Raw genomic sequence first — 54,858 nt, 5'->3', positions numbered from 1 at the left:
TGCCGAACACTTGATAGTACTCGTACGACGCCCCATGGACATGCCGTCTGTACGTGCTTTCGTCGAGAATCGCAGAATATGCGGCAGGAACCTTGCCGCTGTCAGCGAAGAGCACGCGGTAGTCTAAGCAAAATCGATCCGCGATCGCCTCTCCAAAATCCCGATCGTGTCGGTCATCGTCTGCATCGTCATTGCGGTAGTAGGTGAAATACGGGATGGCCGCGGCGTGCTGCCGCGTCGCAGCGAGGGTGACGCGAGAATCGATCCCGGCGGTGACGGACACGACCGGCCGAAAAAAACGGGCCAAGTGCTTGACTGTATTCTTCATCGCTGAGCCGATGATCTCGGCGGCTTCTTCGACCGTTCTGGTTGCTACCGGCTCTTTCGGATAGAACCTGAAAACGGAGAAGTCCTTCAAGGCCAGCGCCGTATTCGGCGTTAGCGCAAAAACACCCATCAACGGGGTGCGGATTCCGGGAAACCCTCCTCGGAAGGCCAAAACTGGCGCCCGCGGAATGCCGGCCGATCTGGCAAGCAAGCGCAGGTGAGAGCCAACAACACGCTGCTCGGGACTGTAGAAGGCCGTCTTCATCCCGGTTGCGTCGGTTAAGAGGAATGTGCCGGCGCCGTCGCGGCACAGCATCACATAACGACCACATGAGCGAGCCTGGGCAGCAAAAAAGGCGTCCCTCGATGAACGCAGGACATCTGTCATCTCGGAGAGGAAGTCGTGCGCCGTAGCATCCGGATTATCAGTATCAACCAAGAGGCCCAAACAGATGATTGAGGCACCATCGCTATCGGAACGGGTAACAGGAAGGCGAACATCGTGCCTCACGCTGAATTCGTAGAACTCATGTTCGGGCCAGGTCGGCGGCACGTCTGACCTTGTCCCTCTTGGCGACACGATATAGCCGCGAGCGAACCGGAGATCGTCAAAGGTTTGTCCCATGTGGCCTGTTCGACCCTCGTAAGGAATAAGCTGATCGTCAGCATCGCGTTATCCTAGTCGGCGGGCAATCACCACCCGCCCGCCATCCAGTTCGTCCAGCCCACGATACGGGCACGCATCGCTCCCGGCTTCCGGGGCTGCACAGAATCGCCGCGTCCGGCCCGGTCCGCCTCGCGCAGTCCAGGATTTTGCGTTCCAGGGCTCCGGAGCGGGCTCCATCACACTCCCTCGCCAAGACCCCGTCCCCTGATGTGCGGAAGCCCCGCCCGCTCCTGCGGGCCTCATCCCTGAGTTGTGCTATACTGTCCACGTTCCCGCTGCAGGGGAGCGCCACCTTTAGCCCGGCCCGCCTCGCGCGAGCCGGGCCTTCTTGTCTCTGGAGGGCCGGGCGGCTTGGGATCACCACCCGGCCCGGCCGCCCAGCTTCGAGGATCCATGAAGCGGACGACCGCTGGCATCGTGCATGGCGGGGCCGAGGCGTCACCTACCTCGAACTGGGTATTGGCAAGGCCGCGCAGGGCCCAAAGATAGGGGCCGTCTCCCGCCGGGAGATACTCGACAGAAGTGCCTGACTGCCCGCTCGGCCGCAGCTGAGCGGGCCTTTTGCGTCTCCGGGAATGTAGAACCTCCTGGCCGCATTGCCCTCCCGGGTGAGCTTTTGGCGTACACAGAACGAAATACCTCGCGGTACTAGGGCAGGTACTCTGTTTGGGGCTGGACGACGCAGGAACTAAGTAGAATACTTCAAGTTGTTAGCTTTCGCTGAACTGGCCCTATGATGCGCCGAGGCTGAAGTCTATGAGTACGACTGGGAGCAACGGGGGAGTTAGAGAGCACATCAAGAGCGTGCTGCGCCGGATTCCGAAATCCGCGATCACCGTGGTCCTATGTGGGACGACTTACCGCGTCTTTCCCGCTCCGCAGCGGAAGGATCATGCTCAGCGGAAGGTCAGCCAGAGTAGAGTTGCCGTCGTCAACGATACGTAGAACCCAGCCATTCCACTCAGCCAAGGTGCCGGGGCTTTCAGCTCGCAACTCGGCCATCGCCTTCAGCGCTTCCGTACGAGCGTCATCGAGCGATGACACTTCGACGCCGACCTCGTCGAGAAGCTCCGCCCCCTCTGGGCCGAGGAGGTTGAAGAAGCACCTCATGGGACCCTCCTGCTGCTTTAGTTGAAGGGTCATGCTAAGCCCGGCCTTACTGCTGTCGAGTACCCATTTTGGGTCGCGACTCCGCGCGCACATGCAGCCCCCGCCAGGGGGTCAGGCGCGATCGGCGCGCGAGTGAGCGAATCTGCTCAGGTCGCCGGCCTCCCGCTCATCGAGGCCGACTTTGAACAGATATTCTGGGGCTGCTGTCCTCAGACCATCGGCCTTCGCTTTCTGCTCATCGGCCCGTGCGTCAAGGTGCTTGGCTCGGCAAGCACTCAGCTTCAACCTACCCGCATCGCTCGTGCAGCCCATCGCTGCGCGGATCCGCTCTGCAGATTGGCGGAATTCAAGCTCTTTCTTCGCGTAGTAGGCGAGCAGCCTAGCGCGCGAGGCAGCATCGTCTCGTTCGCGTCCGGCCTTCATAGCCTTCACGGCGCCGCCAGGCTTACGGACGTACACCGACTTGGAGTACGGGTGGCGCGAGAGCGTCTCGATAGGGTGCCAATTGCTCATACTGGGACTCAGACGCCCGAAGGGGCCTTGGGTTCCTGCATCCTCTCGGTGAGCTCCCGTGATTGCCCGCGAGGCACTATCCGCCTTGCGGCGAGTACTTCTGATTGCGAATGAAAGCGCCCCGCCGGAGGGAGGTCTGCTGCGGCGGGGCGCCCTCTCCCGAACTCGGCCTCGACCGGAGGCCTCCTCGGGATGGATGGTCAGTGCCCCGCGGGATGAGGTGTTCCCGCGATGAACTCTGACGAAAGACGCCCCGCAAGCGGCCGGGGCGGCAAGCGGGGCGTTTGGGCCCATCGGCGCTGGTCCGCCACTGGGGCGTTTAGGCGAGCAGCTCCGGGGCCTGAGCGCCAGCACTCATCGATTGGGAAGAGGCGGCCCCAACGACGCGAGTGCGGCGTCCTTCAGCAAGCCGGGATCAAGATGACCCTCCTTTGCTTTCGCAATGATCGCTGAAGCGAGTTGACGGTGGAGTTCGCGCGCAGATGACCCTGCATACCGGCTGCTGTCCTCAGTCACTGCAGACAAAGCAGCATCATAAGCCAGAGACAATCGCGCAATCTCCCATGGGCCGAACACGTTGCCTCGAATCGAGGCGGAGACCGACATGCTAAGCTCCACTCGTGCCGTACATTCTTCCTCTAACCGGGAAGGTTGCCCTTCCTTGCGGCGGCGGGCATGCCAGCGCTTTGATATTAGTTAACAGCGGCAAGTTTGTTCGAGTGCGGACACATGAGGCTGCCGCACCCCGTCGGAATGTCCGATGTCGATGTCACAGCGCCCGGGCTCGGACATTGTGTCGCCTGATGGCCCGATCGGTCCGGCTCTACAGCGGAGCGCGGCAATCCAGTGGTCCACACTGCCGCATTCGCCCCGCCGGTCCCTCGGTGCCCCCAGGCCGGCGGGGTGTCTCAGCCCCGCGCGTCGTCTCCCGATCGGGCGCTCCGCGCCCACATCTCCACTATGAGTATCTGGTGCGGCGCCGAGCTCTACGCCGCGGCCTGCCGGATGGCGCTGGTCGTCATTTTCGGGCGAGAAGCCTCCGACCTAGCGCCAGATTGGCCGCCGCACTCACTTCGTGAACGCTCGACGGCCGCCGCCGCTTATCCGACAGAGCACCCTGGATCAGCTCGAGATCGCCCATCCAGCGTCAGTGAACTGGATCCACTCTATTCCGGTCACAGACGAGAAATGGCCATCCGTGAAGCTGATTGTCGTGTAGCCGTTCTCAGTCTGAGCGATCGAGCTGAGCTCCGCACTCGCGCGGTCCGCGAAGTAGACCGTGTCCGCTCCGGCTTCGCCGAAGATGATGTCCTCCTGGTCGACCCGTGCAACCACGAAGACGTCGTTTCCCTCCCCGCCGTAGAGAAGATCGTAGCCGGTTCCGCCGATGATGTAGTCGCTTCCCGAGGCGCCTGAGATCACGTCGTTGCCGTCGTCCCCCCAGATCGCGTCATTGCCATCTTCGCCGAGGAGCCAGTCGGCATCTGCACCGCCCCCGATCACATCGTCCTCTGTCCCGCCGTAGATGAAATCCGCGCCTGCATCCCCTTGGAGCCAATCCTGCCCGCCGAGGCCAACCAGCGTGTCCGCACCGTCCCCCCCGTACAACGCGTTCACCAGCTCGTTACCTTGCATGTAGTTGGCGCTGCTGTTTCCGGCTCCGATCGCGACGTTGCCGCCTAGGACGAGATTCTCGATGGATTCGGGGAGATAGTACGTGTTGCTTGCGGCCGTCCCCTCCGCGTACGTCACGATCACTGTGTCCGTGCCAGAGGTGCCGGTATCAGCGAGTGCATCCGCTTCATCGGCGTAGTAGGTATCGCTGCCCTCGCCGCCATCCAGAACGTCGGCGCCGATTCCGCCGCAAAGGTGGTCGTTACCGTCCCCGCCCTGAAGAGTGTCGTCGCCTCCATGACCAAATAGGAGATCCGAGCCGCCGCCGCCTAGAAGATGGTTGTCCCCAGCGTCGCCTTGCAGGTTGTCATCGAAGGCTGACCCGACCAAGCCCTCGATGCTGAAATACATGTCGCCTGAAGCTCTTCCTTCGTTAGCGCTCGGAAGATCTAGGCTAGCAACCACCCCGGCGGCGGCCTGATCATACCGCACGAGATCTAAGCCGCTGCCGCCGATGTGGATCACTCCATCCAAGAAGGCGATATGCTCGGCGTTCTTAAATTCTGTTTCTCCTACCATCGAGGATAGTTTCGCGAAGCCATCGCTCACCTCGAGGATCGAAACATCGGAGAGCTTGTTCTGAATGAACACGGTATCTTCGCCCCCGCCTCCATCGACGCGGCTGGAACCTAGTGAGGCAAAGATCGAGTCGTTGCCCTGACCAGACAGGATCTCGAGCGGGATCGCGTCGATTATCAGCTTCGAGCTTTGGCCTGCTGCCGAGCTGATGCCGCCGCCTGTGGCGTCGATAGAGAGATCGACGACCGCCTCGCTTGCGTCCAAGCGACTTACCGGGCTCGACGAGACGAGATGCACGAGGCCATCGACTGGAAAGGTTACCTTCCCCGTCGGATCGGGAGAGTCGTTTACGTCAGGATGCCCGATGTACACCCCATAATCCCCATCCGCGTCGAAATTGTCTTCATGGAAACTGTCATCCGTTAGGATGTGTACCTCTGTTCCACCTGAGGCCGTCAGCGTTATCACGTCGTGTTGCGAATGGATTACATTATCGTAGATATAGCGCGTTGCTTTTGAGATCTCGTCTGCGTCCAAGACGTACGACCAAGATCCAGCCGGGATAACATGTACGGTGTCGCCAACCATGTAACCGGCAGCCGAAAGGTCGATTGTTGATAGACTAAGGCCGGGATCAATCTTGAAGAAGGTCAAAGCCATCGTATATTCCTCTTCCCGCATCTACAAACTTAGGCAAATCCCAGTTTGTTTGTCCGCCATGCTGGGCGATTCATCAGAACGAGGATGTTCGCAGGGTCCAGCGTTTTGGCGCAACGCAGGAAAGTGGGTACGTCCGAAGCTCCTTCCAGGAGCAGGCGGGCGATCACTTCAAGCCCTGCGGTTTGACGAGCGAGTCGAGATGGAGGGCGGATTTTTTGTTTCGAGCTGCCGGGCCAAGGATGTGGACCAGTCCTCGGCAAGCGACGTTGAGTACAACTAATGAGCCGAGCTCTACTCCGCGGAATGCCGGATGAACCTCGACGAGGGCATCGTCGCGGAGCGGAAGGGCACTCGCTACTACACCTCCGGCCGGTGCCGGCAAAGGCTGAGGATCAAGAACCCTGAGTTGGTGAGCCTGACGGCGCTATCGGCTAGTCCAGGCAGCGTCCTTCTCGGCCAGCACGCCCGCGGGACCAGTCAGGCGCTTAGCAAGGCGGCCCGACCCGCGCCCAAAGTCACAGCGAGCTATGCGCCAAACGCATGACCCTCGGACATCAGCAAACAACGTCGAATGAAACCGGATTGTCGTAACGCAAGGAGCCATACACTCGCGAGTATTCATCTTCATCCGTTGACGTGAGACGATCGTATCCTTCGAAGTTCGGAGGCGATTTTGCGCACGGGGCGTTGCCGATATCCTGTCGCCATCATGGTGCGTGCGGATTCGACTCTACGCCGAGCCGCATCCGTCGCTGCTGAGCGTCGAGGGATCTCCCTCTCCGAGTACGTTCGCGCCCAGCTTCGCGAATTGGTCGCTGTGGATGCTCAGAACGAGAGGCGCGCCTCGGCATGAGCCTGGATCTCGATCACAGCGCCCAGCTCCCAGTCTCAGCGCCTTCATCAACGGCGCCGATGCTCCCGATCGAACAGCATATCGTCGGGGCGGCTCTTGCAGTCGAACGGGCGCGCTCCCTGGCCGAGACGGCCCTTGTGATGCTCCGAAGCTGCCCGCGGGATGAAACCCTCGTTTGGCAGGCACTCGGCAGCATGAACGAGGCCGTTGGCGAGGCCTTCTCTGCGTATGCGAACTACAACGCCGTGCGCTCCTGCGCAGGCCAAGCGTGAAGGGCGGCGGCTATGGCATTCGCTGATTTCTACCAGGGCTTTGCCGGGCTCGGGGACGCGTACGAAAAGGGCCTGCAGCAGTACCGAAGGCGAGAGCTTGGCTCGATGCTCTCGGGGCCGAACCCGGATTACGGCCAGGCAGCCCAAGCCGCGTTTGGCTCTGGCGATCTCGGCACCGGCCTGGGGCTGTTGAAGCTCAGCCAGGACGCCAAGCGGCTCCAGCTTGAACAGGAGACCGGCGCCGCCTTCTCGCGCGACCTCGGCAGCATGTTCGGGGCGCCAGCAGCCGGCCCGGCTTATCCAGCTCGCACGGGCGGCCCCTTCGAAGCGTTCGGGGCCGGAGGCGGCGGCGCAGCAGGCCTCGGTTCTCTGGCGAGCCTGCCGGCATTCACGCGAGCTGCGCAGCAATACGGGCTCGACCCGTCATACCTGCCCGTCACGGCCTCGATCGAGAGCAGCGGCAATCCGAACGCCAAGAACCCCAACAGCTCGGCGGCTGGCATCCTGCAGTTCACGGCCGGCACGGCGAAGGACATGGGGCTTACGAACCCCTATGACGTGGACGCATCGGCCGATGCCGGTGCGCGCCTCGCGGTGCGAAACCAGAAGATCCTCAAGCTCGCGCTCGGCCAGGACCCGACCCCGGCGCAGCTCTACCTGGCTCACCAGCAAGGCCCGCGCGGCGCCGCTCTCCTGCTTCGGAATCCGGACAAGCCGGCGATCGAGGTTCTGACCAACGTCTACAACGGCGACCACAACAAGGCTGCGCAGGCGCTCCGCAACAACCGCGGCTCGCTCGACATGACGGCCGGCGACTTCGCAAACCTCTGGCTTTCCAAGTTCGATCAGCGCGCCCGCAGCTTGAACCGAGCCGATCTGCCGGCCCCGGGGGCGCGGGAGGCTGGGCTTGATCCCTTGGGCGGCTACACGGGCATGGAGACGACGCCGGAGGGCTTTGCCATTCCTCCCGGCCCGTCGGGCGGTGAAGTGCCCGGCTCGACTGGCGGGGCTCCTGCGGGCCTTGGCGTCGATCCTGGCGCGGATCTCGCGGCCTTGTTCGCTCGCGGGCTCTTGGGGCCGGCGAACGGTTTCGAGCGCCCGAGCGAACCCTTGGCCGTTCAGGTGAACGGAGGAGGCATCCCGCCTGTCGAACTGCAGAACCCGAACTCCACTCGCCGTGATGCCCGGTCCACGCGGACGACGGCTGCCCCCATGCCGCTTCCGCCTGCCCGCCCGGAGTTCGGGGCCGATCCGGTGGCGGTAGCATCCGCACCTGCCTCCCCCATGCTGCCCGACTACAGCAACACCAACGATGCCGGGGCCGGGGCCTTCGCCCGCGGCGGGATGGGCCAGGGCGGTGCTCCCGCTCTGCCAGCATCCGTCCCGGTGGCGTATGCGAGCGGCCAGGGCCTCCCGCAATCGGTATTGCCGAGCCCGGCCGGATCTTCGACCGGCGCGGCGCCTCGCATGGTGCCTGGGGGCGATCCTCGAGCCGCCGTCGCTATGGGCGGCATGACGATGCCGAGCGCTGCCGGCCCGGCGCCCGCCGCAGCGCCCAACTCGGTTGCCGTTCCTCAGGAACTGCAGGGCGCGGGCCTCACCAAGCTGATGGGCTATGTGGCCAATCCGAACCTGCCGGCCGGGGCGAAGGAGGTCGCGAAGATGCTCCTGCAGCAGAAGTTGCAGGAATCGAAGGCGCCGGAGAGCGTGAAGGAGTTTCTTTGGGCGCGAGCCAACGGTCTCACAAAGGCTAAGGGTCCATCAGAGTACCGGGCCGAGCAGAAGGCGCTCGAACGCGGCGATGCTGGCGACAAGCTTCGGCAGGAGTTCTCTGCCCGTGAAGCCATGGCCCAGGAACTCGGCCTGACGCCCGGAACGGCCGCCTACAACCGCTACGTCACGGAAGGGAAGCTGGGGAGCGGGGCGGAGCCGTCCGCCACAGACAGGAAGGCGATCTTCGCGGCCGAAGATGCGCTCCCGCAGATCGACAGCACCATCGACACGCTTCAGCGGGCACTCGAGCTTAACCGGCAGACCTACACGGGCTCATCTGCCGGGCTGCGTGGCTGGGCAGGAACCTCGCTTCCCGACTGGATGGTGCCGGACATCATCGCCGCTCCCGGGCAAGCCGCAAACACGCGCGAGTTCGGGCAGATCATGTCCATGGAGGCCATCAAGGCGATGTCGTCGACCTTGAAGGGGGCGACGACGGATCGCGAGATGGCGCGCTTCGAATCCATCCTCAGCGATGCGTCGACCCCGCCCGATCTTCGCGAGCGGACCATCAACCGAATGCTTGAACTGGCGCAGCGCCAGCGCGGTCTTGCCGTCGATCGGATCGAGAGCCTTCGGGGCGGGGAATACTTCAGGCCGGGGCGCGGTGCAGCCGGGGGGCAGCGCACGGCCCCTGATGCGTCTGCCGGCGCGAGCGCTTCAAAGGCTAGCGGGGGCATTCCGCCGCAAGCGATCCAGGCCCTACAGGCCAACCCGCAGCTCGCGGAGCAGTTCAACGCGAAGTACGGCGCCGGGGCCTCCCTGCAGTTCCTTCGGGGGCGCTAGTGGCCAACTTCTTCGACCGCTTCGACGAGGCGTCGGCCGCCTCCCCTGCCCCTGGGGCTGGCGCTCCCCCGGCCGGGAACTTCTTCGACCAATTCGACGGGCTTTCGGCTCCGAACGGCAACGCTCCCGGCATGGGAACGGCGCTCGTTCGGGGTGCCGTGCAGGGTGCTACGCTGAACTTCGGCGATGAGCTCACAGCAGCCGGCGAGGCGAGCGGGCTTCCGTCATGGACGAGCGGGATCGGCATGATCCGGCCGGCGATCGGCAGCGCCCGCCTCGCGGCCGAGTACCTGGCTCCAGGCGTGTTCGGGACCGGGGCAACGGATGCCTATGCAGCCGCCGTAGCCCGCGAGCGCGAGGCGAACCAGGCAGCCGAGACGGCGCACCCTTTGACGTTCACCGGCGGCGCGCTCGCCGGCAGCTTAGCGACGGCTCCCCTTGCTCCTGTCGCGGCGCCTTTCCGGGCAGCCGAAGGCGCGCATGCCCTCACACGAGCAGGAATTGGAGCGGCGAATCTCGCCGCTGGCGGGGCTGCCTATGGCGGCGCTGCAGGCCTTGGTGCCGGCGAGGGAGGTTTGCTCGAGCGATTGCCCTCGGCCGCCGGCGGGGCTGCCATTGGCGCTGTCGCGGCGCCCATCGTCGGCGGGGCGATCACAGGTGCCAGGGGCGCAGCGCAGTACGTTGGCGACAACATCGCAGCGATGCGGAACCCCGGACCTCTCGCCGATCGCATCGTTGCCCGGAATCTTGAGCGGGATGCCGCCGACCTCCCGGCCATCGCGGCGCAGATGGAGCGGGCGAACGTCACGCCCGCTGTGACCGTCCACCCCCCTGGGGGCGGCAAGCCTGTCGAGATCCCCCGCGTCGTCGGTGGGCAGCAAGTCACGGCTGCGGATCTCGCCGGGCCGAACACCCGTGGCCTCGCTGGCAATGCGGCGCGCACGCCTGGCCCGGGCAAGACGGCCGCAGAGGAGTTCCTGAACGCTCGCCAGTTCGGGACGGAGACTGCCCCGAGCCAAGGCGAGCGGATCACGCGCCAGCTCGGCTCCATCCTGGGGGATGACGGGGCTATCGCGACGGCGGATTCCATCATCGCTTCTCGAGCCGCGAAGGCGCAGCCGATCTACGAGAAGGCCTTCGCCAAGCCGATCGACTACCGCTCGGCACCCGGGCAGCGCCTCGATGCGATGCTCGACGAGATTCCGAACTCGGCCCGCTTCAGGGCGAACGAACTCCTGATGCTGGAAGGCAAGGGAGGCGAACAGCTCGTCTTCGGCAACGTCCCGAACCGCAATGGCATGTATCCCCTGCAGGCGGTCCCGAACACGCGGCAGTGGGAATACATCCGGCGCGCGCTCTGGGATGACGCTCTCGGCAACAAGGGCTTCGGCAAGGAAGGCGAGATATCGCAATATGGCGCCGCCGTCCGTCAGCTTATTGGCCGGATCGACAAAAGCCTGAACGAGGCTGTCCCAACCCTTCGGGCGGCTCGAGCCGTCTACAAGGGCGATAGCGACCTACTGGACGCGCTCCGGGCCGGCCAAAAGGCCTTTCATCCGACGATGTCCAAGGAAGCTGTCGAGAAGGCCCTTAAGGGGCTCTCGCAGGGCGAGGCCGAGATGTACCGGCTGGGGGCGGCGAACGCCCTGCGCGATCGGCTCGCCAACATGCCGGACGGCGCCGACAAGGCGAAGGCGGCGTTTGGGGCGCCCGCGACCCGGGAGAAGATCGGGGCCATGATGCGCGGCAATCCGAAGGGGCATGCCCAGTTCATGGAATACCTCCGGAACGAAAGCCGGATGTTCGAGACGCGCAGCAAGTCGCTCGGAGGCTCGGCCACGCAGGAGCGCCTGGCCATAGCGGGAGACGTAGACAGCGCCGTTGGGGACTTCGGGGCCGCTGCCATCCAGGCCGGCACTGGCCGAGCTCGGGAGGCGATCACCACGATTTGGCGCACGCTGCAGAAGGCGAACCCTGAGAAGCGGGCAGCCGTGATGAACGAGGCTCGCAAGGTGCTGTTTAACCCTGACCCTGAGGCCCTGCGGGCGTTCATGCGTCGCGCAGAGCAGGCGAACCTGACTATCGGGCAAAGGGAGGAAATCGCCTCCACTCTCATCAGGGCGCTTCCGCGTGCGGTGATTGAGACTGCGATCTCGGCACAATAGGTCGCAACAGGGTTGGGATTGGAGCGGCCCCTCGTCTGATGAGACACTCCACGCGAGCGACCGCCCTAGACGTCACCCCTGATTGTCATACAATACGATCGGACGTCGCCCGTGGAGAACAATTGTGAGGTGCTTTTTCCATTTGGTTGGGCCGGCGGACGAACTGCTGACCGATGATACGGGAGTCGAGGTTGCGTCGGCTGACGACGCGCGAGCAGAGGCGCTCAAGGCGATTGATGAGATCCGCCGGGAAGACCCAAACGAGACTTCCAGTTGGTTCGGATGGAACCTAGAGATCGTCGATGAGGCGGGGGAAGTGATCTCGACGATTCCGTTGCGCACCAATTACCGGCGGGCCCTTATCGTCGACCGTGTAGACGGACGCCCCGATCCTGACGTGAGGCCGGGTCGGACTGAGCCGCATTAACACGCTAGCGACGTGGTCCCTGACAGGCGAGCGCTTCTGCTCATCAGCCATGGCTGGCCTCCACCCGCACAACTGTAACGAGGGATTTTGCCTATAGAGCTGTGTTTTTGTCCACTTGAATCTCTCCTGCACGCAGCAGGACGAGGGATTTCGACAGGCGCTCGAGTTCGTCTGCTCTCACCGAGTATTCGGATGCGCTGGCAACCGACGAGCGGCTCCGGTGCTTCGGGCGCGGAAGAGGCTGACGAAGATCTGCGAACCAGCTCCGAGTGTCCTCACGGCGCCGAGCGTTTTCGGGCCGCTAGTCGGAGCGGACCAGCAGGGCGATAAGCTCACCCTGCCGGATCGTCGTGCTTGGCGTCCTCGCGATGATGCCGGGATCGTTCGTTCCACTCGATCGAGAACAGCCCTAGCTCCGATCAATTCTGGCGCGCTCGCTGCCATGTCGAATGGGGCAGAGACGAGAAATGCTGAGAACCGGTCGCTGAGCAATGAGGTTGCGAGCACCTCGGGCGTCCACCGTTCGGCCATCGCACGGAACTCCGTCGTGGCTACGCACGCGCGTGCCCGCTCCGTATACAGCCAGCTGAGGGCGGGTCAGGTAAATGGCTCTGAAGTGACGAGTGACGGACTCGAACGAGTTAGCCCTCCCACTCCCCTCCCGTGGCTTTGCAGCGGACCATCGACAATCGCGAGATGGCACTCGCCGATCATCACGGCCGGTTCTGCGGACCGCGGCCCGCGTCAGCCTGAACGATGGTCGCGCGTCCGAGCTAAGGCCATGGTGCGCAGCAGAGAGCGACTTGGGTCAGTCGTATCCAACCGCTTCCGAGAGATCAGGCGTCGTGCGTCTCGCCGGGCAGCGTTTTCGGGTTTGAAGCGGGAGCGTTCGAGACCGTTCCGCCGCCGGCCGGCATACGATCGCCCTGTCCCTGACTGTTTCCGCCGATCGCGACCGGTGGGCGCCCGGCGTCGCTGCTCTTGCCCCACTCGCCCTTCGGCTCTGGCTGCCCGCCTTCCCCGCCACTATTCCCTAGAACGGCCGCCTGCTCAGGGTGCTGCTTGAAATCGTCGAGCTTCCGCGCCTGGCCGACGACGTCATCTGGCTTCTTGGTCGAGATCATCACTTAACCCGCTCTACGGCCTGCGAAGCGCGAACGGATGCAGGACTGAGATGTTCCGGCCCCGATCGGGATGGGTGATGAACAGGTCCGCTGGGTGGCTAAGCGGACAGCGGGAAGCGTCCGCTGGGGCACGATTGCGCGCACCGCATTCTCTCGACGGGATTTGTCACGTGCAATGGGATGTCGGCTACAGCTCCGGCCGGTGCCGGCACTGGCTCGCGATCATGAGCCCAGAGTTCGTGAGGCCGTAGGTTCTGCCTTGTCCTAAACGTCTCATTGGTTTGCCCAAGCGTCCCAGAGTGCGCACTCCCAGATTGACCGCCCAGAGCCGTGCGAACTACGGCCGCGGCGCAGTCGGGAGGCCGGTATGAAGTTTGTTCTGGTAGGTTTCGCATTGGGCGCCGTCGCGGTTCTTGCCGCGGGAGAGGCCAGTGCGACCGAAATTCGCGGGAAGGGAGACAAGTGCATCGACATCCCGAACGGCAACACGCGGCCGGGCACGAAGGTGCACTACTGGCCCTGCGACGGGAGCCCCGAACAGCAGTGGACGCTCCAGAATGGCCGGATCCAAGGCAAAGACGGCATGTGCCTCGACGTCCCTGACGGCAATACGCGGGACGGCACGAGGGTGCACATCTGGAAGTGCGATGGATCGCCGGAACAGCGCTGGCAGCTCGTGGACGGCGAGATCAGGATGGCAGGCAAGTGCTTGGATCTGCCGAACGGCGCCACCAAGGACGGGACGCCTATTCAGCTCTGGCCGTGCGACGGCAGCCCCGAGCAGAAGTGGCGCTACTAGGTTGCGGCGGGACGCTCGCAATCAGCTTTCCTCGAGAGCGGCCGAGCGTCGCCGTTTATCTCATCTCCGCCCACCAATGCCCGAGCAGCCGATGTACATCGCGGAGGACAGTGTCCGGGGGCTGACCGCCCCGCTGGCTGAGCGCTCGGAAGTCCCCAGGTGAGAGGCCATAGGCGCTCCTGAAGGCGCGGCTACAATGGCTCGCGCTAGCGAACCCGCAAGCCATGGCCAGCGTCGAAATTGATCGTACCTCGTTCGGGTCGGCGAGGAGGCTTCTTATCCGAACCAGTCGACGGGATTGAATGTAGCGTGCCACGCCGCCGTGAGGCTCGAATGCCCGGTAGAGGGCCGAGCGGGACCTCCCGACCGCGAGCGCGATCCGATCCGGATCGGCGTGCAGGTCGCTCTCGACGAGTTTCCGGACACGATGGCGTGTTAGGAGGTCGACCGCATCTTGGCGGCCGCCACCCGCGCGCGGTTGCCCCTCGAAAGTAACGGCCAGGAGGTGCTCTAGAACATGTCCGAGACGTGTCGGATCCTGGAGGCTCATCGCTCCAGCGCGCCCAACATAGGATTCCATGAAGTCGCGCAAGAGACCGGCCCTGGAGGGTGCGATTGTCGCCCCGTGAAGGCGCACGAGATCGACATCAGCCTCCTCCATCAGAGCGCGCGGGATGCTTAGCGTCAGATTGCGGGAGGCAACGGCGTCTGTTGTCATCGGCCGGCTCATGTCAATGAAGACCATCCCGCCGGGCTCAACGTGAACGTCGCCGTTGTCCGTTGAGACAGAGAGGGAGCCCCTCAAGGGTACTTGAGCGGTGAAGTGATCGAAAGCGTTGCGCGCCACGCGCCGCGGCAAGCGGGTGTGGCGGACCGATTGTACGCGCCTGTCGAACAGCAGCATCTGCCCGATCCGGTGAGCATCGACCTCGACCGAAAAATCATCAGCGAGGCGAGTCACGTCGGCCACCGGCGCATAGAGGTCGTGATAGGCCGCGAAGGCCGCCTCAGCAGGCTGGGACCGGGTGGTGAAACTCAACGTGTTCATCGAATGGGCTCGAGACGGAAAAGCTCCAGAGCAAGCTCCATGCGCGGTCGTCCAGACCATTTGCGCCCGCGCGGCAGACGAAAGCCCCGCGTTGCCGGCGTGCAACTCTCGCGCTGACAGGCTCAGAACGGCGCATCCTCCACGCCGCAACCGGTCGAACAGGCGGTCGAGGGTCTCTCCCCGCGTGAAACGCATTGTCGACGCAAGCGCCAGGGCGCTCGGCGACGCTGCGACGGCGCGAGCGGTGGATGCTGACGCGGCCACCGACATCGCCGGGGATCGCGGCGGCGCAGCCATGCAGGCCCCGAACGGGCGCGTTGGTGGGCCCTAAGCTCCGTTTGGCGTCCCGGATGTCTGCGCGTGCGCGCTCAGGCAGGCTGTCGCAGCTCGGCGACCTTCCGCTCTGCTGGCTGCTCAAGGAAATCCGCCCAAGCCGCCATAAGCTCGCGGCGCTTGTCTAGCGCGTCGCCCCGGCGGTACGCTCTCTCGACTGCGTTGCCGACCGCGTGCGCGAGAGCCGCCTCGGCAACCTCGCGCGGGAAGTCCGTTGCCTCACCCACCCAGTCGCGGAACGACGATCGGAACCCGTGCGCCGTGACGTCTACCTTCATGCGCTTGAGCAAGGCGCTGAAGGCCATGTTCGAAAGCGGTCTGTCGGCTCGAAAGCTCGAGAAGATGAGCTCGCCGCGTCGCACCTCATCCATCTCGTCGAGTATGGCGATCGCTCGCTCGACGAGAGGCACCCGGTGAGGCCTCCCGGCCTTCATGCGCTCAGGGGGCACCGTCCACACTCGCGCATGCCGATCGATCTCGCTCCATCGCGCTCCTAAGACCTCGCCCGAGCGAGCAGCCGTAAGAATCAGAAATTCCAGAGCGAGGGCGGCCGCGGCTTGTCGCTCCCTCAGCTCAGCCACGAACGATGGCATTTGCTCGAACGGAAGAGCCGCATGGTGGCCTCGCGTCAGGCGTCGCCTCTTCGCAAGCAGCTGATCGAGATGCCCGCGCCATCTTGCCGGGTTCTCGCCCGTTCGCAGGCCTTTGGCCCGAGCGGCGTCGAGGATCCGTTCGATCCGGCCCCGGAGACGCGACGCAGTCTCGCTCTTCTCGGTCCAGATCGGCCGGAGCACCTGGAGAACCTCCTCCGTCCCGATTTCCGAGATAGGCTTGCTCCGGAGCGGAGCCGCGTAGGTCTTCAGGGTGGAGGACCATTGGGCGATGTGCTTGTCGTTTCGGAAGCCTTTGGCGAGCTCCGGCACAAGCTGATCGGCGAAGGCTCCGAATGTGACGACGGGGGCGACCTCCGCGGCAGCCTTACGCCTCGTGTCGATCGGATCGAGGCCGTCCGCCAGCTGCTTGCGGGCTTCGTCTCGCTTCCGGCGAGCATCGGCCAGAGAGACCGCCCCGATACTCCCTAGCCCCATCTCCCGCTGCTTGCTGCCGCTCCGATAGATGAAGAGCCAACGACGGGCTCCGCCCGGGTCGACCTGCAGATAGAGCCCGCCACCATCGGAATAGCGTCCAGGCTGCGATATTGTCGCGACCCCGCGAGCGTTCAGCTTGTTGACTGCCCGGGCCATGTGTCCGACCAACCCCTAGCATTTACCCCAGCACTTGACGCGGATTGTAGCGAACAGCGGCGAACACAGACAACCACTGTCCGAGGCCTAAGCTACTGGGATTTAGGGGTTTTCGGGACGCCTGCGAACATCGGCGAACAGGTAAGTGGCGGAGAGGGGGGGATTCGAACCCCCGATACGGTTGCCCGTATGCCGCATTTCGAGTGCGGTGCATTCAACCACTCTGCCACCTCTCCGGGCCGTGCGCGAACGCTGTGGTCGAGGCGGGCTCGTACCATGCACGTTCGGCCGTCACAAGCGCCCGGCGGCCTGTCCCATGCTGCTTTGCGAAAAACCTTAGCTTTATTGGGCGAGAAGCGGGGCGGCCCGATCAACGCGAGGCGGGAGGGTACGCCCCCGGCTCCGGTCCAGACCCGCACGAGCGCGGCGGTCAGTAGTTCGGCCAGAGGCCCGGTGTCGCGAGTTCGACGAGGTGGTTGTCGGGATCGCGGAAATAGAGGCTCGTGCCGCCCTTCGGCCAATCGGCCCGGCTCTCGACGGCGACGCCCCTGGCAAGCAGGCGCTCCTCCCATTGCGCGAGCGCTTCGGCCGGGATCGCGAGCGCGATATGGAGCGGGCCCTGCCCGTCATGGGGAGGAATGATGCCGCCCGGCATCGTCACCGCATCGAGCGTGGAGCCGCGCCTGAACAGCAGCAGCACGCTCGCGGGCCCCGCCTCGAAAGCCGCGAGGCGGTCATCCACAAAGATGCGCTTCAGGCCAAGAATGTCCTCGTAGAACGAGGCCGCGCGGGGCAGGTCGTCGACATAGAGCGCCGTCTCGAGCACGCCCGAGATGGCGGGGCGACCTCCCTCCCCTTCGGCCGGCATCACCACATGTCGAGGGCGATGCGGGCCTCGTCGGACATCCGGCTCTGATCCCATGGCGGGTCGAAGACCATGTTGACCTTCACGTCGCGCACGCCCTGCACGGCCGAGACGGCATTCTCCACCCAGAGCGGCATCTCCCCCGCCACCGGGCAGCCCGGGGCGGTGAGCGTCATGTCGATCGTGACCGCGCGATCATCCGCGATGTCCACGCGATAGACCAGGCCGAGCTCATAGATGTCGGCCGGAATCTCGGGATCGTAGACGGTCTTGAGCGCCGCCACGATCTCGTCCGTCATCCGGTCGATCTCCTCGGCCGGAAGGGCGGAAGGCTGCGCCACCGCGGGCGCGTTCGGGGCCGCAGCCTCGATCGGGATACCGTCGCTCATATCGTCACCAAAACGGTCGGGTGCCTGGCAGGTCGGGGCGGAAGATAGGTCCGCCGCCGGCAAAACACCACTCAGCTGAACAGCGCCTCGGCCTTCTGCAACGCCTCGGCAAGCTTATCGACCTCTTCCAGCGTGTTGTAGAGGCCGAAGGAGGCGCGGCAGGTCGAGGTCGCACCGAAGCGATCGAGGAGCGGCATGGCGCAATGCGTCCCGGCCCGCACGGCGATGCCCTGGCGGTCGATCACGGTCGCGACGTCGTGCGCATGCGCGCCCTGCATCTCGAAGGAGAGGATCGGGCCCTTGCCCTTCGCCTTGCCGATGATGCGGATGGAGTTCATGGCGCCGAGCCGCTCATGCGCATAGGCCGAAAGCCGCTCCTCGTGCGCCCGGATGTTCGGGCGGCCGACGCGCTGCATGAAGCGGAGCGCGGCGCCGAGCCCCACCGCCTCCACGATCGCCGGCGTGCCCGCCTCGAACCGGTGCGGCGGGTCACCATAGGTGACCTCGCCGCAGGCGACGGTTTTGATCATCTCGCCGCCGCCCTGGTACGGCGGCAGGCGCTCCAGCCACTCGCGCTTGCCGTAGAGCACGCCGATGCCGGTCGGCCCATACACCTTGTGGCCGGTGAAGACGTAGAAATCCGCATCGAGCTCGCGCACGTCGACGTCGAGATGGACCGCGCCCTGCGCTCCATCCACCAGCACGGGCACGCCATGGGCATGCGCGATGCGGATGATCTCGGCGATCGGCGTCACGGTGCCAAGCACGTTCGACATATGCGTGATGGCGACGAGCTTCGTCCTCGGGGAGAAGAGCTTCTCGAACTCCTCGATGAGGAAATTGCCTTCGTCGTCGACGGGAGCCCATTGCAGGACGGCGCCCTTGCGCTCGCGCAGGAAATGCCAGGGCACGATGTTCGAATGGTGCTCCATGATGGAGAGGATGATCTCGTCCCCCTCCCCGATCATCGACTGGCCCATCGTGTTGGCGACGAGGTTGTAGGCCTCCGTCGCCGACTTGGTGAAGACGATCTCGTCCGTCGAGGCGGCATTCAGGAAGGCGCGCGCGCTCTCCCGCGCGGCCTCGAACGCATCGGTCGCGGCATTCGCCATGTAGTGGAGGCCGCGATGCACGTTGGCGTAGCCGGTCTCCATGGTGGAGACCATCGCGTCGATCACCTCACGCGGCTTCTGCGCCGAGGCCGCGCTGTCGAGATAGACCAGCGGCTTGCCGTAGACCTTCTGCCCGAGGATCGGGAACTCGGCCCGGAGGGCCTCGACGTCATAGGGCGGCGGAAAGGGTGCGTTCATGCTGTCATGGCCGGGCTTTCCCCGGCCACCCCGATTAGATGTGCCTCGAACGTCTCCGATCGGGATGGCCGGGCCAAGCCCGGCCATGACACCGGAGCCCTGCGTCAGTGTCTCGCCTGCAGCCAGGCTTCGACGACCTCGACCAGCGCGTCGTGAACGGCCTCGTTCTCGACGGTCTCGATCGCCTGGCCGATGAAGGCCTGGAGCAGCAGGCTCTGCGCCTCGGCCTCCGGCAGGCCGCGGCTGCGCAGGTAGAACAGCAGGTCCTCGTCGAGGGCGCCGCAGGTGGCGCCGTGGCCGCAGACGACGTCGTCGGCGAAGATCTCGAGCTCGGGCTTGTTGTTCATGCTCGCCCCGTCCGACAGGAGGAGCGTGTCCGACTTCATGGCGCCATCGGTCTTCTGCGCATGCGGGCGGACGATGATCTTGCCCTGGAAGACGCCGGTGGCATCGTCGTCGAGCACCGTCTTGTAGAGCTCGCGGCTCGTGCAATGCGGCACGGCGTGATCGACCAGCAGCGTGGCGTCCGAATGCTGCTTGCCCTTGAGCAGGCCGGCACCGTCGATCCGCGCGGTCGAGTTCTCGCCCTCGAAGGTCAGGAAAACCTGGTGGCGTGAGACATGCGCGCCGGACACGACATTGATCGTGTTGAACGACACCTCGGCGCCGAGCCTGGCCGTGAGGGTCGAGAGCGCCAGCGCGTCCTTGCCCTCGTCGTTCAGGCGAATGTGACGGACCTGCGCGCGATCACCGACCACGAACTCGATCACGTCGTTCGGCTGGTAGGCGAGCCCGTCCGGCCCCTCATGGGATTCCAGCAGCGTGAGAGACGCGCCCTCCTCCACCACCACGAGCACGCGGGTCGCCGTCGCGAAGGCGGTCGAGCCGGAATTGACGAAGCGAAGATGCAGCGGCTGCTCGACATTCGTGCCGGCCGGGATCCGGATCACCGCCCCGTCCGCCATGAAGGCAGTGTTCAGTTCGTAGACCGGGTTCGCGCGTGCCGCCGCGACCGCGCCGAGCGAACCCAGCATGACGTGCGCGCTCGCGAGTGCCTCGTTCATCGGCACGACCTCGACCCCGGCCGGAAAGGCCGCTGCCTCGGACAGCTCCGTCGCGACGTGGCCGTTCACGATCGTCAGCCGCGCCGCAGAGAGGCCCGTGAAGGCCTTGGCGTGGTTGAACGCGACTGCGAGGTCGGTCGAGGCGGGCTTCTCGGCCAGCGGCGCTGCCTCGCGCAGCAGCGCCCGCAGGTCGGTGTACTTGAACTCCTCGACACGCCGGTGCGGCAGGCCGCGCTCCGCGAAACCGGCCATCGCGCTTTCGCGCACGGACAGGTCGCCGGGCAGGGAGCCCTTGAGCCTATCGAAAAGCTGGGCGATGCCGGTCTCGGCCGGCGTCTTCATGACAGTGATGTCGGCCATCGTTACGCAGCCTCAGCCTGCCGGTAATCGGCGTAGCCGTTCGCCTCGAGCTCGAGCGCCAGCTCCTTGCCGCCCGAACGGACGATGCGGCCATTCGACATCACGTGCACCGTGTCCGGCACGATGTGATTGAGCAGGCGCTGGTAGTGCGTGATGACCAGGAACGAGCGGTCCTTCGCGCGGAGCGCGTTCACGCCTTCGGACACGATGCGCAGCGCGTCGATGTCGAGGCCGGAATCGGTCTCGTCGAGGATGCAGAACTTCGGCTCCAGGAGAGCCATCTGCAGGATCTCCATGCGCTTCTTCTCACCGCCGGAGAACCCGACATTCAGCGCGCGCTTCAGGAAGTCCTTGTTGATCTCGAGCTTCTGGCCGGCGGCATTGACCCGCTTGATCAGCTCGGGCGTGCTGAGCTCGTCCTCGCCGCGCGCCTTGCGCTGCGCGTTCAGCGCGGCCTTCAGGAAGGTCATCGTGCCGACGCCCGGGATTTCCAGCGGATACTGGAAGGCCAGGAACACGCCGGCGGCGGCGCGCTGATCGGGCTCCATCTCGAGCAGGTTCTGCCCGTCCAGGACGATCTCGCCGTCGAGGACCTCATAGTCCTCCTTGCCGGCGATGACGTAGGACAGGGTCGACTTGCCGGAGCCGTTGGGCCCCATGATGGCCGCGACCTCGCCGTCGTTCACGGTGAGGTTCAGGCCGTTGAGGATGCGGTTGTCCTCGATCTGGACGACCAGGTTGCGGATCTCGAGCATAATCAGTCTTTCTTCGTGTCAGATCGCCGCGAAGGCTTCGATCTCTTCGACGAGCCCGTCGAGATCGCGTTCGTAGCCTCCGCCGGCATCAAGCAGATTGGTTGAGCCGCTTGCGGCGGCGTTCTCGGAAACCCTGAACAGATTCGGGCCGAGGCGGCGGATCAGAAGTCTCCGCGTCTCGCCCGCCACGATGACGAGGTCCCCTTCCTCGCGGAAGACGCCGAACTCCGGGAAAGCCTCGGAGACGACGCCGTCCAGCTCGGCGGCAGGCCTGTCGTCCGCCAGCACCGCGGCGATTGCGTCTTTCAGGGACTTCTCGCTCATCAATGTCTCCTAGCGGCCTCCTGGCCGAGAACGACCCGAAACTTCGCCCGTAGGGCACGCTCACGCTGATCCAGCTGGGCATGCCGTCGACGGGAGTGCTCCAGCATGGACCGCAGCTCGCTCAGCTGGAGGTCGGCCCGGGCGAGTTCGGCCACCCGCGCCTCGGCGGAGGCGATCTCCTCCGCCATCTCGTCGAGTTCCTCGCGCGTCCGTTCGAATTCGCGCAGCAACTCCTCGGCCTCGCTAGCCAACGGAGCCCTCCAGCGAGATCGAGATCAGCTTCTGCGCCTCGACCGCGAACTCCATCGGCAGCTGCTGCAGCACGTCCTTGACGAAGCCGTTGACGATGAGCGCCACCGCCTCTTCCTCGCCGAGGCCCCGCTGCTGGCAGTAGAACATCTGGTCCTCGGAGATCTTCGAGGTGGTGGCCTCGTGCTCGAAGACGGCGGACGAGTTGTTCGACTCGAGGTAGGGCACGGTGTGCGCGCCGCACTGGTCGCCGATCAGAAGCGAGTCGCAATTGGTGAAATTGCGCGCGCCCTTCGCCCGGCGGTGGGCCGACACGAGCCCGCGATAGGTGTTGTCCGACTTGCCGGCCGCGATGCCCTTCGAGATGACCCGGCTCGTCGTGTTCTTGCCGAGGTGGATCATCTTGGTGCCGGAATCGACCTGCTGCTTCCCGTTCGAGATCGCGATCGAATAGAACTCGCCGCGCGAGCCATCCCCGCGCAGGATGCAGGACGGATACTTCCAGGTGATGGCGGAGCCCGTCTCAACCTGCGTCCAGGTGATGATCGAGTTCTTGCCACGGCAATCGCCACGCTTCGTGACGAAGTTGTAGATGCCGCCCTTGCCCTCGCTGTCGCCCGGATACCAGTTCTGGACGGTCGAGTATTTGATCTCGGCGTCGTCGAGCGCGATGAGCTCGACCACCGCCGCGTGCAGCTGGTTCTCGTCCCGGCGCGGGGCCGTGCAGCCCTCGAGATAGGAGACATAGGACCCCTTGTCGGCGATGATGAGCGTGCGCTCGAACTGCCCGGTGTTGCGCTCGTTGATGCGGAAATAGGTGGACAGCTCCATCGGGCAGCGGACGCCCGGCGGTATGTAGACGAACGATCCGTCCGAGAAGACGGCGGAGTTCAGGGTCGCGAAGAAGTTGTCCGTGGGCGGGACCACCGAGCCCAGATACTTCCGGACGAGTTCGGGATGCTCGCGGATGGCCTCCGAGATCGGCATGAAGATCACGCCGGCCTTCGCAAGCTCGGCCTTGAAGGTCGTCGCGACCGAGACGGAATCGAACACCGCATCGACGGCTACGTTCGGCCGCTGGATCCCTTCCAGCAACTCGACTTCGCGGAGGGGGATGCCGAGCTTCTCGTAGGTCTTCAGGATCTCGGGATCGAGCTCGTCCAGCGATGCCGGGCCTTCCTTGAAGCCCTTCGGCGCCGCGTAATAGTAGAGCTCGTCATAGTTGATCGCCGGGTATTCCACGCGCGCCCAGTCCGGCTCGCGCATGGTCAGCCAGCGGCGATAGGCATCGAGCCGCCACTCGGTCATCCATTCGGGCTCGTCCTTCTTGTTCGAGATGAAGCGGACGATGTCCTCGGAGAGGCCCTTCGGGGCCTTCTCCATCTCGATCTCGGTCTCGAACCCGTACTTGTACTGATCGACATCGATCAGCTTCACCTGATCGATCGTCTCCTGCACTGCAGGCATTGCCGTCTCCTAATGCCGGCCGCCCGGGGCCGGAAAATCATCGAGCTTTGATCTAGATCAAGCCGCGTACGCCCGTCCTCTGTCATATAGGCGCCGCAGCAAGGTTTCGAAGGCCTGCGAGAAGCGGATCACGTCCTCTTCCCGCGAATTCCAGCCGAAACTTACCCGGATGGCGCCTCGCGCGAGGTCGCCCGGCACGCCCATGGCCGCCAGCACGTGCGAGGGCGCGACCTTGCCCGAGGAACAAGCGGAGCCTGAGGACACGGCAACGCCGTCCAGGTCAAGAGACATCAGCGCCGTCTCGGCCGAGAGGCCAGGGACCGCGAAGGCGAGCGTGTTCGGCAGGCGAGCTGCCCCTGCCCCGAAGACGACAGCCTCCGGAGCCAGCCGAAGCACCTCCCGCTCGGCCCGGTCACGAAGACCGGCGAGCCGCGGCGCCTCCTGCGCCAGTTCCCGCGCCGCAATCTCGGCCGCGATCCCGAAGCCGACGATGCCGGCCAGGTTCTGCGTTCCGGCCCGAAGTCGACCCTCCTGCCCGCCCCCGCGAATGAGCGGAAGGTCCGGACCGGCGCGGCCGGCCCGGATGACGAGCGCCCCGATCCCGGCGGGCGCTCCGAGCTTGTGGCCGGACAACGTCGCGGCATCGAGCCCGAGCGAGGGCATGTCGACGGGCGATCGCCCGGCCAGCTGGACGACATCGCTGTGCAGGATGCCCCCCGAGGCCTGCACGATGCGCGCGACCTCCGAGAGCGGCTGCACGACGCCCGTCTCGCTGTTCGCGCCCTGCACCGAAACGATGGTCGACCCCTGCCCCTGCTCGGCGAGCGCCCGCGACAAAGCGCCGAGATCGATACGGCCGTCGGGCCCAACGGCGAGCTCTCCCGCGCGGTCGGCGGAGAAGCCATGTCCCGAAAGAACGGAGGCGTGCTCGGTCGCGCAAACAAGCAGGCTGGCTGCGGCGCGGCCGCCCTCGTCCTTGAGGCTGCCCGGGCGGAGCACGGTGGCGTTGGCCTCGGTGCCGCCGCTGGTGAACGTGACGTCGTCCGGACGCGCCCCCACGAGTGCGGCCACCTGCGCTCGCGCACGCTCGACGAGCTCACGGGCCGCGCGTCCCTCCGCATGCACGGACGAAGGATTCCCGAGGCACGACAACGCATCCGTCACCGCGGCCAGAACCTCCGGCCGGATCGGCGACGTTGCATTGTGGTCAAGGTAGGTCCGGACCGGTGCCATGCCTCACAACGCTTGGCGGCCGGGCAGCAAGACGGGACGAAAATCTTGCAATTGACCCGACCGAACGTGATATCCTGGTTCGATCATGAGACGCCGTGACATCACCCGCCAAGAGGATGTCCACGTTTCGTTCTCATCTTAGAACATTTCTAAATTAGCTTAACGGGCTCTTAGAGCCGGAGTCAAGCTCGCGGAACTCGGGTGGTTACCACTCGACCAAATCCGGACCGCGCTCCGCCAGAAGGTGCATCGAGTATGCCTGAAGTCACGTTCACGGGCCCCGCCGGCCGCATCGAAGGCCGTTATCAGCCGGCCAAGCAGAAGGGCGCGCCGATCGGCATCGTGCTGCATCCGCACCCGCAATTCGGCGGGACGATGAACAACCAGATCGTCTACAACCTGTTCTACGGCTTCGTGAACCGGGGCTTCTCGGCGCTCCGCTTCAACTTCCGCGGGGTGGGCCGGAGCCAGGGCTCCTTCGACCATGGCCCGGGCGAATTGTCGGACGCCGCTGCGGCCCTCGACTGGGCGCAGGCCGTCAACCCCGATGCCCGCACCTGCTGGATCGCCGGCGTGTCGTTCGGTGCCTGGATCGGCATGCAGCTGCTGATGCGGCGCCCGGAGATCGAGGGCTTCATCTCGATCGCTGCGCCCGCCAACCGCTTCGACTTCACGTTCCTAGCGCCCTGCCCCTCGTCGGGCCTCTTCGTGCACGGGTCGGAGGACCGCGTTGCCCCCCAGAAGGAGGTCATGGCGGTGATCGAGAAGGTGAAGACGCAGCGCGGGATCCAGCTCGAGCATCAGATCGTCGAGGGCGCCAACCACTTCTTCGACGGCAAGGTCGAGGAGTTGATGACGACGGTCGACACCTACCTCGACAAGCGCCTCGGCAAGCGGGAAGAGCAGGCCGCCTGACGTCCGCGCAACGCCGGCGGCGCGACGACGCGCCGCCGCTCGTCAGGGCAGCGCCTTCACCCCGCCCGTGATGGGCTGCGGGACGCCGGTCGTTGCCGGAAAGGTGATCGGAAGCCCCAGCTGGCTGAGCACCGCCAGATAGGCGAAGGCCTGCGCCTCCAGATAGGCGGATGACCAGCCGACCGCGTCGGCCGTCGTGATCTCGCTCCGCAGATGGTAGTTGAGGAGCCGCATCAACTCGCCATTGCGGGCCCCTCCCCCAGCGACGATCCAGCGCAACGGCGGCTCCGGCGCATGGTCCAGCGCGCGCGCGACCGCCTGGGCCGTGAAGGCCGTGAGGGTAGCGGCGCCGTCCTCCGTCGAGAGCTGCCCGGCCAGCTTGTGCGAGAACCAGTTCCGGTCGAGCGATTTCGGCGGCTTCCTGGCGAAGAACGGGTGCGTCAGGAGCCATGCGAGGAGAGCACCGTCGGCTCGGCCGCGAGCCGCAGTGCGGCCGCCATCGTCCAGCGGCCGGCCCGTGCGCTCGCGCATCCAGTCGTCGATCAGGGCGTTCCCGGGGCCCGTGTCGAAGGCAAGGAGGTCGCCGCCTTCGGTCAGGAGCGTGACATTCGCGACCCCGCCCAGGTTGAGGATCCCGAGGGGGCCTGCGAAGCCCGACGCTTCCGCGAGCGCCCGGTGAAAGACGGGCACGAGCGGCGCGCCCTGCCCTCCCGCCTCGATATCCGCCCGCCGCAGATCGTAGACGACGGGGATTCCGAGCCGAGCGGCCAGGATGCTGCCGTCCCCGATCTGGATGGTCATGCGCTGGTCGGGCCGGTGCACCACGGTCTGGCCGTGGAACCCGATCACCCCGATGTCAGCCGCCTGAAGGCCGTTATCCGCCAGGAACGTTTCCACGGCCTCGGCATGGCTCCTGGTCACCAGCTCCTCGGCCTCTCCGAGGCAGCCGGGCCGTTCGCCGAGCGTTTCGATCTTCTCCGAATCGACCAGCGCCTGCCGAAGCAGCGCCCGCTCGTCATCCGTATAGGGCCGATATCCGGTCGGCCCGAGCGGCTCGATGAAGCCGTTCTCCGTCCGGTCGACCTTGAGGGCGATGCCGTCCGTCTCGATCAGCGCCACATCGACGCCATCGAGCGAGGTTCCGCTCATCAAGCCGATCGCCCGCATCCCGTGCTCCCGTGAAAATCGTCGCCGAAGCTGTTACACGCACGGGTTTACAGCCGAAACGAACAATAAGGCCCATGTCCACGACCCAGCCAGCTCCGAGCTCGGCCTTCCTGCGCGTTCTGACGGAGCGCGGCTTCATCCATCAGACCTCCGACCTTGCGGGGATCGACGAGGCTGCGCGGGCGGGCCGGCTCACGACCTATGTGGGATACGACTGCACGGCGCCGTCCCTCCATATCGGGCACCTGCTCTCGATCATGATGCTGCATTGGCTGCAGGAGACGGAGGCGGGCAGGCCGGTGGTGCTCATGGGCGGCGGAACGACGCGGGTGGGCGACCCGTCCGGCCGCGACGAGACGCGCAAGATCCTGACCGTCGAGCAGATCGAGGAGAACAAGAACTCCATCAAGGAGGTGTTCTCCCAGTTCATCCGCTTCGGCGAGAGCGGCCATGAGGCCGCGATGGCCGACAACGCGGAATGGCTGACCAAGCTCAACTACATCGACATGCTGCGCGAGATCGGCCGCCACTTCTCGGTCAACCGCATGCTGTCGATGGATTCGGTGCGCCTGCGGCTCGAGCGGGACCAGGAGCTCAGCTTCATCGAGTTCAACTACATGATCCTGCAGGCCTACGATTTCACGGAGCTGCATCGCCGCTATGGCTGCATCCTGCAGATGGGCGGCTCGGACCAGTGGGGGAACATCGTCACCGGCATCGATCTCGGGCGCCGTCTCGGAACCGGCCAGCTCTACGCGCTCACCTGCCCGCTGATGACCACGGCCTCCGGTGCCAAGATGGGCAAGACGGCAGCCGGCGCGGTCTGGCTCAAGGGCGAGATGTTCTCGCCCTACGATTACTGGCAGTTCTGGCGGAATACGGAAGACTCGGATGTCGGCCGCTTCCTGAAGCTGTTCACGACGCTGCCGATGAACCGCATCGCGGAACTCGAGCGGCTTCAGGGTGCCGAGATCAACGAGGCCAAGAAGGTGCTGGCGACCGCCGCGACCGCGCTCCTGCACGGCGCCGAGGCCGCCGCCGCTGCCGCCGAGACCGCCCAGAAGACCTTCGAGCAGGGCGTCACGGCCGACACGCTTCCCTCGGTGGAGATCCCGCGCGGCGAGATCGAGGCTGGCCTCGGCATCGCGCCGGCGATCGTGCGGGCCGGCCTTGCGGGATCCAATGGCGAGGTGATCCGCGCCATCGCCAACGGCGCCATCTCGGTCAACGACGTCCGCGTCGCGGACAAGGCGCGCGTCGTGGGCTCGTCGGATCTCGCTGATGGCGTCGTGAAGCTCTCCTTCGGCAAGAAGAAGCACGTCCTGCTCCGCGCCGTGTAGGCGCGACGGGCTATTCCTCGCTGTCCGGCGCCGCCCCGCGCGGACGTCGGACGCGCCGCTCGGCCGGACCTGGCGTCGCGCCAGTCGTCTCCTCCTCGGGCATCATCCAGCTGAACAGCTTGCGGAGGATGCCTGGGGCGACGGCCGTCAGGGGATTGACGGTCAGCGTCGGGGCGCTCGCCTGGCCGGACACCTTGAAGTCGATCGCGAAGAGCCCCTCGTTGCGGTTGCCGCCCCCGAGGAGGAGCCCCACCAGCGGCACCTGCGAGAAGGCGTTGTTCAGGCCATAGGCCGGCACGAAGGTGCCGAGGATCTCGGTGCGGTCGCGGGCGTAATCCACGTAGCCGCCCAGCGTGAAGCCGACCTGGGCGCCCCAGACCACCACATCCTTGTACTCGACCCGGGAGGCGCTCTTGCGGAATGCCGCGTCGAGCTTCGCGAAGTCGACCTGGTCGGCCTCGAGCCGCTGCGCGATCGCGCCGTTGCGCTCCTCCGACCCGCTCGAGGATGTGTTGGCCGCGATCCGGCGCAGGGCCGGCTCGTTGCGCACCGCGAACGAGCTGATGGAAATCGATCCCGTCTGGACGGCGTCCCCGACGGTCGTCTTCACGACGAGTTCGCCGCCCGACATCCGGCGATAGAGATCCAGGAACCGGAGGGTCGCGCCGGCATCGCCCGAGCGCACCAGGAGCTGCGGCTGGTTCCCCTCGCGGACGAGCTGCGCATCGACCACGGCGGACCGGAACTGGCCGCGCAACTGCAGCGCCCGGAGATCCTTTCCGCGCGAGCCGATCCGAGCGGTCACGCCCGTGAGCGCCTCGTCGTTGTAGCCGGTAACGATGTTCAGCGCGGCGTCGATGTCGAGATCCGGCGGCTCACGCCCCTTCTGGGCAGCGCCTCCGCCGGAGCCGGTCAGCCACTTCAGGACGGGACGGGCATCGCCCACGTTGCCCTTCAGGTTCACCTTGTAGAGTCCGGAGGCACGCTGGACATGCACCCGCATGTCGTCGCCGGGCGAGAGCTTGAGCGTGCCGAGATCCGCCCGTTCGAGCGCCCCATCGGCCGCGAAGGCTGCCGTGCCGCGGAGTTGCACCGGCCCGGATTCCAGCACGAGGTCGCGCAGCTCCGTCCCTTCACCCTCCCCGAAGGCGAACGTGATCCGGCCCGGGCGGCCCGGCGCCTTGGTCCAGCCCGGGAGAAGCCCGTCCACCGCAGCCTTGGCGAGATCGGCCTCGAGCCGCGTCGGCCCCTTCGCGCCCGGCCCGAACGGCGAGACGAGCTTGACGGCGACCGGCCCGGTCACCTGCGGGGCGCTCGGGAGGGAGCGGCGCGTCCGGGCCGCCTCGTCGAGCGTCATGTGCACCGTGATGTCGCCAGGGCCCGTCTTCGGCTGCCGCAGCTCGAAGTTCGCGGGCGAGCCACCCAGCCGCCCGTCGCCGCGAAGCGACAGAGCACCGCTCTCGTAGGAGAGCGCAAACTGGCCCGCCTCGAGCTTCTCCCGCCCGACGACGCGGTCGATCACGATGTCCCCGAGGGTCCCGCTGACGCTGATCGGCAGCTCCGGCAGCGGCGGGATGCGATGCACCATCAGGGGCAGGGAAACCTTGAGGTCGGCCCGGCCTTTCACGTTCGCCGGATCGATCTCGAACGAGCCCAGCTGCTTGAATACGGGTGAGCGGAGGAACGAGGCGAGTGCATCCGCTCCGCCATCGAGACGGAACCCGATCTGGGCGATGCTCGTCGGTGTGTGCTCGTCCGTCTGGTGGTAGGTCCCTTCCTTGAAGGCGAGCCTTCGGCCATCCGGCATCTCCACCTGGCCCTTGGAGGTCGAGAGAGTGGTCGTCGTTCCGGTGGCGGAGCCGACGATGTCGAGCTTCGTGAGCGGGGGGAGCCCGTCGATCACCTCGAGCTTCGCATCCGAGACCGTGAAGGCGAGGCTCAGCGCGCCATCGGAGATCGGCTTTCCGGAGAAGGCGTTCTTCACATCATTCGGATCGAGCTCGGTCCGCAGCCGCATCGTGTCGAGCGTGCCGCCGCGCAGGTTCTCGATGAGGTAGCCGCGTAGCTCCGGATTCACGCTCCCCGGCCAGAACGCGAGCAGCCGGCGGACGCCGGTCGTCTTCGCCTCGATGCTGCCCCGCATCGTCGTGCCCGCGCCACCGGAGGCGGTCGCGCCCGTCACGACGATGTCGAGCCGCTCGCCCGTGAAGGCGAGGCGGTCGAGCGAGATCCCGGTTTCGGAGAAGGAAGCCTCCGCCGAGAGCGCCTCGACGGGAAATGCGGGGTCGGCCGGCGTGACGCCTCCCCAAGTCGCGTTGCGACCGGCAACGCCGAGGCGCCATGAACCGTCGCCGCCCGCCGCCAGCGTGCCGGACAGCAGGGCTTCGGTCTGCCCGCTCTTCACGGCGATCTCGGAGAGGTCGAAGCTGCCCTTCGCCTCGTCCCAGGAGGCCGATCCGGCGAGCCGCTCGATCGCGATCGGGTTCTGGCCGGGTGGCGCAATGGATCCCGCGCTGCTCTCGAAGCGGCCGACGAACCGGCTCAGCCGGCCATCCGCCAGCTGCGCCGAGATCTGGCCGGAGAGACGAAGGTCGCCGACGGTGGGGAAGCCGGACATGCCGGTCAGCAGGAGGGCGTCGCCGAGCGGGATGCCGGAAGCCTGCAGTTCGGCGTGTGCCTTCCCCGCATCCTCTCCGACCTCGCCCGCGAGGCGCCAGAACCCTCCCGGCCCTTCCAGGCCGATCGACATCCGCCGAAGCCCGTCCCCGACCCTCTCGAACAAGGCATTCACCCGCCGGAACGAGGCACGCTCGCGGCCATCGGATCCGAGCACCGTCAGCTTCGCGTCGGCGATCGTCGCCCGGTCCAGCGCGCCGATGAGCCCGGAGGCACGGAAGACCGGCTCCAGGAGCGAGCCGACTGCCCGCGACACGGTCGAAGGGCCGCCGCTTTCCGGCACGGGTCCGGGAGCCGGCGCCTCGCGCTCGGCGGATGCGGCAGCCGGGTCGGCAGAATTCGATGGAGGAACGAGGGAAAGGCTCCCGTCCGGAGCCACACGCGCCAGCAGTTGCAGGTCGCGCAGCTCGATCTCGCGCGGCGCCAACCGGCCGTACAGCAGGGACGACGGATCGAGGCTCACGACGGCGTGCGGCGCCCGGATCACGAGCTGGCCGGCAGGGTTGCGGACCTCCATGCCCGAGGTCCGCACGGCCGGAGCCGCGCCCTGCAGCTCGATGGCGGCATCGGCCAGCTCCACGCGCCAGCCCGGCCCGAGGCGCGAGGCCAGCGCGCTGGAGACCCGGCCCGCGTAATCGGTCAGGCTGACCGGCCCGGCGACGAGCCGCAGATAGGCCGCGAGGCCGATCAGGACGACCAGGAACGCGACGACCAGCTTGGCGTAGAAGGTTCGCCGAACGATTCGCCGCAGGCGTGTATCGCGCCTTGCGACCGGTTCATCCGCTGTGACGAGCAGCCTCATCCACCCTCGAACAAAGACACTCGTCAGGGATCAGCAGCCTGTGATTCGGCTGACGGCGCGAGACGGATTAGAGAGTACCTCGCCGTGCCGTGAAATCGGTAAACGGCGAGAGTGCGTCATCAATCAAGTCATTAGGTCGAAAGGAAGGCGAGCGATGCAGCTCGAAGTCGGATCTCCCGCGCCGGCATTCACGCTCCCCGGAGCCAGCGGCCAACCCGTCACCCTGGCGAGCTTCGCCGGTCGCAAGGTGGTGCTCTATTTCTACCCGAAGGACGACACCAGCGGCTGCACGCAGGAAGCGATCGAGTTCAATCAGCTCAAGGCAGAGTTCGCAGCCGCGGGCGCAGAGGTGATCGGGATGTCACCCGACAGCCCGAAGAGCCACACCAAGTTTTCCGGAAAGCACGGTCTGGAGCTCACGCTTCTGTCGGACGAGGCCAAGGAGACATTGCAGGCCTATGGGGTCTGGGTCGAGAAAAGCATGTACGGCCGGAAGTACATGGGCGTGGAGCGCACGACGGTGCTGATCGGCCCCGACGGCCGCATTGCGCGCATATGGTCGAAGGTGAAGGTACCCGGCCATGCCAAGGAGGTGCTGGAGGCCGTGCGCGCCATGTAAGGCGCAATTGTACGATCCTTAACCCTAACCAGGTGTGATGGGGCCGCCTTCCACGACGGTCCCATGCGCTCCCACCCGCACGCCAGCCGACCTTCTCCGGCCAGTTCCGCCGCCTCCCGCTCCGGAATCCTGCTCAGCCGGCGTGCCGTATTCGGTGCAGGCTTCGGCGTCGCCATGAGCCTGGCCTGGGCCGGCGCCGCCACCTGGTACATCACCTTCCGGGACGATATCGCGCAGCGGGTCTTCGTGCGCGAGACGGAGATGCGGTTCACCTACGAGGACCGGATCGCCCATTTGGCGACCCGGCTCGAGCGGGAGATCACGCAAAACCTCGTCGAGCGCAGGACCTTCGACTCGCGCGTTGCCGCCGTTGCGGCGCGCCAGGCAGAGATCGAGGCGCGGCAGGCCTGGCTGCGGACGGCCGCGGAACAGGCCGGGCTGGCCTCGCCGGGAGAAGCCCTGCCCAGCGCAGCGGCAGCGGCAACGCGACCTGCCTCGCCCCCCGAACTCAGGCTCCGGAACGAACGTGCGGCGACCGACACCGGCCCGGCTCCCCGCGATCGCCTCCGCGCCCTGGAGAGGAAGCTCGAGGCAGCCGGAGCCGACGAGATCGAGATCGTGAAGACATTGGGCCGGGCGGCGCGGACGCGGCTGTCGCAGATACGTTCCGCCCTCGATGCGACGGGTCTGGATCTTTCTGCCTCGATCGGCCGCGACGGCGGCATCGGAGGGCCACTCGTCCCGGTCGAGGTCAGGCCGGAGGCAGGCCCGATGGGCTTCCTTCTCACCGATCTCGGCTCCAGCATGGCCGAGATCAGGCGCCTCGACGGGCTGGTCCGGACGCTGCCTCTCCGGCGGCCGCTCGAAGGCGAGGTCGAGCATACGAGCGGGTTCGGTGCTCGCTTCGACCCGTTCACGCGCGGCCCGGCGCTCCATACGGGAGTCGATTTCCGGGCCGAGACAGGCACTCCCGCCCGGGCCACGGGTGCGGGGCGCGTCGTTACGGCCGAGTATTCCGGCGGGTACGGCAACCTCGTCGAGATCGACCACGGCAACGGCATCGTGACGCGCTATGGCCACCTGATGAGCTTCCTGGTCGCTCCTGGCGACCGGGTCGCCGCCGGGCAGGTCATCGGGCTCACGGGCTCGACGGGCCGCTCCACGGGGCCGCACCTCCATTACGAGACCCGCGTGGCCGGCGAGCCCGTCAACCCGGTCCGGTTTCTCGAGGCCGGACGGCTGATGCGCCGGACGGACGGCTGATCCGGCTCAGCGCAGGACGAACGGCTGCTCGCGCCGGACATCGCCGCTGAGCACCAGGGCACTGATTGCGGCAGCGATCTTCTCGCCGCCGCGCGACGACGGCTCGATCGGGTTGGCGTAGTCGGCCGGCTCCGTGCAGACCAGCCGCAGGTCGATCAGCGGCAGCGCCTTTTCGATGGCGATCCGCACGATCGGGTCGTTCATGTGCGCCAGCGCCGATACCGAGAGACGCTGCCGCGCCGGATCAGGATAGTTGGGATTGTAGATCGTGCAGATCGCGGTCGGGAGCCGGCGGGCGAGCACCAGGTCGAGCATTCCCCGGTAATCCCGCTCGAAGCTGCGGCTCAACTCCCCGAGCGTCTCGAGAACCTCGGCGAAGGACCGCGCCGGTCGCCCCAGTACGGCCGAGTAGCCGAGCGCATCGTTCCCGCCGACGCTGAGCACGAGATGCGTGGCATCGGCCGGCACGCGCGCGAGCTGGCTCCCGACGCTCCCCACGGTTGCACCGTCGACGGCGCACAGGGTGACCTGCCAGTCCTTCGGGAGATCGTCGCGGACCTGCGCGGCGACATCGGGTCCGCTACCGACATAGGCCTTGTTGTCGAAGATCGAGTCACCAAGCAGAACGAGGTGCGGCATAACGGCTTTCAGCTTTCCCCGCGTGCCAACGGATGAAGCAAGGGCTGGTTGCGCGCGGGAGAACAACTCTCTCTTCGAAGTCCTTCAGGGAGCGATACCGTCTCTAGACCTGTAGTAATTCACAAGGACGTTTCGTTGATCGGCGTATTTTCCGGCCGATATAAGAGCAAATGGCTCAGCCCGCTCTTCTGCCTCGTTCGGCGCCCTTCGCAGACGAGGACCTTTCCACCCTCGATCGCATTCTCGCGGGATCGTCCGCGGTCCAGCGAGCATGGCTGACCGGCTTCCTCGCGGGCCTCGATGCACAGGCGGGGACGCCGGCCCAGCCCTCACTCCCGCCACGCGCCTCCGAGCCGCTGACGATCCTGTTCGCAAGCGAGTCCGGCAATTCCGAGAGGCTGGCGAACGACACGGCAAAGCTCGCCCGGAAGAGCGGCTTCAAGCCCAGGATCGTGGATTTCGCCGATCTCGACCTCGCGGACCTGCCCAAGGCGAAGCACCTGATCGTCATCGCGGCGACCTGGGGCGAAGGCGAGCCCCCCGGCCGTGCCGCGGGCGGCTACGGCGACCTCATGGGCCCGAACGCGCCCCGCCTCGAGGGCGTCGATTTCGGCGTCCTGGCGCTCGGGGATACGGCCTATCTCGAGTTCTGCGCCGTCGGAAAGAAGATCGACGAGCGGCTTGCCGAACTCGGGGCGAGCCGAGCGGTCGAGCGGGCGGACCTCGATCTCGACTTCGAAAAGGGCGCCGCCAGCTGGATCAAGGGTGCGGTCGAGACGCTCGCGCCCGCGGCGCCGGAGCCGCAGGCCGGCAACGTCGTCGCGATCGACTTCGCCAGCCGGGGCGGCGCGGAGCCTAGCCGCGAGCCGGTCAGCGCCGAGGTGACCGAGCACGTCAACCTGAACTCGTCTCGGTCCGGCAAGGAGACAATCCACCTCGCGCTGTCCTTCGAGGATGGCGCTCCGGCCTACGAGCCGGGGGACTCGCTCGAACTCTACCCGGAGAACGACCCGGAACTCGTGGACCATGTCCTGAAGGCGGCCGGCCTCTCCGGCGACGAAGCGCTCCGGCGGATGCTGATCGTGGAGCGCGATATCACCACGCTCTCATCCGCGACGATCGAGCGCTTCATCAAGGCGACCGGCCATGCGGATGCGCGCCGCCTGCTCGAATCCGGCGAGGCGCGCGCCTGGATAGAGGGCCGGCACCTGGTCGACCTCCTGGAAACCTACCCGGCCGCGCTCTCCGCAGAGCATCTCGGCGAGATCACGCGTCCCCTCCCCCCGCGCGCCTACTCGATCGCGTCGTCTCGAAAGGAGTTCGAGGACGAGGCGCACCTCCTGATTTCGGCGGTGCGCTACACGACGCATGGCCGCGCCCGCACCGGCGTCGCCTCGACCCACGTGGCCGACCGGATCAAGACCGGGGCCAAGCTCAAGGTGCGGCTCAAGCCGAACCGGCATTTCCGGCTACCGGCCGATCCGGCCACGGACATCATCATGGTCGGACCCGGCACCGGGGTCGCGCCCTTCAGGGCCTTCGTGCAGGAGCGCCGGGCCGTCGGCGCGAGCGGCCGCTCGTGGCTGTTCTTCGGCGACCGCCACTTCACGCACGACTTCCTGTACCAGCTCGAATGGCAGGAGGCGCTCGAGGACGGCAGTCTCACGCGCATCGACCTCGCCTTCTCCCGCGACCAGCCGGAGAAGATCTACGTCCAGGACCGTATCCGGGCGCGGCAGCGAGAGCTGGTCGATTGGATCGAGGGCGGCGCGTCCTTCTACGTCTGCGGTGATGCCAAAGCGATGGCGAAGGATGTCCGCGGCGCGCTGGTGGCTGCCTTCGCCGAGGTCAAGGCGACCTCGCAAGAGGTTGCGGAGGACGCCGTGCGCCAGCTCGAGCGCGAGAAGCGCTACCTGACCGACGTGTACTGAAACTCCCCCGCTCACCCCGGCGAAAGCCGAGGTCCAGGCTGGATGCCGGCTTTCGCCGGGGTGAGCGGATAAAGGTATTCTCTATGCCCGACGAAACCGAAATCAAGAACCAGCTCTCCCGCAACGAGCACATCAAGGAAGCCTCGGGCTACCTGCGCGGGACGCTGGCCGAGGGCATCCTGAAGGACGTCACCGGGGCGATCTCCGACGATGACGGCCAGCTCGTGAAATTCCACGGGATGTACCTGCAGGACGACCGCGACCTCAGGGCCGAGCGCACGAAGAAGAAGCTCGAGAAGGCCTATTCCTTCATGATCCGCCTGCGGATCCCGGGCGGAGTCGTCACGCCGAAGCAGTGGCTGATCCTCGACGACATCGCGACGACCTATGCCAATGGCTCGCTCCGGGCCACGACGCGCCAGACCTTCCAGTACCACGGGGTCATCAAGTCGAACCTGAAGCGGACGATGCGGGCAATCGATTCAGCGCTTCTCGACACAATTGCCGCCTGCGGCGACGTGAACCGGAACGTTCTCGCAGCCACGAACCCGCACCAATCCGGCGCGCACGAGGCCGCTCACGATCTTGCCAGGCGGCTTTCGGACGAATTGCTCCCCAAGACAGCGGCCTGGCGCGAGATCTGGCTCGACGGCGAGCGGGTGGTCGGGGGCGAGGACGAGGGCGAGCCGATCTACGGCCGCACCTACTTGCCGCGGAAGTTCAAGACGGTCGTCGCGGTTCCGCCCTCGAACGAGGTGGACATTCTCGCGCACGACCTCGGCTTCATTGCGATCCTCGACGAGGCCGGTCAGGTGCTCGGCTGGAACGTGACCGTCGGCGGCGGCATGGGCATGACCCATGGCGAGCCCGAGACCTTTCCGCGTCTCGCCGACGTGATGCTCTTCTGCGAGCCGGAATACGCCGTGAAGGTCGCCGAAGCCGTCATGACGGTGCAGCGCGACTGGGGCGACCGTTCCAACCGCAAGGCTGCGCGGCTCAAATACACGATCGAGAAGCACGGGCTCGCGGCCTTCCGGGCAGAGGTGGAGAAGCGGGTCGGCCGCACCTTCGAGGACCCGCGTCCGTTTCGCTTCGACAGCAACGGCGACCGCTACGGCTGGACCGAGGGCGAGGATGGCCGCCGGCACCTGACCCTATTCATCGAGAACGGCCGCATCCGCGACATCCCAGGTGGGCCGCAGCTCCTCTCGGGGCTCCGGCGCATCGCCGAGTTGCACGAGGGCGAGTTCCGGCTGACCGCGAACCAGAACGTCATCGTGGCGAATGTCGCGCCCGAGAAGCGCGCCGAGATCGACGCCCTCGTCGCCGAGTTCGGCCTCACGTCGCACACGGGCGCGCTGCGCCGGAACGCCATGGCCTGCGTGGCGCTTCCGACCTGCGGCCTCGCGCTGGCCGAAAGCGAGCGCTACCTGCCAAGCTTGGTGACGATCCTGGAGGAGCGCCTCGCGGCGCACGGCCTCGTCGAGGACGAGATCACCATCCGGATGACCGGATGCCCGAACGGCTGCGCCCGGCCTTACATCGCCGAGATCGGCCTCGTCGGTAAGGGGCCGGGCCGCTACAATCTCTATCTCGGCGCCGCCTTCGACGGCTCGCGGCTCTCGAAGCTCTATCTCGACGATGCCGACGAGGCCGCGATCACCGCGGCGCTCGATCCGCTCTTCGCGGCCTATGCGAAGGAGCGGACAGACGGCGAGCGCTTCGGCGACTTCGTCACCCGAGCGGGCTTCGTCGCCAGGACCGAAGCCGGCCGCAGCTTCCACGACGATCTCGGGCCGCAAAGGGCCGCCGCGTGAAGCCGCTACGCCGCCGCCACCCGGTTCCGCTCGAGACGGCGCAGCCATTGCGGGTCGAGGTCGAGCGCCGCGGAGATCCGATCGAGCACATCGAGGGTCGGGATCGCGGCGCCGCGCTCCACGTCGCTGTAGTAGCCCTGTGTGATGCCGGCCTTCGTTGCCACCTGGGCCTGAGACAGGGCGCGCGATTTCCGCAGCCCTCTCAGGACGCTTCCCTCGCCCTTCGCGGCCGCGTCGCAGAACCATTCGGGCAGGACGACGTCGCGGCCCTCATCGAGGTCCCGCAGCCGCTCGGCCGCGATCAGGCCAGCCATTTCGTCCTCGGCGTCCTCCTCGCCGGCGCGCGCACGCAGAGCCAGGTACTCCCTATGCGTGAGCACCACGAGTTCCTCTCCGAGGTCCGTTCGGATGAGCTGCGGCTTCATGCTGTCGCCTCCTCGTCAGCGGTAGATGTCTCGCCGGTGACCAGCCGCCAGGATCAGCAGCCCGTCCGGCGTCTCCTTGAAGATCACGCGGTAGTCGCCGTCGCGCAGCCGGAGCGCGTCCACTCCCGACAGGCGCTTCACATCGCCCTGCCCGGTCAGCCCGTACAGATAGAGCTTTCGAGTGAGCGACTCCCGCACCGCTTCCGGGAGCTTGAAAAAGAAGCCGTCGGGCGCGGACGCGAAGATCAGCGTCTTGTTCATAGCTATATTATGGCTCGCCGCGCAGGTTGCGCAACCGGGACTCGTCCATCTGCCGTCCGCCCCGGAGCAGCCCGATGACTCCGACCCTCGCTCCCGCGGAGACGCGCCCGCGCCGGCTCGCCCCGCTGGCGAAGCTGCCGATCTTTCTCGACCTCGCAGGCCGGCGCGTCCTGCTGGTCGGCGGCGGGGAGCCGGTGGTCTGGAAGGCCGAGCTTCTCGCGGCGGCGGGAGCGCGGCTCGACATCGTCGCGCCCGAGCCGCATGAGGATCTCGCGGCGCTCGCGGCGACGAGCGACGGCGCGATCGCGCTTCACCGCCGCGAATGGCGGCCCGAAGATCTCGACGGCGCGGCGCTCGTGGTGGCCGACGAGGAGGATGCCGGGCAGGCAGCCCGCCTTCGCGAGGCCGCGCATGCTCGGGGCCTCCTCGTCAACGTCATCGACAATCCGGCCTTCTGCGACTTCCAGTTCGGCACCATCGTCAACCGCTCGCCCGTGGTGATCGGCATCATGACGGACGGCGCCGCCCCGGTTCTCGGCCAGGCGATCCGCCGCCGTATCGAAGCCGTCCTCCCCGGCTCGCTGGCCGCCTGGGCGGCCGCCGCAAAGGGATTTCGCGAGCGGCTCCGAGTTCGCCTGCCGAGCCGCACCGACCGCCGACTCTTCTGGGAAGCGTTCGTTGACCGCGCCTTCCGGGCGAACATCCCGGACGGCCGGCTGCCGGCCGAGCTCGAGCGGCTCGCCGGATCGATCGCCGGGACGAGCCGCGAGGGACGGATCGGCGAGGTGGTGATCGTCGGAGCCGGACCGGGCGATCCGGAACTGCTGACACTAAAGGCCATGCGCGAGCTCCAGGCAGCGGACGTCATCGTCTACGATAGGCTGGTCACGCCCGGCGTGCTGGAACTGGCGCGCCGCGAGGCGCGCCGGGTCCATGTCGGCAAGGAAGGGCACGGGGCCGCCTGCCGGCAGGAGGATATCTCGTCCCTGATCGTGGACCTGGCCCTGGCAGGCGAGCGCGTCGTCAGGCTGAAGGGCGGCGATCCGGCCGTGTTCGGCCGCAGCGGTGAGGAAGTCGCGGCCTGCCGCGAGGCCGGCGTCCCGGTGCGCATCGTGCCCGGCGTGACGACGGCGAGCGCCGCGGCGGCCTCCCTCAACCTGTCGCTCACGCACCGCGACCACGCACAGAGCCTGCATTTCGTCACCGGGCACGACCGCCACGGCGCCCTGCCGTCCAACCTCGACTTCCGGAAGCTCGCAGATCCGAACGCGACATTGGTAGTCTATATGGGGCGCCGCACCTCTGCCGCCCTGGCGGATCGCCTGATCGCGGAGGGGCTCCCGGCCGCTACTCCCGTTGCAGCCCTGGCCAATGTCTCCCGCGCGGATCAGCTCGTGATGCGTTCCGATCTCGCCGGACTACGGAAAGGGATCGACCTCCCGGAGCGCGTCCCGGTGATCGTCCTCATCGGGGCTGCGATCGGAAGCTCACTGCCGGAGGATGCCCTACCCTTTGCTGCCCGCCCCCGGGCGAAAGCGATCGCCTGAGGGAACAGCCCAGCCAAGACCGCGGGCTCCTGGCGACCAGCTATTTTCCAGAGACGATCGCCATCGTCGTCTCGCCTTCCATCACGTCGACCACCTCGTACATGGCGCCGCCATGCGTGAAGAACGACTTGGGCTCCGTCCAGAAGACGCGCGTGGCGACGATGTAGCGGCCTGCCGCAAGGTTGTCGAAGGCGAAGCGTCCACCCATGTCGACCTTCGTCTCCCGTCTGTACTCCAGGTATTCCGGCGGCGGCTCGTCGACAGCGTTGCCGAAGTAGGATCGGCGCTCGCCCCCAAACATCCGGTCGAAGCGTTCGACGGCATAGGCGGTCGCCGGGATGAGGAACACCCGCTCGCCGGCCGCCGTTACTACGCGCCCATAGTCTCTCTTGAGAAAAGCCTGGCCGTCTATCCGGCCCGTTCCGCTCTTGCGGATGTATTCGGCTGAACGGGAGTCGAATCGGCTAGTGACCGTCTCCGTCGGCCCGAGCTGGCAGCTTGCAAGGAACAGCAGCGGAAGACACAGCCCAAGCACGCGGACCATAACGCCACTCCGACCATTCTTCAGGCCAGTGTGACGCGTGCCAGGATTACGTCAAGCGGGCTGTGGCTGGAGAATCCGCGCGATCTCGGCCGTCACCTGGTCGATCGGCTGCATCCCGTCCAGCACACGGAGCAGGCCCTTCTTGGCGTAATACTCCGACAGAGGAGCGGTCAGCTCGCGATATGCGACGAGACGGGTCTTGAACGCTTCGGGATTGTCGTCCTTCCGGACCGGCTCGCCCCGCGCGAGCGTGTCGGCGACGCGCTTCGCGATCCGATCGACGAGCGCGTTCTCGTCGACCTTCAGCTCGATGACCGCATCCAGGCCGATGCCCTTCTCCGCCAGCATGCGGTCCAGCGCCTCCGCCTGGGGCACGGTCCGGGGAAAGCCGTCGAGGATGAACCCGCCCCGGGCGTCCGGTTCCTCGATCCGGTCGGCCACGATGCCGACCACGATCTCGTCCGAAACCAGGCCCCCCGACGCCATCACGTCCTTGGCCTTCAGACCGACGGGGGTGCCTGCAGCCACGGCCGCCCGCAGCATGTCCCCTGTCGATAGCTGCGGCAGGCCGTGCTGCTCCACGATGCGTGCCGACTGGGTTCCTTTGCCTGCACCGGGCGGGCCGAGAAGGATCAATCTCATCGGAGCCCCCGCCCCTCCTCTTCAGCATCCTTCCGGATGCAATTGCCTAGCGGCGGCGAGCGCCCTTGAGCTTCGACTTCTTCACGAGGCCCTCATACTGGTGCGCCAGCAGATGCCCGTGGACCTGCGCCACCGTGTCCATCGTTACCGAAACCACGATGAGCAGCGAGGTGCCACCGAAATAGAAGGGCAAAGCCGCATATGACACAAGCAGTTCGGGCAGGAGGCAGATCACCGTCAGGTACGCCGCGCCGATCACCGTGATGCGGGTCAGCACGTAGTCGATGTACTCCGCCGTGCGCTCGCCCGGCCGGATGCCCGGTATGAAGCCACCATGCTTCTTCAGGTTGTCCGCCGTCTCCTGCGGATTGAACACGACCGCCGTGTAGAAAAAGGCGAAGAAGATGATGAGCGCGGCGTAGAGCGCCATATAGGCCGGGCGGCCGTGACCCAGGAAGGTGGCCAGCGTCGAGATGATGCCGGTGCCGCTCGTATCGGCCGTGAAGCTCGCGAAGGTCGCCGGCAGGAGCAGCAGCGACGACGCGAAGATCGGCGGGATGACGCCCGAGGTGTTGAGCTTGAGCGGCAGGAACGAGGTCTGCCCCTCGTACATGCGGTTCCCGACCTGGCGCTTCGGATAGTTGATCAGCAGCCGGCGCTGGGCCCGCTCCATGAACACGATGAAGAAGACCACGGCGACCGCCATGACGATCACGCCAAGGATGAGCGCGGTCGAGATCGCGCCCTGACGGCCGAGCTCCAGCGTGCCGGCGATCGCAGACGGCAGATGCGCCACGATGCCCGCGAAGATGATCAGCGACGACCCGTTGCCGATGCCGCGGCTCGTGATCTGCTCACCGAGCCACATCAGGAACAGCGTCCCGCCCGTAAGCGTGATCACCGTCGAGACGAGGAAGAAGGGGCCCGGCTCCTGGACGATGTTGCCGGAGCTCTGCAGGCCAACCGCGATGCCCCAGGACTGGAACAGAGCCAGCACGACCGTGATGTAGCGCGTGTACTGGTTGATGACCTTGCGGCCCGACTCGCCTTCCTTCTTCAGCGCCTCGAGCGAGGGCACGACGGAGGTGAGGAGCTGCACGATGATCGATGCCGAGATGTACGGCATGATGTTCAGGGCGAAGATCGCCATGCGCTCGACGGCGCCGCCCGAGAACATGTTGAAGAGGCCGAGCACGCCGCCCGAGGCCTGCTGGAAGCTCTGGCGAAGCGCTTCCGTATCGATCCCCGGAAGCGGCACATAGGTGCCCAGGCGGAAGATGATGAGCGCGCCGAGCGTGAACCAAATGCGCTTCTTCAGCTCTTCGGCTTTGGCGATCGCACCGAAGTTGATGTTGGAGGCGAGCTGCTCGGCGGCCGATGCCATATCTTCAATCCTGAGGCGACCGCATGAGGGTCGCAGAGAGGCCGGCCCGTATCTGGCGCACGGGCCGGCTCATCTCAAGTCTTGGGAGCCGCGGCTTTAGGCCGTCGCCTCGTCGCTGCCACCCAGAACGGTGACGGAACCGCCGGCACGTTCGATGGCCTCGAGCGCCGACTTCGACGCGCCCGCAACCTGGAACGTCAGCTTGGCACTCAGCTCGCCCGAGCCGAGGATCTTCACGCCATCCCGCGGCTTCGACAGCACGCCGGCCGCGACCAGCGTCTCGACGGTCACGGGAGCGGACGCGTCGAGCTTGCCGGCATCGACCGCAGTCTGGATGCGGCCGAGGTTGACCTCGTTGAGCTGCCGCTGGTTCGGCGGGTTGAAGCCGCGCTTCGGCAGACGCCGATGCAGCGGCATCTGGCCGCCCTCGAACCCCTTGATGGACACGCCGGTGCGGGCCTTCTGACCCTTCACCCCGCGTCCGCCGGTCTTGCCCTTGCCGGAGCCAATGCCCCGACCGACGCGCATCCGGTTCTTGGTCGCGCCTTCGTTGTCGCGAATCTCGTTCAGTCTCATGGTCGTCTCCTCACCGCTCGCCCGAAGCCGGGACGACGCGCACGAGGTGCTTGACGGCCTCGATCATTCCCCGCGTCGAGGGGTTGTCGGGCAGCGTCGACGTGCGATGCAGCTTGTTGAGGCCGAGGCCAATCAGCGTCTGACGCTGCTTGCCCTCGCGGCGGATCGGCGAACCGATCTGCTGGACCGTCACGGTCCCCTTCTGGTCAGCCATGATGTCCCCCTATCAGGAATCCGCGCCAGCGCCGTCCGAAAGGTCGGCATCGCGGCGGCGGGACTGGAGGGTGGAAACCTTGAGGTTGCGGCGAGCCGCGACGGAGCGCGGGCTGTCCTCGTTCTTCAGCGCGCTGAAGGTGGCGCGAACCAGGTTGTACGGGTTCGACGAGCCGAGGGACTTCGCAACGACGTCCTGCATGCCGAGCGTCTCGAAGACGGCGCGCATCGGGCCGCCTGCGATGATGCCCGTGCCCTGCGGAGCAGCGCGGAGGATCACCTTGCCGGCGCCCCAACGGCCGTTCACGTCGTGGTGCAGCGTCCGGCCCTCGCGCAGCGGCACGCGGATGAGACCGCGCTTCGCAGCTTCCGTTGCCTTACGGATCGCCTCGGGCACCTCGCGCGCCTTGCCATGGCCGAAGCCGACGCGGCCCTTCTGGTCGCCGACGACGACGAGCGCAGCGAAGCCGAAGCGACGTCCACCCTTCACCACCTTGGCGACGCGGTTGATGTGGACGAGTTTGTCGACGAACTCGGAATCCCGCTCTTCGCGCTCGTTCCGGTCGGAGCGGCGCTCCCGATGCGGGCGCCCGCCCGATGAAGGTTCTCTAGCCATATGTAATCCCGTCTGAACTCAACGCGGGCGGCGGCCCGCTCGCTTGACGTTCGTAAAAGAGGCCCGCCGGCGTGCCTGCCCTTAGAAGTCCAGCCCACCCTCGCGAGCGGCGTCGGCAAGAGCCTTGACGCGCCCGTGGTAGAGGTAGCCGGACCGGTCGAAGATGACCTGCTTGATCCCAGCCTGGACCGCGCGCTCCGCGACCAGCTTGCCGATCTCGCGAGCCGCCTCGACGGTCGCGCCCGTCTTGAGCCGGCCCTTGACGTCCTTCTCGAGAGAGGACGCCGCAGCGATCGTGTGACCGCGCTCGTCGTCGATGATCTGAGCGTAGATCTGCTTCGACGAACGGAACACGGACAGGCGCGGGCGCCCGTTCGCAGCCTTCCGGATCGCGCGCCGGACACGCGCCTTGCGTCGCTCTTCGACGCTCTGCTTCGTAGCCATGTCCAGTCCTACTTCTTCTTGCCTTCCTTGCGGAAGATGAACTCGTTCGCGTACTTCACGCCCTTGCCCTTGTAGGGCTCGGGACCGCGGAAGTCGCGGATCTCAGCAGCGGCCTGGCCGACCTTCTGCTTGTCGATCCCGGCGATCACGATTTCCGTCGGACGAGGCGTGGTGATCGTGAGACCAGCCGGCACCTCGTAATCGACATCGTGGCTGTAGCCGAGCGACAGCTTCAGCATCTTGCCGGCCATCGCGGCGCGATAACCGACGCCGTTGATCTCGAGCTTCTTCTCGAAGCCCTTGCTCACGCCTTCCATCAGGACCGCGACCTGGGCACGCGAGGTGCCCCAAAGCGAACGCGCTTCCTTCGACTGATCACGAGGATCAACCTTGACGGCCCCGTCTTCCATGACGACGGAGACCTTGTCCGGAACCGTGAAGGACAGCTCGCCCTTCTGGCCCTTCACCTTCACCAGCTGCCCGGTCACCGTGGCGGTCACGCCCGACGGAACCGGGACCGGCTTCTTGCCTACACGAGACATCGTCGTTTCCCTGTCCTGATCCGCCGGCCTTAGAAGACCTGGCAGAGCACTTCGCCGCCGACGTTCTTCTCGCGCGCCTCGTGATCCGCCATGACGCCCTGCGGGGTCGACATGATCACGACGCCGAGCCCGTCTGCGACGCGCGGCATGGTGTCGACCGACGCATAGACGCGACGGCCGGGCTTCGAGACGCGCTGGATCCGGCGGATCACAGGCTCGCCCTCGTAGTACTTCAGCTCGATCGTGAACTCAGTCCGGCCGTTGCCGTAATCCGCGGTGGAGTAATCGCGGATGTAGCCTTCGGACTTCAGCACATCGAGAACGTTGGCGCGCAGACGCGAGCCGGGGGTCTGAACGGTGCTCCGGCGACGCATCTGCGCATTCCGGATGCGGGTCAGCATATCGCCGAGCGGATCGGTCATCGACATGGTCGCGCCTCCTTACCAGCTCGACTTGACGAGGCCCGGGATCAGGCCCTGGGAACCAAGCTCACGCAGCGCGATGCGCGACATGCCGAGCTTGCGGTAATAGGCGCGCGGCCGCCCCGTGACTTCGCACCGATTGCGGATGCGGGTCGGGTTCGCGTTGCGCGGCAGCTCGGCGAGCTTGAGGCGCGCCTCGAAGCGCTCCTCCATCTGCCGGGTCTGGTCGTTCGCGACGGCAAGGAGTTCCTTGCGCTTGTTCGCGAACCGATCGACCAGCTTCCTGCGAGCCTTGTTCTTCTCGATCGAACTCTTCTTGGCCATGTAGTCTATCTCCGGTGTCCGCGTCTGAGATCCGCCTGCTGGGCAGGCGTTCTCACTGCCGGAACGGGAAGTTGAAGTGCTTGAGGAGCGCGCGCGCCTCGTCGTCGGTCTGGGCCGTAGTCGTGATGATCACGTCCATGCCCCAGATCTGCTCGGCCTTGTCGTAGTTGATCTCAGGGAACACCAGGTGCTCCTTGATGCCGAGAGCGTAGTTGCCCCGCCCGTCGAAGGAGCGCGGGTTCAGGCCGCGGAAGTCGCGGACGCGCGGCAGCGCGATCGTGACCAGGCGGTCAAGGAACTCGTACATCCGCGCGCGGCGCAGGGTGACCTTCGCGCCGATCGGCATGTTCTCGCGGACCTTGAAGGTCGCGATCGCCTTCCGGGCGCGTGTGACGACCGGCTTCTGACCGGCGATCAGCGCGAGATCGGCAGCCGCAACGGACGCCTTCTTCGAATCGGCCGTCGACTCGCCGACGCCCATGTTCAGGACGATCTTGTCGAGCTTCGGAACCTGCATCGGGTTCTTGTAGCCGAACTCCTCGATGAGCTTCGCCCGCACGACCTCGTCGTAATGCTGGCGGAGCCGCGGCAGGTAGGCACCGTCCGCGCCGTTCCCGGCCGGGGCCGCCTCGGCCGGCTTCTTGGGGGACTTAGGCATCGATCAAATCTCCGGACCGCTTAGCGAACCGCACCTTCCGGCCGTCATCGAGGACGCGGAAGCCAACCCGGGTGGGCTTGCCGTCCTTCGGATCGGCGACAGCGAGGTTCGACAGGTGGATCGGCGCCTCCTTGGAGATGATGCCGCCCTCCTGGTTCATCGACTGCTTCTGGTGACGCTTCACCATGTTCACGCCGCGCACGAGCGCCTTCTCGTCCTTCGGCATGACCTGCACGACTTCGCCGGTGCGACCCGAGTCGCGGCCGGTCAGAACGACGACGCGGTCGCCCTTCTTGATCTTGGCGGCCATCACAGCACCTCCGGCGCCAGCGAGATGATCTTCATGTGGTTCTTGGCGCGGAGCTCGCGCGGGACCGGTCCGAAGATACGGGTGCCGACCGGCTCCTTCTGGTTGTTGATGAGGACCGCAGCGTTGCGGTCGAAGCGGATCACCGAGCCGTCCGGACGACGGATGTCCTTCGCGGTCCGAACGACGACCGCCTTCATGACGTCGCCCTTCTTCACGCGGCCGCGCGGGATCGCCTCCTTGACGGAGACGACGATGATGTCGCCAACGCCGGCATATTTGCGCTTCGAGCCGCCGAGCACCTTGATGCACATCACGCGACGCGCACCGGAATTGTCGGCGACGTCCAGATTCGTCTGCATCTGGATCATCGATCAGAACCTCTCTCTGTCTCGGTCGGTTTCCGGCTCACGCCAGACTACGGCCGACGGGGATCTTGGTCCCCTGCCCTTGCGTCATCCGGCACCCTGCCCTCAGGCCAGGTCCCGAAACCTTTCTTCAAGCACCGAACGACCACCACCTGCGGTGATGGTCGCCAAATCCAATCTGCCTGGCTCGATGCCGCGTCGTGATGCGGCGCGAAGCGGGTCTCTCAGGAGAGACCGACGGCCGACTTCACCTTGTCGACGGCGCCCGCGACGCCCTCGACGACGCTCGATACAACACCGCCGACCGATCCGCCAGCCCCTTCGCCCTCGACGAGCTTCCAGGTCTTCGTCTTCGAGAACGGCCGCGACTCCTCGATGAGGACCGTCTGGCCGACCTTCGCGACGTTGTTCTCGTCGTGGGCGTGATAGTTCTTCGTCCGGCGAACGGTCTTCTTGAGGACCGGGTGCGTGAAGCGACGCTCCACCTTCACCACGATCGTCTTCTCGCCCTTGTCGCTGACGACAACGCCCTGCAGCACGCGCTTTGGCATAGATCTCTCCTCAGGCCTGCGCGGCCGCGCGCTGCCGGCTCTGCAGCGTCTTGATGCGGGCGATGTCGCGACGGACGACACGCACCCGCGAGGTGTTCTCGAGCTGGCCCGTAGCCCGCTGGAAGCGCAGATTGAACTGCTCCTTCTTGAGCGAGAGGAGCTCGTCCTGGAGCTGATCGGCCGACATCCGCTGGAGGTCGCCGAAGCGCTGCTTCGTCTTCATCTCATCCTCACTCGGCGATGCGCTGCACGAAGCGCGTGCGCACCGACAGCTTCGCAGCGCCGAGACGGAGCGCCTCGCGGGCGATCTCCTCAGACACGCCGTCGATTTCGAACATGATCCGGCCCGGCTTCACGCGAGCGGCCCAGAACTCGACCGCGCCCTTGCCCTTACCCATGCGGACTTCGGTCGGCTTCTTGGAAACCGGCACGTCCGGGAAGATGCGGATCCACACGCGGCCCTGGCGCTTCATCTCGCGGGTGATCGCGCGGCGAGCCGCCTCGATCTCACGCGCGTTCACACGCTCCGGCTCCAGGCACTTGAGGCCGAACTGGCCGAAATTCAAGTCCGTGCCGCCCTTCGCGACGCCATGAATGCGTCCCTTGAACTGACGACGGAACTTCGTCTTCTTCGGTTGCAACATCGCTCTTGAACCTTTCCCGAGCCGTCCGGCTTACGCCGCCTGCTCGGCCGCGCGACGACCGGTGGAACGGCTGCCCGCTTCCTCGTTCATGCGCTTATCCTGCGCCATCGGATCGTGCTCCAGGATCTCGCCCTTGCAGATCCAGACCTTGATCCCGCAGGTGCCGTAGGTCGTGAACGCGGTCGCGACCCCGTAATCGACATCGGCACGCAGCGTGTGCAGCGGAACGCGGCCCTCGCGGTACCATTCCATGCGGGCGATCTCGGCGCCGCCGAGGCGGCCGGAGCAGTTGATCCGGATGCCCTGGGCACCAAGCCGCATCGCCGACTGCACGGCGCGCTTCATGGCGCGACGGAAGGCGACCCGGCGCTCGAGCTGCTGCGCGATCGACTCGGCGACGAGCGTCGCGTCGATCTCGGGCTTGCGCACCTCGACGATGTTGATCGCCACCTCGGCCTTGGTCATCGACCCGACGAGCTTGCGCAGCTTGTCGATATCGGCGCCCTTCTTGCCGATCACGACGCCCGGGCGGGCGGAGTGGATGGTCACGCGGCACTTCCGGTGCGGGCGCTCGATCACGATCTTCGAGACCGCCGCCTGCTTCAGCTGCTTCGTGAGCGCCTCGCGGATCGCCATGTCCTCATGCATGAGGCGGGCGTACTCGCCCTTGCCGGCGTACCAGCGCGAGTCCCAGGTCCGGTTGATGCCGAGCCGCAGCCCGACCGGATTGACTTTCTGACCCATGGGTTGACCTCAGGCCGCTTCGGCTTGGACTTCACGAACCACGATGGTGAGGTTCGAGAAGGGTTTCAGGATGCGCGCGCCGCGTCCGCGGGCCCGGGCATGGAAGCGCTTCAGCACGAGCGCCTTGCCGACGAACGCCTCCTTGACGACGAGATCGTCGACGTCGAGGTCGTGGTTGTTCTCGGCATTCGCGATTGCGCTCTCGAGGCACTTGCGCACCTCCTTGGCGATCCGCTTGCGGGAGAATTCGAGATCCGCGAGCGCAGCCGAGGCCTTCTTGCCCCGGATGAGCTGGGCAACGAGGTTCAGCTTCTGCGGCGACACGCGAAGCATGCGGAGAACGGCTTTCGCCTCGTTGTCCGGCAGCGCGCGCGGAGTTGCGGCCTTGCCCATATCAGCGCCTCTTAGCCTTCTTGTCGGCCGCATGGCCGTTGAAGGTGCGGGTCGGCGAGAACTCACCGAACTTGTGGCCCACCATCTCCTCGGAGACGTAGACCGGGATGTGCTTGCGTCCGTTGTAGACGCCGAAGGTCAAACCCACGAAGTGCGGCAGGATCGTGGAGCGGCGGCTCCAGATCTTGATCACTTCGTTACGGCCGCCCGAGCTGCGAGCGGCGTCGGCCTTCTTCAGCAGGTAGCCGTCGACAAACGGCCCCTTCCAGATCGAGCGTGCCATGGCGCGCCTCAGCCCTTCTTCTTGCGGTTATGACGGCTGGTCACGATGAACCGGTCCGTGCGCTTGTTGGAGCGCGTCTTCTTGCCCTTGGTCGGCACGCCCCACGGGGTCACCGGGTGGCGACCACCCGACGTACGGCCCTCACCACCACCGTGCGGGTGGTCGATCGGGTTCATGGTGACGCCGCGGTTATGCGGACGCTGGCCAAGCCACCGGCTGCGACCGGCCTTGCCGATCGAGGTGTTCATGTGGTCCGGATTCGACACGGCGCCGACCGTCGCGAAGCACTGGCCATGCACCAGGCGCTGCTCGCCCGAGTTCAGGCGAACCGTGACGTAGCCCTGGTCGCGGCCAACGATCTGCGCGTAGGTGCCAGCCGAACGGGCCATGGCGCCGCCGCGGCCGATCTTCAGCTCGACGTTGTGCACGATCGTGCCGACCGGCATGTTCGCCAGAGGCATCGCGTTGCCGGGCTTGATGTCGACCTGCTCGCCCGACATCACCGAGTCGCCCACCGCCAGGCGCTGCGGCGCCAGGATGTAGGACTGCTCGCCATCCGGGTAGCGGATCAGCGCGATGAAGGCCGTGCGGTTCGGATCGTACTCGATCCGCTCGACCGCAGCCGCTTCGTTCGCGTGCGAGCGACGCTTGAAGTCCACGTAGCGGTAGGTCTGCTTGTGACCACCACCACGGAACCGGACCGTCACCCGGCCATGGTTGTTCCGGCCGCCCTTGGAGTGCTTCCCCTCGGTCAGCGACTTGACGGGCTTGCCCTTGTAGAGCTCGCTCCGGTCGACGATCACGAGCTGGCGAAGGCCAGGCGTGACCGGCTTGAAAGTCTTGAGTGCCATGGTTCTCTACCTGCCGCTCAGAGCCCGGTCGTCACGTCGATCGACTGGCCCTGCGCGAGGGTCACAATCGCCTTCTTGACGTCCGAACGCCGGCCTTTGCGGCCGCGGAAGACCTTTTCCTTGCCCTTGGTCACGAGCGTATTCACCGCCAGGACCTTGACCTCGAAGAGGCGTTCGACCGCCTCCTTGATCTGGGGCTTGGTCGCATCCGGGGCGACCCGGAAGACAACCTTGTTCAGCTCAGAGAGATTCGTGGCCTTCTCGGTGATGACCGGGCTCACGATCACGTCGTAATGGCGCGGATCCGGATTCATTTGAAGCGCGCCTCCAGCGCGTCGACGGCCGCCCTGGTCAGCACGAGCGTGTCGCGCCGCAGGATGTCGTACACGTTGATGCCCTGAATGGGCAGGACGTCGATGTTCGGCAGGTTGCGGGCCGCCAGACCGAAGTTGGTATCGACCTCCGCACCCGCAATGATGAGCGCCGAGCCGAGCCCGAGCTTGCCGAACTGGTCCTTCAGCTCCTTCGTCTTCGGCGCATCCAGCCGCGCATCGTCCACGACGATCAGCGTCTGGTCCTTGGCCTTGGTCGACAGAGCATGGCGAAGCGCAAGCGCACGCACCTTCTTCGGCAGGTCGTGCTCGTGCGAGCGGACCTGAGGCCCGAAGGCGCGGCCGCCACCCCGGAACTGCGGCACGCGGGCCGAGCCGTGGCGGGCATTGCCGGTGCCCTTCTGCTTGTACATCTTCTTGCCGGTCCGGGCGATCTCCGCACGGTTCTTTACCGCGTGGGTACCGGCCCGGCGCTTGGCGAGCTGCCAGCGCACCATCCGGGCAAGGATGTCGGCGCGAGGCTCGAGACCGAAGATCGCGTCATCGAGCTCGACCGAGCCGGCCGTATCGCCGGCGAAGGTCTTCACTTCGAACTGCATCACGCGTTCTCCTCGGCCGGAGCAGCCTCAGCCGCAGCCGCACCATCACCCGCGGTCCGGAACTTGCCCGGCATCGGCAGGTCGGCCGGGGCTTTCCGCTTCACGGCGTCCTTGATGTAGATCCAGCCGCCCGCATGGCCGGGGACCGCGCCCTCGACCAGGATAAGGCCCCGCTCGACGTCCGTACGGACGACGCGCAGGTTCTGGGTCGTGACCCGCTCGACACCGAGATGGCCCGGCATCTTCTTGTTCTTGAAGGTCTTGCCGGGATCCTGACGGCCGCCGGTACCACCGATCGAGCGGTGGGAGATCGACACGCCGTGCGAGGCCCGGAGACCACCGAAGTTCCAGCGCTTCATGCCGCCCGCGAAGCCCTTACCGGTCGTGGTGCCGGTGACATCCACGAACTGGCCAGGCACGAAGTGGTCGGCCGTGATCTCGGCACCGACCGGGATCAGCGCGTCCTCGGACACGCGGAACTCGGCGAGCTTCTGCTTCGGCTCGACCTGGGCGACGGCGAAACGGCCACGCTCCGCCTTCGACACGTTCTTCACCTTCGCGCGGCCAATGCCGAGCTGAAGGGCCGTGTAGCCGTTCTTTTCCTTCGTGCGATGAGCCACGACCTGGCACTGGTCGAGCTTCAGCACGGTGACCGGAATGTGCTCCCCGGCATCCGTGAAGATGCGGGTCATTCCGAGCTTCTGGGCAATGACGCCTGAGCGCATGGACCTGATCCTAAAAGGCGCTTCTGGAAAGCTCAGAGCCCGAGGCTCAGAGCTTGATCTCCACGTCCACGCCAGCGGCGAGGTCGAGCTTCATGAGGGCATCGACCGTCTGCGGCGTCGGATCGACGATGTCGAGAACGCGCTTGTGGGTCCGCATCTCGAACTGCTCGCGCGACTTCTTGTCGATGTGGGGCGAACGAAGCACGGTGAAGCGCTCGATCCGGGTCGGCAGCGGGATGGGCCCGCGGACCTGCGCGCCGGTCCGCTTCGCCGTCGAGACGATCTCGCGGGTCGAGGCGTCGAGGACGCGGTGGTCAAACGCCTTGAGGCGGATGCGGATGTTCTGGTTCATCGATCTCTTCTCCCGCCGTGACCGGACCTGATCCGGTCACCCACGGTCGACTTCACGTGCTTGGGGTGGTTGCCCGGGCCGAAGCCCGGGCAGGTTGGCGGTTTGACCGCTTACTCGACGATCGAGGCGACGACGCCGGCGCCGACCGTACGGCCGCCCTCGCGGATGGCGAAGCGGAGCTTCTCTTCCATCGCGATCGGAACGATCAGCGACACGTCCATCGTCACGTTGTCGCCGGGCATCACCATCTCGGTGCCCTCCGGCAGCGTGCAGACGCCGGTCACGTCCGTGGTGCGGAAGTAGAACTGCGGACGGTAGTTCGTGAAGAACGGGGTGTGACGACCACCCTCCTCCTTCGTGAGGATGTACGCCTCAGCCTTGAACTTCGTGTGCGGCTTCACCGAACCCGGCTTGCAGACGACCTGGCCGCGCTCGACGTCCTCACGCTTCGTGCCGCGGAGCAGCACGCCGACGTTGTCGCCAGCCTGGCCCTGATCGAGCAGCTTGCGGAACATCTCGACGCCGGTGACCGTGGTGGTCTGGGTCGGACGGATGCCGACGATCTCGACGGTCTCGCCGACCTTCACGATGCCACGCTCGACGCGGCCGGTCACGACGGTGCCGCGACCGGAGATCGAGAACACGTCCTCGATCGGCATGAGGAACGGCAGGTCGATCGGACGCTCCGGCTGCGGGATGTACTCGTCGACGGTCTTCATGAGCGCGAGAACCGCGTCACGGCCGATCTCCGGGTTCTTGTCCTCGAGCGCCATCAGGGCCGAGCCCTTGGTGATCGGGATGTCGTCGCCGGGGAACTCGTACTTCGACAGCAGCTCGCGAACCTCGAGCTCGACGAGGTCGAGGAGCTCCGGATCGTCGACCATGTCGACCTTGTTCAGGAACACCACGAGCGCCGGCACGCCGACCTGCCGGGCGAGCAGGATGTGCTCACGGGTCTGCGGCATCGGGCCGTCCGCGGCGGACACGACCAGGATCGCGCCGTCCATCTGGGCGGCACCCGTGATCATGTTCTTCACGTAGTCGGCGTGGCCGGGGCAGTCGACGTGCGCATAGTGGCGGTTCGAGGTCTCGTACTCGACGTGCGCCGTCGAGATCGTGATGCCGCGAGCCTTCTCCTCCGGAGCCTTATCGATCTGGTCGTAGGCCGTGAACGTCGCGCCACCCGACTCCGCCAGGACCTTCGTGATCGCAGCCGTCAGCGAGGTCTTGCCGTGATCGACGTGGCCGATCGTGCCGATATTGCAGTGAGGCTTGCTACGGGAGAACTTTTCTTTTGCCATGACAGCACCTTACCTTCGTGTTCGCGAGTGGGATCTGAGGATCAGGCGTATTTCGCCTGAACCTCGGCAGCCACGTTCGACGGCACCTGCTCGTAATGGTCGAACTGCATCGTGTAGTTCGCACGTCCCTGGCTCATCGAGCGCAAGTTGTTGACGTAGCCGAACATGTTGGCGAGCGGCACCATGGCGTTGATGACGTTCGCATTGCCGCGCATGTCCTGACCCTGGATCTGGCCACGGCGGGAGTTGAGGTCGCCGATGACGGAGCCGGTGTAGTCCTCCGGCGTCACCACCTCGACCTTCATGATCGGCTCGAGCAGAACCGAACCGCATTTCTGCAGCGCCTCGCGCAGAGCCGCCCGGGCCGCGATCTCGAACGCCAGAGCCGAGGAGTCGACCTCGTGGAAGGCACCGTCGATCAGCTCGACCTTGACGTCCACGACCGGGAAGCCGGCGATCACGCCCGAACCGATCACCGACTCGAGGCCCTTCTGGACGCCCGGGATGTACTCCTTCGGCACCGCGCCGCCAACGATCTTCGACTCGAACTGGAACCCAGCGCCGGGCTCGTTCGGCTCGACGACCAGCTTCACACGGGCGAACTGACCCGTGCCGCCCGTCTGCTTCTTGTGCGTGTAGTCGACCTCGCCGCGGCGCGTGATCGTCTCGCGATAGGCAACCTGCGGGGCGCCGATATTCGCGTCGACCTTATAGGTGCGCTTCAGGATGTCGACCTTGATGTCCAGGTGGAGCTCGCCCATCCCCTTGAGGATGGTCTGGCCGGATTCCTGGTCGGTCGAGACGCGGAAGGACGGATCCTCGGCGGCGAGCTTCGCCAACGCAAGGCCAAGACGCTCCTGGTCGCCCTTCGACTTCGGCTCGATCGCGATCGTGATGACCGGCTCCGGGAACTCCATGCGCTCCAGGATGACGGGTTTCAGCGGATCGCAGAGCGTATCGCCGGTGCGGACGTCCTTGAGCCCCGCGAGAGCGACGATGTCGCCCGCATAGGCCTCCTTGATGTCCTCGCGATTGTTCGCGTGCATCAGGAGCATGCGGCCGACGCGCTCCTTCTTCTCGCGCGTCGAGTTCACGATGCTCGAACCCGATTCCACCTTGCCCGAATAGACACGGCAGAACGTGATCGTCCCGACGAACGGGTCGTCCATGATCTTGAAGGCGAGCATGGAGAAGGGCTCGCTGTCGAGCGGCTTGCGCAGCATCGGCTCGCCCGTCGCCGGATCCTCGCCGTTGATCGCCTCACGATCGGCGGGCGACGGCAGGTAGTCGACGACCGCGTCGAGCAGCGGCTGAACGCCCTTGTTCTTGAA

The 54,858-nt window shown here is 66.1% G+C and carries 57 protein-coding genes, 1 tRNA gene and 1 pseudogene (2 of these 59 running past the window's edge); 11 read left to right on the top strand and 48 right to left on the bottom strand.

Features of this window, described 5'->3' with window-relative positions; genetic code table 11:
• From ACO2SS_RS07665 to ACO2SS_RS07650, 4 genes are all read right to left on the bottom strand, one after another.
• Nucleotides 1–952, bottom strand: the 5' portion of a protein-coding gene (locus tag ACO2SS_RS07665) for a hypothetical protein (protein WP_423277017.1). 476 nt of this gene lie to the left of the window's left edge; only the first 952 of its 1,428 coding nucleotides appear in the window; its start codon is at nucleotides 950–952; its stop codon lies beyond the left edge, outside the window.
• Between the two features lie 885 nt (nucleotides 953–1,837).
• Nucleotides 1,838–2,104: a DUF6894 family protein gene (locus tag ACO2SS_RS07660; RefSeq protein WP_423277016.1), complete on the bottom strand. Its 267-nt coding sequence runs from the start codon at nucleotides 2,102–2,104 to the stop codon at nucleotides 1,838–1,840.
• Nucleotides 2,105–2,215: 111 nt separating this feature from the next.
• Complete coding sequence (locus tag ACO2SS_RS07655) at nucleotides 2,216–2,617, bottom strand: hypothetical protein (protein WP_423277015.1); 402 nt, start codon at nucleotides 2,615–2,617, stop codon at nucleotides 2,216–2,218.
• Nucleotides 2,618–3,739: 1,122 nt separating this feature from the next.
• Complete coding sequence (locus ACO2SS_RS07650; RefSeq protein ID WP_423277014.1) at nucleotides 3,740–5,470, bottom strand: calcium-binding protein; 1,731 nt, start codon at nucleotides 5,468–5,470, stop codon at nucleotides 3,740–3,742.
• A 1,137-nt stretch (nucleotides 5,471–6,607) separates the two neighbouring features.
• Here ACO2SS_RS07650 and ACO2SS_RS07645 point away from each other — a divergent pair.
• From ACO2SS_RS07645 to ACO2SS_RS07635, 3 genes are all read left to right on the top strand, one after another.
• Entirely contained in the window at nucleotides 6,608–9,154 is a 2,547-nt protein-coding gene (locus tag ACO2SS_RS07645) for a transglycosylase SLT domain-containing protein (RefSeq protein WP_423277013.1), read from the top strand.
• Nucleotides 9,154–11,319 (top strand): hypothetical protein, encoded by a 2,166-nt coding sequence (locus tag ACO2SS_RS07640; protein ID WP_423277012.1) that lies wholly within the window; start codon nucleotides 9,154–9,156, stop codon nucleotides 11,317–11,319. The genes ACO2SS_RS07645 and ACO2SS_RS07640 overlap by 1 nt, the downstream gene beginning before the upstream one ends.
• A gap of 124 nt (nucleotides 11,320–11,443) precedes the next feature.
• The gene (locus ACO2SS_RS07635) at nucleotides 11,444–11,746 is read left to right on the top strand and encodes a DUF6894 family protein (protein ID WP_423277011.1); all 303 of its coding nucleotides are present in this window, start codon (nucleotides 11,444–11,446) and stop codon (nucleotides 11,744–11,746) included.
• 836 nt (nucleotides 11,747–12,582) lie between these two features.
• Here the strand turns inward: ACO2SS_RS07635 and ACO2SS_RS07630 are convergent.
• Nucleotides 12,583–12,870, bottom strand: coding sequence for a hypothetical protein (locus ACO2SS_RS07630; protein ID WP_423277010.1), 288 nt, complete (start codon nucleotides 12,868–12,870; stop codon nucleotides 12,583–12,585).
• Between the two features lie 367 nt (nucleotides 12,871–13,237).
• Here ACO2SS_RS07630 and ACO2SS_RS07625 point away from each other — a divergent pair, with 367 nt between their 5' ends.
• Nucleotides 13,238–13,669 carry an RICIN domain-containing protein gene (locus ACO2SS_RS07625; RefSeq protein ID WP_423277009.1) on the top strand — a complete coding sequence of 144 codons (432 nt, stop codon included), beginning with the start codon at nucleotides 13,238–13,240 and terminating at the stop codon, nucleotides 13,667–13,669.
• A gap of 55 nt (nucleotides 13,670–13,724) precedes the next feature.
• Here the strand turns inward: ACO2SS_RS07625 and ACO2SS_RS07620 are convergent, their stop codons facing one another.
• The 12 genes from ACO2SS_RS07620 to ACO2SS_RS07565 form a co-directional block, all read right to left on the bottom strand.
• A complete protein-coding gene (locus tag ACO2SS_RS07620; protein ID WP_423277008.1) occupies nucleotides 13,725–14,717 on the bottom strand; it encodes a helix-turn-helix domain-containing protein in 993 nt (330 codons plus the stop codon).
• 368 nt (nucleotides 14,718–15,085) lie between these two features.
• Nucleotides 15,086–16,294 (bottom strand): tyrosine-type recombinase/integrase, encoded by a 1,209-nt coding sequence (locus tag ACO2SS_RS07615; RefSeq protein WP_423277007.1) that lies wholly within the window; start codon nucleotides 16,292–16,294, stop codon nucleotides 15,086–15,088.
• A 146-nt stretch (nucleotides 16,295–16,440) separates the two neighbouring features.
• Nucleotides 16,441–16,530, bottom strand: a tRNA-Ser gene (locus ACO2SS_RS07610).
• A gap of 194 nt (nucleotides 16,531–16,724) precedes the next feature.
• A complete protein-coding gene (locus ACO2SS_RS07605) occupies nucleotides 16,725–17,162 on the bottom strand; it encodes a VOC family protein (RefSeq protein WP_423277006.1) in 438 nt (145 codons plus the stop codon).
• Nucleotides 17,162–17,548, bottom strand: coding sequence for an SUF system Fe-S cluster assembly protein (locus ACO2SS_RS07600; RefSeq protein ID WP_423277005.1), 387 nt, complete (start codon nucleotides 17,546–17,548; stop codon nucleotides 17,162–17,164). Before ACO2SS_RS07600 ends, ACO2SS_RS07605 begins: the two co-directional genes overlap by 1 nt.
• 71 nt (nucleotides 17,549–17,619) lie before the next feature.
• Nucleotides 17,620–18,858 (bottom strand): cysteine desulfurase, encoded by a 1,239-nt coding sequence (locus ACO2SS_RS07595; RefSeq protein ID WP_423277004.1) that lies wholly within the window; start codon nucleotides 18,856–18,858, stop codon nucleotides 17,620–17,622.
• Nucleotides 18,859–18,962: 104 nt separating this feature from the next.
• The gene (gene sufD / locus ACO2SS_RS07590) at nucleotides 18,963–20,282 is read right to left on the bottom strand and encodes a Fe-S cluster assembly protein SufD (protein WP_423277003.1); all 1,320 of its coding nucleotides are present in this window, start codon (nucleotides 20,280–20,282) and stop codon (nucleotides 18,963–18,965) included.
• A 2-nt stretch (nucleotides 20,283–20,284) separates the two neighbouring features.
• Entirely contained in the window at nucleotides 20,285–21,037 is a 753-nt protein-coding gene (gene sufC / locus ACO2SS_RS07585) for a Fe-S cluster assembly ATPase SufC (protein WP_423277002.1), read from the bottom strand.
• An 18-nt stretch (nucleotides 21,038–21,055) separates the two neighbouring features.
• Nucleotides 21,056–21,361 (bottom strand): hypothetical protein, encoded by a 306-nt coding sequence (locus ACO2SS_RS07580; RefSeq protein ID WP_423277001.1) that lies wholly within the window; start codon nucleotides 21,359–21,361, stop codon nucleotides 21,056–21,058.
• Nucleotides 21,361–21,612, bottom strand: coding sequence for a hypothetical protein (locus ACO2SS_RS07575; protein ID WP_423277000.1), 252 nt, complete (start codon nucleotides 21,610–21,612; stop codon nucleotides 21,361–21,363). Before ACO2SS_RS07575 ends, ACO2SS_RS07580 begins: the two co-directional genes overlap by 1 nt.
• Nucleotides 21,605–23,077 carry a Fe-S cluster assembly protein SufB gene (gene sufB, locus ACO2SS_RS07570; RefSeq protein ID WP_423276999.1) on the bottom strand — a complete coding sequence of 491 codons (1,473 nt, stop codon included), beginning with the start codon at nucleotides 23,075–23,077 and terminating at the stop codon, nucleotides 21,605–21,607. The genes ACO2SS_RS07575 and sufB overlap by 8 nt, the downstream gene beginning before the upstream one ends.
• Before the next feature lie 57 nt (nucleotides 23,078–23,134).
• Entirely contained in the window at nucleotides 23,135–24,310 is a 1,176-nt protein-coding gene (locus ACO2SS_RS07565; protein ID WP_423276998.1) for a cysteine desulfurase family protein, read from the bottom strand.
• Nucleotides 24,311–24,565: 255 nt separating this feature from the next.
• Between ACO2SS_RS07565 and ACO2SS_RS07560 the strand changes: the two genes are divergently transcribed.
• Nucleotides 24,566–25,225: an alpha/beta hydrolase gene (locus ACO2SS_RS07560; RefSeq protein WP_423276997.1), complete on the top strand. Its 660-nt coding sequence runs from the start codon at nucleotides 24,566–24,568 to the stop codon at nucleotides 25,223–25,225.
• Nucleotides 25,226–25,267: 42 nt separating this feature from the next.
• On the opposite strand, the gene ACO2SS_RS07555 is transcribed toward ACO2SS_RS07560, so the two are convergent.
• Entirely contained in the window at nucleotides 25,268–26,392 is a 1,125-nt protein-coding gene (locus ACO2SS_RS07555; RefSeq protein WP_423276996.1) for an anhydro-N-acetylmuramic acid kinase, read from the bottom strand.
• Between the two features lie 74 nt (nucleotides 26,393–26,466).
• Here ACO2SS_RS07555 and tyrS point away from each other — a divergent pair, with 74 nt between their 5' ends.
• Nucleotides 26,467–27,732 carry a tyrosine--tRNA ligase gene (gene tyrS, locus ACO2SS_RS07550; RefSeq protein ID WP_423276995.1) on the top strand — a complete coding sequence of 422 codons (1,266 nt, stop codon included), beginning with the start codon at nucleotides 26,467–26,469 and terminating at the stop codon, nucleotides 27,730–27,732.
• A gap of 10 nt (nucleotides 27,733–27,742) precedes the next feature.
• Here the strand turns inward: tyrS and ACO2SS_RS07545 are convergent, their stop codons facing one another.
• Nucleotides 27,743–31,210: a DUF3971 domain-containing protein gene (locus tag ACO2SS_RS07545; RefSeq protein WP_423276994.1), complete on the bottom strand. Its 3,468-nt coding sequence runs from the start codon at nucleotides 31,208–31,210 to the stop codon at nucleotides 27,743–27,745.
• Between the two features lie 154 nt (nucleotides 31,211–31,364).
• Here ACO2SS_RS07545 and ACO2SS_RS07540 point away from each other — a divergent pair, with 154 nt between their 5' ends.
• Nucleotides 31,365–31,829, top strand: a complete 465-nt coding sequence (locus ACO2SS_RS07540) for a peroxiredoxin (RefSeq protein WP_423276993.1) — start codon at nucleotides 31,365–31,367, stop codon at nucleotides 31,827–31,829.
• Nucleotides 31,830–31,892: 63 nt separating this feature from the next.
• Nucleotides 31,893–33,092: a M23 family metallopeptidase gene (locus tag ACO2SS_RS07535; protein WP_423276992.1), complete on the top strand. Its 1,200-nt coding sequence runs from the start codon at nucleotides 31,893–31,895 to the stop codon at nucleotides 33,090–33,092.
• A 6-nt stretch (nucleotides 33,093–33,098) separates the two neighbouring features.
• Here ACO2SS_RS07535 and ACO2SS_RS07530 read toward each other — a convergent pair whose 3' ends face one another.
• Nucleotides 33,099–33,731, bottom strand: a complete 633-nt coding sequence (locus tag ACO2SS_RS07530; protein ID WP_423276991.1) for an SGNH/GDSL hydrolase family protein — start codon at nucleotides 33,729–33,731, stop codon at nucleotides 33,099–33,101.
• Between the two features lie 170 nt (nucleotides 33,732–33,901).
• Here ACO2SS_RS07530 and ACO2SS_RS07525 point away from each other — a divergent pair, with 170 nt between their 5' ends.
• Nucleotides 33,902–35,662 (top strand): diflavin oxidoreductase, encoded by a 1,761-nt coding sequence (locus ACO2SS_RS07525; RefSeq protein WP_423276990.1) that lies wholly within the window; start codon nucleotides 33,902–33,904, stop codon nucleotides 35,660–35,662.
• Between the two features lie 83 nt (nucleotides 35,663–35,745).
• Nucleotides 35,746–37,479 (top strand): NADPH-dependent assimilatory sulfite reductase hemoprotein subunit, encoded by a 1,734-nt coding sequence (locus ACO2SS_RS07520; protein WP_423276989.1) that lies wholly within the window; start codon nucleotides 35,746–35,748, stop codon nucleotides 37,477–37,479.
• Nucleotides 37,480–37,484: 5 nt separating this feature from the next.
• Here the strand turns inward: ACO2SS_RS07520 and ACO2SS_RS07515 are convergent, their stop codons facing one another.
• Together ACO2SS_RS07515 and ACO2SS_RS07510 are read right to left on the bottom strand one after the other, a co-directional pair.
• Complete coding sequence (locus tag ACO2SS_RS07515; RefSeq protein ID WP_423276988.1) at nucleotides 37,485–37,904, bottom strand: helix-turn-helix domain-containing protein; 420 nt, start codon at nucleotides 37,902–37,904, stop codon at nucleotides 37,485–37,487.
• Between the two features lie 15 nt (nucleotides 37,905–37,919).
• Entirely contained in the window at nucleotides 37,920–38,165 is a 246-nt protein-coding gene (locus tag ACO2SS_RS07510; RefSeq protein ID WP_423276987.1) for a type II toxin-antitoxin system RelE family toxin, read from the bottom strand.
• A 74-nt stretch (nucleotides 38,166–38,239) separates the two neighbouring features.
• On the opposite strand from ACO2SS_RS07510, the gene cysG reads away from it, so the two are divergent.
• The gene (gene cysG / locus ACO2SS_RS07505; protein ID WP_423276986.1) at nucleotides 38,240–39,712 is read left to right on the top strand and encodes a siroheme synthase CysG; all 1,473 of its coding nucleotides are present in this window, start codon (nucleotides 38,240–38,242) and stop codon (nucleotides 39,710–39,712) included.
• A gap of 40 nt (nucleotides 39,713–39,752) precedes the next feature.
• Here cysG and ACO2SS_RS07500 read toward each other — a convergent pair whose 3' ends face one another.
• From ACO2SS_RS07500 to fusA, 26 genes and pseudogenes are all read right to left on the bottom strand, one after another.
• Nucleotides 39,753–40,256 (bottom strand): carboxypeptidase regulatory-like domain-containing protein, encoded by a 504-nt coding sequence (locus ACO2SS_RS07500; RefSeq protein ID WP_423276985.1) that lies wholly within the window; start codon nucleotides 40,254–40,256, stop codon nucleotides 39,753–39,755.
• A gap of 51 nt (nucleotides 40,257–40,307) precedes the next feature.
• On the bottom strand, nucleotides 40,308–40,898 hold the full coding sequence (locus ACO2SS_RS07495) for an adenylate kinase (RefSeq protein ID WP_423276984.1): 591 nt from the start codon (nucleotides 40,896–40,898) through the stop codon (nucleotides 40,308–40,310).
• A gap of 46 nt (nucleotides 40,899–40,944) precedes the next feature.
• Entirely contained in the window at nucleotides 40,945–42,282 is a 1,338-nt protein-coding gene (secY, locus tag ACO2SS_RS07490; protein ID WP_423276983.1) for a preprotein translocase subunit SecY, read from the bottom strand.
• A gap of 96 nt (nucleotides 42,283–42,378) precedes the next feature.
• Nucleotides 42,379–42,858 carry a 50S ribosomal protein L15 gene (gene rplO, locus ACO2SS_RS07485; protein WP_423276982.1) on the bottom strand — a complete coding sequence of 160 codons (480 nt, stop codon included), beginning with the start codon at nucleotides 42,856–42,858 and terminating at the stop codon, nucleotides 42,379–42,381.
• A gap of 10 nt (nucleotides 42,859–42,868) precedes the next feature.
• A complete protein-coding gene (gene rpmD, locus ACO2SS_RS07480; protein ID WP_423276981.1) occupies nucleotides 42,869–43,072 on the bottom strand; it encodes a 50S ribosomal protein L30 in 204 nt (67 codons plus the stop codon).
• 12 nt (nucleotides 43,073–43,084) lie between these two features.
• Entirely contained in the window at nucleotides 43,085–43,687 is a 603-nt protein-coding gene (rpsE, locus tag ACO2SS_RS07475; RefSeq protein ID WP_423276980.1) for a 30S ribosomal protein S5, read from the bottom strand.
• Between the two features lie 81 nt (nucleotides 43,688–43,768).
• A complete protein-coding gene (gene rplR, locus ACO2SS_RS07470) occupies nucleotides 43,769–44,131 on the bottom strand; it encodes a 50S ribosomal protein L18 (protein WP_423276979.1) in 363 nt (120 codons plus the stop codon).
• A gap of 8 nt (nucleotides 44,132–44,139) precedes the next feature.
• Nucleotides 44,140–44,673, bottom strand: coding sequence for a 50S ribosomal protein L6 (gene rplF, locus ACO2SS_RS07465; RefSeq protein WP_423276978.1), 534 nt, complete (start codon nucleotides 44,671–44,673; stop codon nucleotides 44,140–44,142).
• 29 nt (nucleotides 44,674–44,702) lie between these two features.
• Nucleotides 44,703–45,101, bottom strand: coding sequence for a 30S ribosomal protein S8 (rpsH, locus tag ACO2SS_RS07460; RefSeq protein ID WP_423276977.1), 399 nt, complete (start codon nucleotides 45,099–45,101; stop codon nucleotides 44,703–44,705).
• Between the two features lie 12 nt (nucleotides 45,102–45,113).
• Nucleotides 45,114–45,419 (bottom strand): 30S ribosomal protein S14, encoded by a 306-nt coding sequence (rpsN, locus tag ACO2SS_RS07455; RefSeq protein WP_423276976.1) that lies wholly within the window; start codon nucleotides 45,417–45,419, stop codon nucleotides 45,114–45,116.
• A gap of 52 nt (nucleotides 45,420–45,471) precedes the next feature.
• Entirely contained in the window at nucleotides 45,472–46,077 is a 606-nt protein-coding gene (rplE, locus tag ACO2SS_RS07450) for a 50S ribosomal protein L5 (RefSeq protein ID WP_423276975.1), read from the bottom strand.
• Nucleotides 46,070–46,387, bottom strand: coding sequence for a 50S ribosomal protein L24 (gene rplX, locus ACO2SS_RS07445; protein WP_423276974.1), 318 nt, complete (start codon nucleotides 46,385–46,387; stop codon nucleotides 46,070–46,072). Before rplX ends, rplE begins: the two co-directional genes overlap by 8 nt.
• On the bottom strand, nucleotides 46,387–46,755 hold the full coding sequence (gene rplN / locus ACO2SS_RS07440) for a 50S ribosomal protein L14 (protein ID WP_203126787.1): 369 nt from the start codon (nucleotides 46,753–46,755) through the stop codon (nucleotides 46,387–46,389). Before rplN ends, rplX begins: the two co-directional genes overlap by 1 nt.
• 284 nt (nucleotides 46,756–47,039) lie before the next feature.
• Nucleotides 47,040–47,303 (bottom strand): annotated as a pseudogene (gene rpsQ, locus ACO2SS_RS07435) (30S ribosomal protein S17); the annotation flags it as partial.
• Between the two features lie 10 nt (nucleotides 47,304–47,313).
• Nucleotides 47,314–47,526, bottom strand: a complete 213-nt coding sequence (rpmC, locus tag ACO2SS_RS07430) for a 50S ribosomal protein L29 (protein WP_423276973.1) — start codon at nucleotides 47,524–47,526, stop codon at nucleotides 47,314–47,316.
• Nucleotides 47,527–47,533: 7 nt separating this feature from the next.
• The gene (rplP, locus tag ACO2SS_RS07425) at nucleotides 47,534–47,947 is read right to left on the bottom strand and encodes a 50S ribosomal protein L16 (protein WP_423276972.1); all 414 of its coding nucleotides are present in this window, start codon (nucleotides 47,945–47,947) and stop codon (nucleotides 47,534–47,536) included.
• 30 nt (nucleotides 47,948–47,977) lie between these two features.
• Complete coding sequence (gene rpsC / locus ACO2SS_RS07420; RefSeq protein ID WP_423276971.1) at nucleotides 47,978–48,691, bottom strand: 30S ribosomal protein S3; 714 nt, start codon at nucleotides 48,689–48,691, stop codon at nucleotides 47,978–47,980.
• Nucleotides 48,692–48,700: 9 nt separating this feature from the next.
• Nucleotides 48,701–49,084 (bottom strand): 50S ribosomal protein L22, encoded by a 384-nt coding sequence (gene rplV / locus ACO2SS_RS07415; RefSeq protein ID WP_423276970.1) that lies wholly within the window; start codon nucleotides 49,082–49,084, stop codon nucleotides 48,701–48,703.
• 1 nt (nucleotide 49,085) lies between these two features.
• Entirely contained in the window at nucleotides 49,086–49,367 is a 282-nt protein-coding gene (gene rpsS, locus ACO2SS_RS07410) for a 30S ribosomal protein S19 (protein ID WP_423276969.1), read from the bottom strand.
• Between the two features lie 8 nt (nucleotides 49,368–49,375).
• Nucleotides 49,376–50,218 (bottom strand): 50S ribosomal protein L2, encoded by an 843-nt coding sequence (gene rplB / locus ACO2SS_RS07405; protein WP_423276968.1) that lies wholly within the window; start codon nucleotides 50,216–50,218, stop codon nucleotides 49,376–49,378.
• A gap of 17 nt (nucleotides 50,219–50,235) precedes the next feature.
• Entirely contained in the window at nucleotides 50,236–50,532 is a 297-nt protein-coding gene (locus tag ACO2SS_RS07400; protein ID WP_423276967.1) for a 50S ribosomal protein L23, read from the bottom strand.
• Complete coding sequence (gene rplD / locus ACO2SS_RS07395; RefSeq protein WP_423277175.1) at nucleotides 50,529–51,149, bottom strand: 50S ribosomal protein L4; 621 nt, start codon at nucleotides 51,147–51,149, stop codon at nucleotides 50,529–50,531. Before rplD ends, ACO2SS_RS07400 begins: the two co-directional genes overlap by 4 nt.
• Nucleotides 51,149–51,874: a 50S ribosomal protein L3 gene (gene rplC, locus ACO2SS_RS07390; protein ID WP_423276966.1), complete on the bottom strand. Its 726-nt coding sequence runs from the start codon at nucleotides 51,872–51,874 to the stop codon at nucleotides 51,149–51,151. Before rplC ends, rplD begins: the two co-directional genes overlap by 1 nt.
• Before the next feature lie 46 nt (nucleotides 51,875–51,920).
• Complete coding sequence (gene rpsJ, locus ACO2SS_RS07385) at nucleotides 51,921–52,226, bottom strand: 30S ribosomal protein S10 (protein ID WP_171218018.1); 306 nt, start codon at nucleotides 52,224–52,226, stop codon at nucleotides 51,921–51,923.
• A 110-nt stretch (nucleotides 52,227–52,336) separates the two neighbouring features.
• The gene (gene tuf / locus ACO2SS_RS07380) at nucleotides 52,337–53,527 is read right to left on the bottom strand and encodes an elongation factor Tu (RefSeq protein ID WP_423276965.1); all 1,191 of its coding nucleotides are present in this window, start codon (nucleotides 53,525–53,527) and stop codon (nucleotides 52,337–52,339) included.
• A 41-nt stretch (nucleotides 53,528–53,568) separates the two neighbouring features.
• A protein-coding gene (fusA, locus tag ACO2SS_RS07375; RefSeq protein ID WP_423276964.1) for an elongation factor G crosses the window boundary here: on the bottom strand, nucleotides 53,569–54,858 show its 3' portion. It continues 786 nt past the right edge of the window; 1,290 of the gene's 2,076 nt are visible here — the last part of the coding sequence; its start codon lies off the right edge, out of view; the stop codon is at nucleotides 53,569–53,571.

Source organism: Enterovirga sp. CN4-39 (genome assembly GCF_049446235.1).
Lineage (GTDB): Bacteria > Pseudomonadota > Alphaproteobacteria > Rhizobiales > Beijerinckiaceae > Enterovirga.
The sequence above is the reverse complement of the archived record's forward strand: the minus strand, read 5'-3'. Positions and strand labels throughout refer to the sequence as shown.

Coding starts and splice junctions, on each gene's coding strand:
- ACO2SS_RS07660 (WP_423277016.1), bottom strand. CDS start 2,104: ATGAGGTGCTTCTTCAACCTCCTCGGCCCAGAGGGGGCGGAGCTTCTC.
- ACO2SS_RS07655 (WP_423277015.1), bottom strand. CDS start 2,617: ATGAGCAATTGGCACCCTATCGAGACGCTCTCGCGCCACCCGTACTCC.
- ACO2SS_RS07650 (WP_423277014.1), bottom strand. CDS start 5,470: ATGGCTTTGACCTTCTTCAAGATTGATCCCGGCCTTAGTCTATCAACA.
- ACO2SS_RS07645 (WP_423277013.1), top strand. CDS start 6,608: ATGGCATTCGCTGATTTCTACCAGGGCTTTGCCGGGCTCGGGGACGCG.
- ACO2SS_RS07630 (WP_423277010.1), bottom strand. CDS start 12,870: ATGATCTCGACCAAGAAGCCAGATGACGTCGTCGGCCAGGCGCGGAAG.
- ACO2SS_RS07625 (WP_423277009.1), top strand. CDS start 13,238: ATGAAGTTTGTTCTGGTAGGTTTCGCATTGGGCGCCGTCGCGGTTCTT.
- ACO2SS_RS07620 (WP_423277008.1), bottom strand. CDS start 14,717: ATGAACACGTTGAGTTTCACCACCCGGTCCCAGCCTGCTGAGGCGGCC.
- ACO2SS_RS07615 (WP_423277007.1), bottom strand. CDS start 16,294: ATGGCCCGGGCAGTCAACAAGCTGAACGCTCGCGGGGTCGCGACAATA.
- ACO2SS_RS07605 (WP_423277006.1), bottom strand. CDS start 17,162: ATGCCGGCCGAAGGGGAGGGAGGTCGCCCCGCCATCTCGGGCGTGCTC.
- ACO2SS_RS07600 (WP_423277005.1), bottom strand. CDS start 17,548: ATGAGCGACGGTATCCCGATCGAGGCTGCGGCCCCGAACGCGCCCGCG.
- ACO2SS_RS07595 (WP_423277004.1), bottom strand. CDS start 18,858: ATGAACGCACCCTTTCCGCCGCCCTATGACGTCGAGGCCCTCCGGGCC.
- sufD (WP_423277003.1), bottom strand. CDS start 20,282: ATGGCCGACATCACTGTCATGAAGACGCCGGCCGAGACCGGCATCGCC.
- sufC (WP_423277002.1), bottom strand. CDS start 21,037: ATGCTCGAGATCCGCAACCTGGTCGTCCAGATCGAGGACAACCGCATC.
- ACO2SS_RS07580 (WP_423277001.1), bottom strand. CDS start 21,361: ATGAGCGAGAAGTCCCTGAAAGACGCAATCGCCGCGGTGCTGGCGGAC.
- sufB (WP_423276999.1), bottom strand. CDS start 23,077: ATGCCTGCAGTGCAGGAGACGATCGATCAGGTGAAGCTGATCGATGTC.
- ACO2SS_RS07565 (WP_423276998.1), bottom strand. CDS start 24,310: ATGGCACCGGTCCGGACCTACCTTGACCACAATGCAACGTCGCCGATC.
- ACO2SS_RS07560 (WP_423276997.1), top strand. CDS start 24,566: ATGCCTGAAGTCACGTTCACGGGCCCCGCCGGCCGCATCGAAGGCCGT.
- ACO2SS_RS07555 (WP_423276996.1), bottom strand. CDS start 26,392: ATGCGGGCGATCGGCTTGATGAGCGGAACCTCGCTCGATGGCGTCGAT.
- tyrS (WP_423276995.1), top strand. CDS start 26,467: ATGTCCACGACCCAGCCAGCTCCGAGCTCGGCCTTCCTGCGCGTTCTG.
- ACO2SS_RS07545 (WP_423276994.1), bottom strand. CDS start 31,210: ATGAGGCTGCTCGTCACAGCGGATGAACCGGTCGCAAGGCGCGATACA.
- ACO2SS_RS07540 (WP_423276993.1), top strand. CDS start 31,365: ATGCAGCTCGAAGTCGGATCTCCCGCGCCGGCATTCACGCTCCCCGGA.
- ACO2SS_RS07535 (WP_423276992.1), top strand. CDS start 31,893: ATGCGCTCCCACCCGCACGCCAGCCGACCTTCTCCGGCCAGTTCCGCC.
- ACO2SS_RS07530 (WP_423276991.1), bottom strand. CDS start 33,731: ATGCCGCACCTCGTTCTGCTTGGTGACTCGATCTTCGACAACAAGGCC.
- ACO2SS_RS07525 (WP_423276990.1), top strand. CDS start 33,902: ATGGCTCAGCCCGCTCTTCTGCCTCGTTCGGCGCCCTTCGCAGACGAG.
- ACO2SS_RS07520 (WP_423276989.1), top strand. CDS start 35,746: ATGCCCGACGAAACCGAAATCAAGAACCAGCTCTCCCGCAACGAGCAC.
- ACO2SS_RS07515 (WP_423276988.1), bottom strand. CDS start 37,904: ATGAAGCCGCAGCTCATCCGAACGGACCTCGGAGAGGAACTCGTGGTG.
- ACO2SS_RS07510 (WP_423276987.1), bottom strand. CDS start 38,165: ATGAACAAGACGCTGATCTTCGCGTCCGCGCCCGACGGCTTCTTTTTC.
- cysG (WP_423276986.1), top strand. CDS start 38,240: ATGACTCCGACCCTCGCTCCCGCGGAGACGCGCCCGCGCCGGCTCGCC.
- ACO2SS_RS07500 (WP_423276985.1), bottom strand. CDS start 40,256: ATGGTCCGCGTGCTTGGGCTGTGTCTTCCGCTGCTGTTCCTTGCAAGC.
- ACO2SS_RS07495 (WP_423276984.1), bottom strand. CDS start 40,898: ATGAGATTGATCCTTCTCGGCCCGCCCGGTGCAGGCAAAGGAACCCAG.
- secY (WP_423276983.1), bottom strand. CDS start 42,282: ATGGCATCGGCCGCCGAGCAGCTCGCCTCCAACATCAACTTCGGTGCG.
- rplO (WP_423276982.1), bottom strand. CDS start 42,858: ATGAGACTGAACGAGATTCGCGACAACGAAGGCGCGACCAAGAACCGG.
- rpmD (WP_423276981.1), bottom strand. CDS start 43,072: ATGGCTGACCAGAAGGGGACCGTGACGGTCCAGCAGATCGGTTCGCCG.
- rpsE (WP_423276980.1), bottom strand. CDS start 43,687: ATGGCTAGAGAACCTTCATCGGGCGGGCGCCCGCATCGGGAGCGCCGC.
- rplR (WP_423276979.1), bottom strand. CDS start 44,131: ATGGCTACGAAGCAGAGCGTCGAAGAGCGACGCAAGGCGCGTGTCCGG.
- rplF (WP_423276978.1), bottom strand. CDS start 44,673: ATGTCTCGTGTAGGCAAGAAGCCGGTCCCGGTTCCGTCGGGCGTGACC.
- rpsH (WP_423276977.1), bottom strand. CDS start 45,101: ATGTCGATGACCGATCCGCTCGGCGATATGCTGACCCGCATCCGGAAT.
- rpsN (WP_423276976.1), bottom strand. CDS start 45,419: ATGGCCAAGAAGAGTTCGATCGAGAAGAACAAGGCTCGCAGGAAGCTG.
- rplE (WP_423276975.1), bottom strand. CDS start 46,077: ATGCCTAAGTCCCCCAAGAAGCCGGCCGAGGCGGCCCCGGCCGGGAAC.
- rplX (WP_423276974.1), bottom strand. CDS start 46,387: ATGGCCGCCAAGATCAAGAAGGGCGACCGCGTCGTCGTTCTGACCGGC.
- rplN (WP_203126787.1), bottom strand. CDS start 46,755: ATGATCCAGATGCAGACGAATCTGGACGTCGCCGACAATTCCGGTGCG.
- rpmC (WP_423276973.1), bottom strand. CDS start 47,526: ATGAAGACGAAGCAGCGCTTCGGCGACCTCCAGCGGATGTCGGCCGAT.
- rplP (WP_423276972.1), bottom strand. CDS start 47,947: ATGTTGCAACCGAAGAAGACGAAGTTCCGTCGTCAGTTCAAGGGACGC.
- rpsC (WP_423276971.1), bottom strand. CDS start 48,691: ATGGGTCAGAAAGTCAATCCGGTCGGGCTGCGGCTCGGCATCAACCGG.
- rplV (WP_423276970.1), bottom strand. CDS start 49,084: ATGGGCAAGGCCGCAACTCCGCGCGCGCTGCCGGACAACGAGGCGAAA.
- rpsS (WP_423276969.1), bottom strand. CDS start 49,367: ATGGCACGCTCGATCTGGAAGGGGCCGTTTGTCGACGGCTACCTGCTG.
- rplB (WP_423276968.1), bottom strand. CDS start 50,218: ATGGCACTCAAGACTTTCAAGCCGGTCACGCCTGGCCTTCGCCAGCTC.
- ACO2SS_RS07400 (WP_423276967.1), bottom strand. CDS start 50,532: ATGAATCCGGATCCGCGCCATTACGACGTGATCGTGAGCCCGGTCATC.
- rplD (WP_423277175.1), bottom strand. CDS start 51,149: ATGCAGTTCGAAGTGAAGACCTTCGCCGGCGATACGGCCGGCTCGGTC.
- rplC (WP_423276966.1), bottom strand. CDS start 51,874: ATGCGCTCAGGCGTCATTGCCCAGAAGCTCGGAATGACCCGCATCTTC.
- rpsJ (WP_171218018.1), bottom strand. CDS start 52,226: ATGAACCAGAACATCCGCATCCGCCTCAAGGCGTTTGACCACCGCGTC.
- tuf (WP_423276965.1), bottom strand. CDS start 53,527: ATGGCAAAAGAAAAGTTCTCCCGTAGCAAGCCTCACTGCAATATCGGC.